We start from the raw sequence: 43,878 nt of genomic DNA, 5'->3' as shown, positions 1-43,878 counted from the left end.
TGGTTGAGAATAAAAGATTAGGCTCGGTTCTAGCCCATATCCAGCAACAGCATGAAGAGTTGGAAAAACAGAATAAACGTTCCCGTCTCAAGAAAAGTATGCCGAGTCGTAAAGCTCAGAAAGCCATCATTGAACAAAGGAATTAAAATCCTGTTCTTGACTCTTGCAGTTAAAAACAGGACATTTTAAATGGTTTATCGCATAGACATTTTAATTGGTGAATAACAGTAATTTAAATAATTATGTAATATCAGTATGTTAACTTAAAATAAAAATCCATAAAATTTCCAAAAAACTGTCTTGGAAACAAGACGGTTTCTTTTTATTCTGAAGTGGAATATTTTGCCAATAAAAATGATTAATTTTAATCTAATTGAAACTTTTTTCAGTGTTTTCGGTCTTTCCACGGCAAAAATTATCCCCAATTTCTGCGGATAAATCTGGGACAATTTTTAATCGACTTTGTACGCATTTGCTCACATGAATTCAAGTTTATAGCTTCTAGTTGGAATAGTGGAAATTTCCTATGATGGATTCATCAGGAACAGGAAGTTCCACACAATAATAAGAATAACGATACGCACAAGGACTGTAAGGTACGACAGGAGTTATACCGAGCGAACCCATACGAAAAAGCCCGACAGGATGTCGGGCTTTTTTATGGTTGATTCATGGCCAAATTTAACGATCTTCCAGATGGCAAACATAATCAATAATGTCATCCGTGATAATTTTAAATTGGGTTTTTTTAGGCACATAAAAAGATTCACCCGCATAATAGGTTTGGCTCTGTTGATTGTTGCCAATCTGAACTAAGCACTTGCCTGAAACTATTTCTATGCGTTCAGCAACCAGCGTTTCAAAAACCAGAGGGTGTTCTGTGGGAAGAATCACACCTAAGGTCTTTTGGGTTCCATCTTTCAACTCAATCACATGACTGATAGAACAACCATCAAAATGGATGTTAGATTTTTTTTTGACAGAGACAAAATTGAACTGGGTAGACATACCTTGCTCCTTAAATTATTTTTGTTGTTGGTTTTTTTGTTATTTGTGCAGCTTGTATTTATTTTTATAAAGTATACGGATGAATTTTTTTATATGTTTTGGTCATCGTATTGTATAAATTTTACAAAAATAAAAGCTTTAAATGGCGCTATAAAAGCCTGTTTATCCCACTTAGATTTTAGACACGCGCTGTAAGTTAAAACTTACAAGAAAACAGGTCTATTGGGGATATTTTTAGATTCATTTTTTTTTGGGTGAAAAAGCTTTTTAAAAACAGTTTATTAAAGATAAATAAGATCTATAAGTAATGTCATGCCCATGACTAAGCTAAAAGCAACATATCTTGATGAGATCGATCAAGAAATCACTTTATTTTACTGATGAAATATAAATGCCTAATAAAGCAACCAGACTGATCTTTGTAATGAAGAGTGATCTGGCGATGATAGTAAAATTGTTATCAGGCACATTAAAAAATGAACTGGACTGATCTGCTGCAACATTATGGTTATCTCGCCATTTTTATTGGCACCCTATTTGAAGGTGAAACCGTCCTGATACTCGGTGCCTATGCGGTGCATCAGCATATTTTCCATTTTTGGCTGCTTATAATGGTCGCGATGGCGGGTAGTTTTGTTGGCGATCAATTTTACTATCAGATTGGTGCGCGTTATGGCCAGAAAATCATACAAAGCAAGCCGCAACTGGGGCAAAAATTTGCTCAGGCCAGCAGTGTCATCGACAATTATCCCGTGCTGACTATTTTATTGATGCGATTCGCGTGGGGACTTAGAACCATTTTACCCATCTCTATTGGAATTAAAGCTTATCCGCTAGGGAAATATATCCTAGTTAACCTGCTGGCCTGTTTTATCTGGGATTTTGTTGTTGTGAGTGTAGGTTTGCAGATCAGTCACTGGTTACATGCATTTTGGGCAAAAATACTGCCTTATCATCAGGATATTTATATTGTGCTGGCTGTGGTGGGCTGTATTTTACTGGCGCGGATGATTTATACGTTGCTCATTCAGCATAAACATTCAATTAAATAGGCATAAAAAAGCCCACATTCAAGTGAGCTCAATCATGCCAAAACAGATTAAATATAATAACTGGTCTTGGTCATCAGTTTGGAAATGGCTGTCATGGTAATCCGGACCGGTACTGGCAAATCTACACCGCCAGCATTCAATGCCGTATCTCTGTGGTGCAGTTCATCTTCATTCATTTGCACCAGTATTTTACGTGAACGTTCATCCTGTTCAGGCAACTGGCTGATGTGATGCTGTAAATGCAAGCTGACCTGACGTTCGGTTTCTGCCACAAAACCCAGGCTGTATTTGTCACCGGCAATACCGGCAATTGCACCCATGCCAAAAGACAGGCCATACCAAACCGGATTGAGCAAACTGGTATGGCTATCCAGTTCTTTTAAACGGTCTTCACACCAGGCCAGATGATCCTGTTCTTCAATTGCTGCCTGTTCCATTTCACGGCGTACATTGGGAAGTTTTGCAGTGAGTGCCTGACCATGATAAAGCGCCTGGGCACACACTTCACCACTATGATTGACTCGCATTAAACCTGCGACATGGCGTGCTTCGCTAACCCCTAATTTGGTTTCTGCATCATGGCCTGGATTTTCACGATGTGCAGAGGTTGTTCCGGGAACCAGACTGCGTAGCGCCTGGTCAAACGAATGAATAAATTTGTCGATACCGGTATATTGGCGCATAAAATTAATCCTCTAAAGCATCTTGTTGCTGTGCAGCAAGCATGGGCTTGAGCTTGAACAGGAGCCATGTAGTGAAAATGGCACTTAGAATCGCTGTGATACTAAAAAGTATTTTAATATCAATCTTAAATATACTTAAGATGATAATGGAGAATATTGCAGATGATACCATGAATACGGCATTGAGAATGTTGTTTGCAGCAACCACGCGGGCACGGTGTGATTTTGGCGAAAAGGCCTGCATCATGGCATAAAGCGGTACGATATAAAAACCGCCACTGATGCCGAGCAATGTCACAGCAAGCATGACATGATAATAACTCCAGCCTTGGGTAAAGACATCTTTTAAGCCGAGCATCTCGCCTGTACGTTCAGGAACAAAAGCCAAACTTGCTGCCAGATAAAAAGCAAACACAGTCAGGCCAACTGCCCCAATGGGAACCATCTTCAAATTGATTTCCGTACCGCCAATTCTGCGGCACAATAACGAACCCACGCCAATCCCGACAGAAAAGAAGGTTAATAGCAGGCTGACCACATTTTCAGAGGCATGCAGGTTTTGTTGAGTCAGCTGCGGAATCTGGGTGAGATAGGTCGCGCCATAAAACCAGTACCAGGAATTGCCCAATAAAATAAGAAACACCACCGGTAAACTTTTGGCATAGCCCAGAGTCTGAAAACTGGTTCTAAAAAAGTTCCAGTCAATTTGAACATCGGGTGCAGTCACTTTTTGCTTTAATACAAAACGGCTGGAGAGATAACCTAAAACGGCAATGGTTACGATGGTGAGGCTAATCCAGATCAGATTACCGTCAGATCCGGAAATGACCGCACCGCCTAAAATCATCCCGACCAAAATGGCAATCGAGGTTCCCGACTGAAATAAGGCATTGCCCGACATCAGTTCATTCGGTTTTAAAATCTCCGGCAAAATGGCATATTTGATTGGCCCGAAGAAGGTCGAGTGAGTGCCCATTAAAAATAAAGCCACCAATAACAGCCACAAATGCCCCAGTAGAAAGCCCGCAGAGCCAATCAGCATAATCACGATTTCAAGAATCTTGATGCCCCGTACCAGTTGTGAGCGTTCGTATTTATCGGCAATCTGTCCCGCTGTCGCAGAGAAAATGAAATAGGGTAAAATAAACAACAAGGCTGCGAGGTTATTCAGTGTACTGACACTAGCCGCTTGCTGATTGATCCAACCATAGGTAATGACCAGTAACAAGGCTTGTTTATAGACGTTGTCATTCAGGGCCCCGAAAAATTGAGTAACAAACATCGGTAAAAATCGACGTGTGCCTAAGAGATGTTCATTTTTTTCCATGGTTTCTGGGCTTCATTAAGTTTTATTAAGAAATGTGAGCATTTGGTAAAACACAATAAAAATCATGTATGATGTTTTCAACCTATACTTTTGGGAAAATTCCAATAGATTTGAGTTTGTTAGCAAGCTTTCATCGGACGTTTCCATTACAAATATTATATGAGTTTAGAGTTTTTTATGCTTTCAAAACCGAATTTTAAAAAGTCGGCACTTACTTTAAGTGTCAATTCCATTTTACAGTGGAACAATGAGCATAAACGATTCGGACTCAGTCTGGTATTCATGTTACTGGCTCAGCACAGTTTTGCACAAGTCAATCAGCCAAATCCTCCTCTCACTGAAGCAGAATTTCAGCAACAGCTCAAGAATGAAGCTGTTCAGCAGGGTATGAGCAGCAGTGCAGAACTGGAAAAACTGGAAAACCTTCAACAAAACCCGCCTGAACCTGACAGCCTGCAAATGCTGGAGCAGCAAGAGCAGGCAACACAGCCGCTGGAAGAATTCAAGCCGATTGAATTTGAGGATCTGGAAGAGCTGCCGATTACTCCTGTCAGTGCAGAAATGGCAAATGAAATTTTTCGGGTGGCTGAAGAGGCGAAACAGGAAGCTCAGCAATACCGTGCAGGTCAGGGCACCGAAGCGGTGGTTTCAGATGCCACGCAACAGGAACTGGTTGAAATCAATCAGGCACCGGTAAATATTGATCAGCTGATGTCGAATATTCAGGCCGATAGCCAGATTGTGGTTGAAGCCAATGCAGCCGGTAAAACCTTGCCTGAACTGGCACCCACTGATGAAATTGAAGAACCGAATTTCTTTAAACGCTGGTTATATAAAATACGTCCGCCGCGACAACTCAACACCGCCAAGCTGGATCGTATCAGTGCCGATGTGATTATTGTTCCTACGCTCAATAGTAGCGATGTGTCCGCCAAAGCTTATGCGCAGGCTATGGAAAATCTGAAAGAAAATATCAGGGCCAAACTTTCCAGCTTTACCCGGGAATCCTTCAGTGATTTTCCTTCAGCATTGCCGCAGCTGAGAACGCTGTCGAATCAGGCTGCACAAGCAGTCGGCTTTTACAATGCCGAATTTAAATTCGAGAAACTCAGTGAGAGTCGTGTCCGGGTCAGAGTGACGGCAAATGCACCGGTACAAATTAAAGCACAGAATATTGAATTTAGCGGTGCAGGACAAAATCAGCCCCAGTTTCAGGTGATTAGGCTTTTGCCCGATCAGGATGTAGGTGATATTTTCAATCATGGTCTATATGAAGAAACCAAAACCCGCATTGGCGATGCTGCCACCAATAATGGTTACTTTGACAGCTATTGGCGCCTGCATGATGTCAAAGTAGCCCAGCCGCAAAATACGGCCGATGTGAACCTGCGCTATGAAACGGGAGACCGCTACAAGTTAGGTCCAGTTGAATTCCGCATGAGTGATCCGTCACAGCCATTTCCGATTGACATGGATGTTCTGCAAAGCATGGTTTCCTGGGAAGATGGTGCCGATTATACCTTTTGGCGTGTCAATGGCTTAGCCAATAACCTCACCAACTCGCGTTATTTTAATTACACCTTGGTGGATGCAATACGGCCAGATCCAGTTGAAAAACCGCTGGAACTGCCACCCGATATTCAGGCTCTGGTCGATCAGCAGAAAATCTCTGAAAGTGAAGCTGCGGTTCAGGATAAAAAACAGGTCGCTTCTGCCAGAGAAGTGACCCAATCTGTAGCCGATGAAACCCAGTTTGCGGGTAGAGATGAAACTGAAGGTGACGAGAATCTGCGTCAAATGCGTGCAGAGCAGGAAACCAAACAATCTGAAGAAGAACGTTTAAAAGTTCAGGCACGTGAAGAGAAAAAGATTCCGGTAATCGTGACCTTGAATGCGGACCGTTTAAATAGTGCAGAACTGGGGGCGGGTTATGGTTCCGATACCGGAGCACGATTGCGTGCTCAGTACCGCCGTGCCATAGTCAACCGTCGTGGGCATTCTTTTGATGCCAACATGGAAATTTCGCAAATTCGCCAGTCTATAGACGGACGTTATAATATTCCCTATCACCATCCCATCAATGACTATATCAGTATCGTGGGTGGTTATGAACGTGAAGAACGTGATGACGTGGCACAGGGCAATAGCTTGATGATTGAATCTGCTGTGGCAGGTGCTGACAGAATTATTAAAAGACCGCGTGGTAGCTGGCAACATACTTTTGGTCTTCGCTATCGTTTGGACCAGATTTCCCAGCAAGGAACCATTAATGCCAATGAAATTCCGGATGCATTTATTGCCAATGCCAATGACCAGCAGCAATCCTTATTGTTGGGTTATGAAGCATCACTGACCACGAGTGATAAACGCGTAAACCCGGGTAAGGGCTTTAAACAGACCTATAAAGTGGAACTTGGCAGCGAGTCATTATTGTCCGATGCCGATATGGCCATTCTCAACGCAGGCTGGCGTTTTATTTATTCATTGGGTGAAAATGATAGTCACCAGTTTGTCGGGCGTGGCGATTTAGGTTATATCTTGACCCAGGATTTTAGCAAGGTGCCATATAACCTGCGTTATTTTACCGGGGGTGACCAGACAGTACGCGGTTTTGACTATAAAAGTCTATCGCCGGAAGAAAATGGATTTAAAATCGGTGGTCAGGCCCTGGCTGTGGGATCACTTGAATATAACTATCAATTTAAAGAAGGCTGGCGTGCAGCCATTTTTAGTGATGTCGGCAATGCTTACGATAAAGATTTTAATACGCCAACTGCCTATAGTGTGGGTTTGGGGCTGCGTTGGGCATCGCCAATTGGTCCTATCCGTATAGATGTGGCTTCAGGTATTTCTGATGACAATCATCCAATACGTCTGCATTTCTTTATTGGTTCACAATTATAAATGCTGGTTTTTATAAATTTTAGTTTTTAGAGAGTATTATGGCTGAAGTAGAACAGCAACCGGAAACGGAAACACCTAGACCGAAAAAGCGTCGTATTTTAAGGAGTGTACTGTTTACGCTGCTTATCGTGTTTGTGTTGCTGATTGCTTCTTTCGCCGTCATGTTTAGTACCGATAAAGGCAGCAAATTCCTGCTGGACCGTGTTTTAGAGCGTCAGCAGATTATTCATTATGAATATGAAGGCGGTAATCTGCTCAGTGGCATCATCTTAAAAAATATTTTAGTCACGCTCAAACCTGTCGACGTTAAAATCGACCGTGCAGATGTCACCCTGGGCTGGCGTGCCATCCTGAAAAAAGAAATTCATCTGAATCGTGCCGATGTGCGCAATCTGCAAATTATCAGCAAACATCCACCAAGTGATAAACCCTTTAAATTTAATGAAATCCGTTTGCCCTTTGTTTTGCGTTTAGATACGGCAGATGTCGATCATCTGTTAATTAAAACTGCTAGTTCCAGTGTAAAGTTCCACGATATCCACCTGAATAATGCGCTGTGGTCGGGTACCGAATTGAAGTTTGAAGATTCCCGGATGGATATGGACTATCTTTCCGTCAAAAATGCCAGCGGAAACATGAAATTTGAAGGGAAATATCCTTTAGATGCCGTGGGAGATCTGAACATACCTGCACTGCATAAAAGCCTGAATATTCATGATATCAAGGTGGTGGCAACAGGTTCCTTAGATACGATTCAGGCAGGCGTGGCGACTAATACCCCAGATTTATTGACCGGTTGGGTGGTGCTGCATCCGGTACGCAAACATGTGCCGATGTTTGGCGAGTTAAAGTTTAAAAATTACCATTGGCCTTTGCTGACGGAACAAAAACTGTATACCAAGAAAGGCGTGGCTAAATTTAATGGGGACATTCAGCGTTTAAATATCGACGCGATTACGGACTTAAGTGGCAAGAACATTCCGCAAGGCCAATATAACGGCAGCATGCATACCGACCTGGTACATCAGCTCGACATTAGCAATTTAAATGGCCAGCTGATGAATGGAGCGGTGAATGTTGCAGGTGTGGTGAGCTGGAAAGACCGTGTCACCTGGGACATGAATGGCCGTGTCGATAAAATTAATCCCAAAGACAAACTGATTCCGCAAATCATCCAGGATTTCTTGCCGCCTAGTCTGGATGCCAAAATTGCCTCTAAAGGCCGTCTGGAAAATGGCCTGCATTTAACTGCACTGGTTGATTTTGACCGCTATGAAACTTGGAACTTAAAGCTCGATCAGGACGAGCAAAAGGGCAAAAAACCCAATCCGATACTGCTGAATGTGGCCTGGCAAAATATTGATCGCGCCGTACCTTATGTGGGCTGGTTAAGCAGTAAATCGGGCGACGCAAAATTGGCGCTGGTTGAAGGCAGGCAGAATATTCATGTCGCCACTGCGGTGAGCAAAAATGATAAGGGATGGTTGCCTGAAGGCTTGTATACCGCACAGCTCAATTTCAAAAATAATGATTTAAATATCCCGAGTTTTAGTTATGTGGCGGGTAAAGGCAGTTTAAGCGGCAGTGCCAAAGTAGATTTGCCAACCAAAAAACGGCAATTGAAATGGAATGCCATTCTCAATGCCAAAGATTTTAATCCGCAAACGGTTGCAGCGGCTGCACCGGTGAATCTGCTCAATGGGCAAGTCAAAGCCAACGGTTTTGCCAAACCGAATCAGCAGATTATCCATCTGAACGGAATTAATTTAACCGGGCGTCTGGCGCAGCAAAATAATAACGAAACGGTACGTTTAACCGGACGTAGTACGGTCGCGATTCTGTTTAATGATCAGAAGGCAGGTGGCGCATTTAAAAGTTTTGCCGTCAATTATGACGGTGCACTCAATGCCAGTCAGATTCCGGCCAGCGAAGGCATGCTCAAGTTCAAAATCTCCGGTACGCCCGAACTGGTTAAAGTCGATGAGCTGAAACATTCAGGCATTGCCGGGAAAATTTATGCCAGTGGTCTGCTCCATCTTAAAAATGGTTTGGGCTGGAATATCAATGCATCCCTGGTACGTTTTAAACCGCATTATTTTGTCTCGTCTGTGCGTGGTGAATTGTCCGGTAATGTGAAAACTGAAGGGGTTTGGTCAGACAGCTTAAAACGTATTAATATCCAGAAACTGAATATCGCCGGTATTATCAACAATAAACCTGTGCGCGGAACAGGAAATTTGGCAATGGTGATTGATTCAAATCAAAAAGGCTTTTTGCCACAACAGTTTGAAGCCAATAATTTATATCTTTCTTACGCAAAAAATCAGGTTCAGGCCACAGGCAATGCACAGAACTTAAGACTGAAAATCAATGCACCGGCCTTGTATGAAATTTACAGCGGTCTGCGTGGTCGTGCCTATGGCTATTTGAATGTGCAATCCCAGCCACGCTTGCAGGCGACGGCCAATCTGGCCGTTGATGATTTTGGGTTTAACCAGTTATTCAGTGTTAAAAAGTTACGGATACAAGGTGAATTGCCGACTTCAGAGCTCACCCCGACGTTGATGACTGCGAAAATGGATAACTTACGTAGCGGTGCGCGTGAGATTCAGCATGGTGAAATTTCACTGGCGGGCACACGTAAAGCCCACATTCTGAAAATACAGGCGCAAAACCGGATTTCCAAATTCTATGTGCAATTGGCCGGTGGGTTTAATGCACAGAATGACTGGCTGGGGCAAATCCAGAACGGTGATTTTGATTCTTTACGTGCACGTTTGGTCCAACGTCAAAATGCTTCTGTGATTTATAGTTCTGCCAAAAGCGAATTGTTTGTCGGTGCACATTGCTGGTCGAGTCAGCAAAGCCAGTTGTGTTTTGACCAACCGATTCGGGTCAGTAAAACCAGAGGTAATGTTTCATTCATTACCCAAAATGTCGATTTAAATGATTTTGCTGCCTTTATGCCGGAAGGTCTGGAAATTACCGGTAAGGTCAATGGCTATGCCAAAGCCGCCTGGGTAAAAGGCGCTAAACCAAAAATTGATGCACGACTGGTGACACGTAGTGGCGTGATCGGGCTGGCAGCTGAAGATCCCCAAGATGTGGGTTCTACACTGAAGTATAATGAAATTGCAGTGGTGGCAAAAAGTGTCGCTGAGGGTTTACAGCTTCGTTTAGATGTAAAAACCCCTGAAATCGGTACCGGTTATGCCAATGTCATTATAGATCCTTATACAAAAAGTATGCCGATGCGCGGTGAGATCGCCTTCGATCAGGTACAACTGAAAGTCTTTAAGCCTTTTATTCAAGATGTTCGTTCAATGGCTGGCAACCTGTCTTTTGCCGGAAAGATTGGAGGTACCTTAACGCAGCCTTTATTTAATGGTGAAATGCGCCTGAAAGATGGTGCCATCAGCATGATTTCCTTGCCGGTGAATTTAACCAATATTCAGGTCTATTCTTCCATTCGCCAGGATCATGCCACCATTAACGGGGCATTTAACAGTGGTCAAGGTGCAGGCGCATTAACCGGCAGTGTAAACTGGAAAGATGATCCCCGCATTCAGTTGCATTTAAAAGGTGAAAACCTGCTTATGCGTCAGGCGCCGTTAATCACCGCTGTGGTTACTCCGGATTTGTCTTTAGATGTGCTGCCGTTTAAGAAGAAATTAAGCTTAAGCGGTAAGGTGGATGTGCCACGTGCCTTAATCTCGATGCCTGAAGCTTCTGCACCGGTAATCAATGTCTCTTCAGATGTACGAATCGTGCGTGAAGGACAAGATCAGCTGGCCATATTAAGAGCAGCCCGACCTTGGGATATCCGTGCCGATGTTATGGTTAACTTAGGTAATCAGGTGATTTTCCAGGGCTTTGATAGCCGTATTCCACTGGCAGGGCGTTTGTATCTGTCACAACGTGGACTTGAAACCGCTATGCGTGCCAATGGTGCAATAGGGGTCAGCCAACGGGTAAAAATTGAAGCGTATGGGCAAAGCCTGGATTTGAATCGTGCGATTGCACGTTTTAACGGTCCTTTATATAACCCGACTTTGGATATCGATGCCAATAAGACCGTACAGGGCAGCCTGGTTGGGGTGCGCGTAACAGGTACTGCAACCAGTCCGAATATTCAGGTCTATAACGATGCCGGATTGTCTGAACAGGAAGCCTTAAATGCCATTATTACCGGCCGTATTAATGAGGGGGCTAGTGGTATCAGTCAGGAGGCGGGCTTTAGGTCCGATGTCAACAATACCATTGCGGCTGCCGGAATCAGTATGGGCTTAGGTGGTACACGTGCTCTCACCAACCAGATTGGACGTACTTTTGGTCTGAGCGGTCTGGCGCTGGATGCACAGGGAACGGGAGATGATACTCAGGTCAGCGTGACAGGCTATATTACGCCGGACCTGTTTATCCGTTATGGTGTAGGGGTATTTACACCGGTCAACAAATTGACCCTGCGTTATCAAATGAACAAGCGTTTATATCTGGAAGCGAGCCAATCGCTGGAACGTGCGATCGACGTGTTCTATAACTGGCGTTTCTAATGATGGGAAAGGATGAATATTTGTAACTTGTTGTTATATTGAATATTTTACAGGTATTTGTCTACATTTATTTTTCTTGTGTAGACTATATGTAGACTGTTGAGTAATTTCAGCGATAAAATGCAAGTGTCGAATTTGTAAATTACCGCTGAAATGAAACTCAACAAATCTAATGTTGATGCTATTGCATTAACCGAAAAAGGGCAAGCCATCTATCGCGACTCAGACCTAATTGGTTTTGCAGTCCGAGCTACCACAAAAAGCAAATCTTATATTGTCGAGCGCCGGCATGCTGGAAAGTTATTCCGTGTGACGCTGGGTAAGACCAATGAGATTACACCTGTAGAAGCTAGAAAAAAAGCTCAGTCTATTTTGGCCGATATTGCCAATGGTGTTTTTGAGAAAAAGAAAGATGCCTTAAATAATGAGATAACCTTAAGCCAAGCTTTTGATCTGTACTTAAAGCAAAGAAAATTAAAACCGCTTTCTGTGAATACCTACAATCACTGCATCAATACCTTCCTTCCAGACTGGAAAGAACGGCCTATATTTGAAATCAATAAAAAGGATGTATTTGACCGGTTCATTAAGCTGACCGAATATAGCCCCACTCAAGCCAACCTTACTTTAAAAATGTTCGGGTCCATCTGGCGCTTCGCTCAAATCCATTGCTCAACCGATGAAAACCCAATCCTTAAACAAAACCCAGTTGATGTGATACCTGCGAAACGTGGCTGGAATAAAACCAAAGCACGCACACGCCACCTGGATGAAAGTAATATTCATGCTTTTTATAATGCAGTCCTAAATTACTTTACTGAACGTTCTTTGTATGAAGATGCCTCCAAGAATGCAACGCGTGATCTAGTACTATTTATTATGTACACCGGGTGTCGTAGAAATGAAGCTCAAACCCTAAAGTGGGAAAATGTAGACATTGAGAAAGGCTTATTTGTCTTTAAGGATCCAAAGAACGGTGATGACCATCTATTGCCAATGGGTGACCACTTATTTGAGATTATCAAACAGCGTTATGAGCTGCGAAGAAATGATTATGTTTTCCCGGGTTCTAATATGGCTTCAAACTCCAAGCACATTGCTGGTGCGCAAGGCTTGCTGAAAACTATTGGTGAGCAAACTGGTATCTATATTTCATTGCATGACTTGCGACGAACTTTCGCCACTATTTGCAATAATTTGGACTATGGCCCATATACCATTAAGCGACTACTCAACCATAGATCCGGTGCTAAAAATGATGTGACTGGTGGTTATGTGCAGGTATCACTCAAAAAATTACGGCTTGCAATGAATGACATTGAAGCCGTGTATCAGGGTAAGCTCAACTGCTTCGATTAAGAGGCGAGTTGAGCAGTATTCATTACTGTTTGACTTTGCTGATAGCTTAAAACATCAGCCTTTTTATAAGATACGCAGCGACCTACCTTGGTGTAAGGAATCCCACCACCCACACAGCGCAAGCGCTGCAAGGTGTGAACAGAGCAGGAGAGGTAAATTGCTACATCCTCCTGCGGAAACAATTGTTGATCTGATGCAGCAAGGAAGCGATCTAAACGCATATCTTTATCTTGCTGCGACATTTCATTTAGCTTAATTTTCACTTTTCACCTCCAATCTTTTAACTGCTTTGATTTCTGACATCTTCATAAAAGTAATCCAATGCGTATTTGCTCGTTTTCCACTAATGTGGCCAAAGACAGGTTTATGGATAGTCAACTCTAAAATTTCACTGACTTTAATTTGAGTTTCATTCCATTTAAAAATTAAAACCCCACCGGTGGCCAACACGCGAAAGCACTCTGCAAAACCTTTCCGAATATCTTCGCGCCAGTCCTCGTCCAGCCTTCCATACTTAAGAGCTAACCAACTTTGCTTGCCTGCACGTACCAGGTGGGGTGGATCCAAAACTACTAAATTAAATTGGCCATCACTAAAAGGCATATCACGGAAATCTAATTGAATGTCTGGCGCAATCTCTAAAGTACGACCATCACATAGAATATGGCTCTCAGAGCGGTTGTCACCGTAAACAACATTTGGGTTTTGGCGATCAAATTGCATCATGCGTGAGCCGCAGCAAGGATCAAGAATTTTGGCGTTCATGGAATCTCCTTGAGACTAGCTACCACATCAAAAGGCAATGTCAAATCAACATTTGCTTCTTCATTTCGAGCAATGTAGTCATTCACGATATGATAAATAAGCTTGGTTTCTTCATTATTGAATTGAGAGCCGGTGCCACCTATTACCCGAGCAGATAATGACTCACGAATATCTTTTGCTAATTCAATCTCCATCACACCCTCCATATCGCTTCTTTAAACTTCGCATCGGTGACTAAATCTTCGATTTCACCAATACCGACATTATTAAAAATATGTGTCATCTTTGCCCCGAACACAGTGAGTGTCCGGGTGATTGTGGAGTATTTGAAACTCATCAAGGCTCACCAATTACCGCAGTAAACGGATCCAATTCAAGTCGACGCTTCTTAACCAGTTTCATTAATCTTGGTTGAATTTCTTCATCACATGCCGAGACATCAATTTCTAAGCTATCCAGTTCAGTCAGGTCTTCAGCTTTTTGAATACGAACTGCGAGTGATGATTGAGCCTTAGGTGGATTAAGCTCGACCAGGCGTTTATTGATTGCATCAATTAATGGTTTGCGCTGTTCTTCGGTCCACGACTTTGTATATTTGATCTGGGCATTCACTTCTGCTGGGGTTGTAGCATTAGCCACTCGATCAAGTAGATCAGCCAGCAGCTCCTTATAAACAGCATCTTCATCAACTTGAATAGGTTGTTCTGTAGATTCATCTTTTTGAGATTGGATAAGTTTTTCAGCTTCTTCCTGTAATCGCTTAAGTTCGTCAACGCTTAAATCATTAGCTGGCTCAACCTTAGGTGTGTATTGCTCAGGATCAAGTTCAAGCAATTTATCTTCAGTCAGCTTGCACAAATGTTGTTGATCTTTTTGATCTAAGTGCCCATTTGCTAAAAATACGTGACGGAATGAAAGCACATCTTGAGTATTAGTAAACTGGGCAATCTGAGCTGTAAACTTCTCAACCAGTTTTACTGGATCAGTTTCAATGGCTTCGTCAAATGTCTTTTCTTCAACATCATTTGATGTTGAATTTTGGTTATTTGCAGCTGGTTCTTCTGTTTTACGGCTACGACGTTTTTTGGTTTTACCTGTATTGTCAATTGTTGGTGGATAAAAGATGTTCCGTCCAAACAGATCGCCAATTGCCTGCAGCTGTAGTTCAGCATTTTCTTTATCTGCTTGGGCGAAACCATTACGCACCGATGCGAAGTATTCCATGCATTGTTTGCTATATTTAACCTGGGAAATATGGTCGGGATGGACAATGAATATTTCCTGATCTTCCGCTACATCCTCAGGAGTTAAAGGCTTGGCAAATGTAATACCTGCCAATTCCATGGTTTCAACTTTGATGCAAAACTCATAGCCAGGTTTAGCAAAGATGTTGGCAGGGAACTGATCGATATCAGTGAATTCGATCAATTCACCTATAGCGCGGCACATGATATTCCGACCCGCCATCATTGCTGCAAAAGCTTCATTACTATTTAAAATATTCATGCTGACCATCCCTCCATATCTGATTTAGCCTGGCAGGCATTTAAAATTTGTTGTTCGTACTTTGTGCCTTTGAAGTAGGTAGCAGGACGATTAAGATCATTAATCTGGTTGGCATTTTGAATGTCTTTTAACGCAGCCTGATAATCATTTTCTAAACGTGCTTCATTCTCGGCATGTAACTGCTGCTCATTAGCCTGTTGTGCTTGTTGGGTACGCTGAATGATTGAGTGAATACCAGCGCATGTCTCATCAAACTTCTGCTGTTGAACATCGTGAAGGCTATTTAGTCCACGTTTGGCACAATACTTTTCAATATCAATCCCAGCTTGTTGCATAAGTGCTTCAAGTTCTAAGAATTGATTACCATTAATACACGCATCAGCAGATCCAGAGTTCAGCCATTGTTTGAGTAATATGCCAGCCTGTTCTGAAAGCAACATAGGTTCATTAAAAATACGGGTACGGTCTTTAGTTCTAACCGCATAGTTGTCATGGGTTAGATCCAAAACGGTAGTGAACTCATATTCAATCCCATCGCGCTGTTCAGCTTTCATGCCCACTTTTTCGACTTTCTTTTTACCGTTGCCTGCATCAACTTGAACGGTATCCATTTTGCTGCGCATGGTCACAATAATATTGATGCTGGACTGAAGCATTGCGTCAATAAACTTGCGATGGCGTGGAGTAACCTGACTCCATGCACCCCAGCTATTACCTTTGAAAGTGGTACTGGAAAGTTTGTCGACAATCTCCAAACATCCCCCAACGCCAGACCATTCATGAGTAATACTGTCCAGGATTAAGGTATCGAAACCTGCTTTCTCTGCAGCATGAATAGCATCAATAAACTTTTCAGGGGTGTAGGGTGGCTGAATATTTGCATGTTCAAATTCAACCACATCTTCATACAATTCAGCGCTACTGTTTTCTGTATCTGCTACTGCAATTCGTCCCCCAATTCCTTTGGCTAAAAGGAGTGCACCTAAGGTTTTACCTGAACCGGTTGGACCAGCAAGGGCAAGGCGTAATTTCGCGTTTTTGCGTTCGGCTTTCTTAAAAAATACTGACATGATAATTCCCCTTAAGCCCCAACCCAGCCCATACGTTTTTTGTACGCACGACGTTCACGCAATGGAATATGTGAACTCTGCAAACCAATGGCCAAAGCTTTACGACGTTGAAAAGCACGTTCACGGTCAAAGTTTTGACGGATCCAAGGCTTAGCAACTTGTTCCTCAAGAGTGACTTTTTGAAGCTCACCGGTTTTACGATCTTCAGCGAAGATGTCTTTACCTTGTTCAACATAAACAGTGTGGCCAAGACGCATGGACATGTTGTTTTGTTCAAAGCCACCCAGGTATTCAGAGAATTTTTGAGTAGAAGTAGTCATTTGCTTACCTCCATCTGAAACTTAACCGCCTGCACAGTCTGACGATCTACATCATCTGAACAACTACGGACCATGAATGGTGTTGCTAAAATTGGAGAACTAAAAACCACTACTGCAATCGCGTCACGCATAAAAGCTTTGAACTTATTGCGTTTATTCGCCTTAGCAATTTGCTGTGTAGAAGGCGGCTGCTGGTAAAGAATCCCTGTTGATGGGATATGGCCAAACGTAGGCGTTTGACTATGGGAAGGTGTTTGGTTCATACTTATCTCACTCTTTGAGTAAAAGTCCCGTCGGTCGAATGTCTGGGACTTTTTTTTGTTATCTGGTGAGATGTAATTTAGTATTTACTAAATATTTAGTCAATAGTTTTGCTAAATAAATTTAGTAAAATATTTAGTAAATAATAATATAGACAAAAGAAAACCTTTTCAAAGATATTGAATATTCAATAAAAAATATTTTCTAATAAGTTGAAAATAAGGAAATAATGTTTGAAAATTGGTTAAATTTTAATTAATAGATACAGCTATGGAATTTTTTCTTTTCTTTTTATTGATAGCTTCATGTGGTGTTATTTATTTCTTTTACACTAAGAATAAGGAACTTAAATCTAATGAAGAGGAACTCATAGAAAAGAATAAAAACTTGTCTATCAAGATAGGAAAGCTTGAAGCTCAAGCTAGTAGTGATTACCGACAAATCAGTGGGCTTTTAAATCAGAAAGAATTGCTTGAAAGTCGCTTACTTGAATTGGAAAAATATCAAGCTATTGTAGATGTCGTGAAATATATAGATTCTGAGAAGAAAAAATGTGCTGCAGAGATAGAAAATGATAAAGCTGTATGGCAGAAAGAATATCAATCTAATTTAAAATCACATGAAGCTTACAAGCGAACTATTGTGGCTGAAGCAGAAGCTTTTAAGGCCCAAATTAAAGAAAAAATTAAAACAGTAGAAATTTTCTTAGAAAAACATGCTCAAAAAACTATGTCTAACACAGAGCAACAAGCACAGAAAATACTTGGTGATTATTACAATTTAGCTCAGAAAACTATGGAGTTGAGTAAGACCAATAAGGCACTTGAGAATAAAATTCAGGGTTACAATGATGAATATCTATTACCTAATCAAGCAATACTTGATGATCTTATAGAGGGATATGAGTATTTAGATGCAGCTCAAAGATTAAAAACAATTAAATCCGAGATTAAAACTGCCATTAAGCACGGAGTTGTTGCTGAATGTGATTATGTTGAAGATATTAGAAAAACAACAGCTATCGCATTCATAACAAATTCTTTTAATAGTAAAGCGGATGTTCATGTATCACGTTTACGACATGATAATGTTGGTAAATTAATCGAGGCATTAAAAGATGATTATTTACTTTTAAATAATTATGGACAAGCTTTTAGAAATGCCAGAATCAATCCATCCTATTTAGCACTAAGAATTGAGGAGCTAAAATGGGCAGCATTAGTTTTAGAATTTAAAGAAAGAGAACGTGAAGAGCAGAGAGAGATTCGTGAGCAAATTCGTGAAGAAGAAAAAGCAAGAAAAGAATATGAACGTGCAATAAAAGAAGCAAGTAAAGAAGAAGATATATTGAAAAAGGCTTATGAAAAAGCAAGAAAGGAGTTCGAACAAGCAACAGATGATCAAAAATCTAAATATGATCAAAAAATGAATGAATTAATGCTTAAACTTCATGAAGCAGAGGAAAGAAATCAACGGGCTTTATCAATGGCCCAACAAACAAGAGCAGGACACGTGTATGTTATTTCGAATATTGGGTCATTTGGAGATGATGTCTTAAAACTTGGAATGACTAGACGTTTAGAGCCAATGGATCGCATTAGGGAGCTGGGAGATGCATCAGTTCCATTTACATTTGATGTTCATGCAATGATTTATAGTGAAGATGCTCCGACTCTAGAGAAAAAGCTTCATCATCATTTTAATCATGAGCGAGTTAATAAAGTTAATTATAAAAAAGAATTTTTCAGAACCTCCTTAACAGATGTGAAGAGCTACCTTGAAGAATTAGGTATACAAGCCAAATTCACTTTAAAAGCTGAAGCATTACAATATAGAGAGTCTTTAAAAATTGAACTCATGCCTGATGAAGAGCAACGAGAATTGGAAGATGCTATTGAAAAAATGGAATTAAAGCAGAAAGATTATGTTTTAGTTGAAGATGAAGACTAATCAAAAAGGCCAGCAAATGCTGGCCTTTTTGAAAGAAAACCCACCGCTGGGGTGGGTTGGATGGGGTAGGTAAGGTATTACTTTAAAATACCCATATTAGTAAGTCTAAAACGCATAGACTGAATGGAAACACTGAATGAGAGCGCTAATCGTCTAACAAATTCATCCTCAGTAAATTCCATTGGATTTTCACGGAAGTAAGCAACCAGCCTTTCCGCATCTTCTAAAAGTGATGAGTCTGGCATTAAAATACAAGCTGCAAAATGATTGGCTTCGATCTCATAGTCATTTGATGCGTCAGTGCGGTACATGGTATCACTCATATCGATAAACTCACGCTCACCCTCATTAGAGTGAAGAATAAAGTGCGCGAACTCATGAGCAAGCGTAAATCTTCTTCTCGATCGATAGGTATTTTCGTTAGGATTTATTGAGATAATAGCTTTATCTAACTCAAACGTAATCTTACCTACGATGCCCTCGCTAAGTGATGCATCTTCACGAATTTTGACACCATTGGAAATAATAATATTTTCTATATCGATAGGTGGTCTAGTTTGCGCTCCACTAGGAAGAAAAGAGTATGCTATTTCAGCTATATCAGCGTTGGTATAGTTTCTCACGACCCCTCCTTTTTACTACCTAAACCATCAAGCATTCCTTTAATTTTATCAGATTTAGTCTGCTCCTCTATGACCCTATTGTCACTTACTTGTGCGGCATCAGCTAATATCCGTTGCGTATGCTCTTTAATATTCTGGGTTATTTGATTCTTAAAATCACCATTTTCAGATAGGCTTTTAACGATATCTGTAGCGATAGATTCGCTATATTGGATTCTCTTCATTAAGTCTTCATGGGCTTGAGTTTCCAATTGTTTTCGAGTGGTAGCCAGCTGTTGACTTAAAACATAACCACCTATAGCTAGCAAAACTGTAATACCAACAAAAAATATCGTAGTAAAAACAATGTATGTATTAGCAATAGATACAGCTTGATCCAGAGTGCTTGGTGGGGTTGCAGTAAATAGTGATAAAAACATTGGAGACAAACAACCACCAACAAATCCCACAAAAAGGATTGAGCCATATTTTAAAAGTTTTTTAATCACTAGTTTACCCCTAAATAATTACGATTTCTCCCGATATATAAGCCTGCGTCGGGTTCACAGTTTCAATTACCCAAAAAGCTGAATTCTTCTCAAACCATCATTAAATTGAAGGTGGTTTTTATAAAACTTGTCTTTGTCGTCAGCGTTAATAAAATCATCAAAAGTTTCTTGAACTACAGTTTGGTATAAAAACTTTTGACCTGTCTTAAGTACCACTGTCAGTAGATGATGCTCGTAAAGCACATGGCTGATCTTGCGGGAATTTATTTCAATTTTCTGCATTCATAACACCCCAAGTCACCAGTGACTTACTTTTTAGACATCCCGATACAGCCCAACAACTTTGCCAACCAACTTACATCCATCCATTAATGGAATGGTTTGTTCTGGCCGGTTCGGGTTAAGGCTTAACTAAAGCCAACTCTAAACGTCCAACAAAATTGATTTCATTAAGCTGCTCGCTTGTAATGAACTCATCTGGATATCGCTTTTTATCTGGATTATCACTGGTCAATTTCACGGTATTCGAGCCATAGCTGACAAATACACGTTTCATTCTTAATTCGTGATTATGTGTAAACACATACACATTTCCATTTTTCAAAGCATTTGGGTCTTTATCTGAAATATCCACAAATAACGGACTTTCTGGGGCAACAGTAGGGTACATGCTGTATTCAGCAGAATAGATTATTCGCAAGTTTTCTGGTTTGGTTTGTATGCCCATAATTTTTAAGATGTATGGATCTATGTCGAGATACTCACTCACATCTTCTAAAAAATTTTCTATGCCAGCGCCACATGAAGCCTTGATGTCTTTATAAATAGGAATTCTTACATTGGTTGGCTTTCTTTCACCACTTCTAAACTCGATGGGCGCTATATGGATTCCCCCAGTTTGACATGAATGTGTGGTAGAGCCATCCGCGGAATAATCTTCCTTGTCGAGCAATCCACTATCCCAGCCAATCTTATTCTCAAGATTTCTTGCCGCACGCTCACCAAAACTCCCATGCCCATTAATGAGTTGAGAAATATGACTAGCGTTTAAATCGTAATGCTCACAAAAAGCTACATCCGACTTAAAACCTAATTCCTTGTTAGCAGCATCAATGGCTGTGCGCAAATTTCTGCGTCTTAAAGCAACTTTATCCATATTTAGTATTTCACATAGTTTTTAGTAAAAAGTAAATTCGCAAACACTAAAGATTGATTGACATGTTTAGTAATTAAAATTAGTATTTACTAAATATATTTATTAAGGAGATAAAAATGTCTTCCTCTAACACTGAACAACTTAAAAGCTACCTTTTAAGCCTTACACCAGAGGGTCGTAAAACCTTCGCACAAGAATGCCTAACAACAGTCGGTAACCTTCAGCAAATCATCTATGTAAACAAAAAATGTGGAGCACCGTTGGCTATTCGCATAGATAAAGCAAGTAAAGGTCAAGTCTCTTGCGATTCATTATGTCCAGAAGCTGATTTTGATTATTTACGCAATCAAAAACTTACTGCCTGAACCAAATTATCACTCAATAATTTTTTTTAATAAATGTGAAGTTAACTACAGGATTCACAATGGAATTAAGTAAAGAAGCTCAAACAGCAATCTTTAAAATGATTAAGCAAACAAAAGGCATTTCACCAAAAGATATTGCTCAGGTTACTGGTGATTCACACAACACCATTCTGAATTACGCAAATGTGAATATGGAAAACTACATTCCAAGTCTGAAAAAGCTTGAAGCTATTCAGTCATTCACTCAAAGCCCAGAGTTAATAAAAGTTTGGGCACATGAACTTGGTTATGTGTTGGTTCCAGTTGGTTCCAAAGGTGATAACCATCGTGAGCTTTCAATTGTTGAAGCAATGTTGCAAACCACTATTGCAGCAGGACAAGCAACAAAAACCGTTTATGACGTTTTAGAAGATAACGTTGTGACACCGCAAGAATATGAAGAGGCTCATGCATTCTTAAAGCAAATCCAGGAATTCGCTGCAGCTACAGATGAGGCGTTGAGAAAAGCATCTGGGAAGTACATTGCCCAAATACAAATAGAAAAAGCCTGATCCGTGAAATCAGGCTTTTTCGGTGTGTTCACAAGTCTATGAAGGAAAAATGAACATGGAATCAAATTTAACACAACACCCATGCGCCAACAAGTGCAGTGAATTTACAGAAGAGCACTGTAATACCTGCTTAGTCCAGCAAATTGAAAAAAGAGAATTTGTCTTAGAGCTGGCACCAGATGATGCCTACGTGCAATACGATTTTATTAAAGGGGATGTGGTGGTGTATTCACATCGAATTGCAGATAACAGCCTGGAAACCGTAGAGGCTTTTGTCCCAGATGAATACTACAGATTGGACAGTGGGCAGATTATTCACAAAGATGACATTCAGCTCGCATCACCAGCTGAACTCAAGGCCAAACACCGTCTGGATCAACCTATTGCATTATTTGTCTCGGAGTGATCCATGAATAGACAGTTCCAGAAACAACCGGATTTTAAGCAACAGCAGGGCATTCAATCATTTTATGAACCAGCTTTACGTGTGTTGCATGAAATCCATGAACAAAAGAAATTAAGCCTTCGCAAAAAGGGCTATGACGAAAACAACGCTGCCGTTACCAAAATTGAATTATCCCAGTTAATGGCCCGGAGATTTCGCATCACAATTTATCTGGCTGATCAGATCGTATCAAGCCTGGTGAAGTCGAATTCAGTTGAATCATTTGGTGGATACGTGAAGCCAAAAGCAGTTGAGGTTTAAATATGAGCTTAGATGCCAGCAAATGGGCATGGAGTGTAGAAGTACCCACTAAAAAAGGTGGGGCTTTGAAACCGCTCAAGAAATTAGTGCTGCTATCACTTGCCGACCGGGCTGGTGAAGATCACTGTGCTTATCCAAGCATGTCTAGATTGGTGGATGATACAGAAATGGACCGCAAAACGGTTTTAAAGATCATCGATGAGCTGATTGAAGATGGATTAATTGCAGATACTGGTGAGCGAAAAGGGAAAACCAAACAGGTCAAAGTGTATCAATTGGTTGGGGTAAATGGCCGTGAAACAGTACCAACAATGGAACCCTTAAAAGATCAAAAAGCCGATTTAAAGAGTACCAACAATGGAACAGTACCAACAACGGAACAGTTCCAACAATTCCATGAAAGGGTCCCAACGTTGGGACACGGAATCTATCAAAGAACCTACCAGAAGAATCTAAAAATAAAAAAGACTGGTTTTGTTTTAAAAAACTTTGTGAAGAAATTTATCTGGCTGATGACAGCATCGATTTTGAATCCATCATGAATTCGAAATGGGCGGAACGTGAAAAACGAGCATTCGAGAATTACAACGCTGAAAAACCAATGAGCGATGATCTGATGATTTATCACTTCGCTGATTGGGTGATCAACGCATACAGAACCAAGTATTCGAATAATCAAAATCCAACTTCTGGAAAACCTGCAGGTACAGGCGGTAAATCTCAGCAGCTTTCTGAAAAACAGATTCACACCTTTGCTCAAAAACTTTCACAACATCCTGAGTTCTCAAGCAAGTTCTCTGAACCGGGTGAGTCCTATGAAAAACTCGCTGCACGTATCGCCGTGAAACTGGAAGATCCAGCACAAGCCAAAAAATGGGAACCGTATTTGAAACAGGTTGGGTTCAATGGATCACTCCCGGGAGCTGCAGCATGACGGATGCAGAGCGCACCTACACAAACCTGATGATCTTCAAAACCATGGCGTCAACCAAAGGCCGTATCTCTGTTAAGCAAATACATGCAGCGATAGAGCCAAACATGGGGATTTCAATTCGCAGCCTGCAGTGTTATCTCAATGGCCTGGTTCACTGGGGATTGGTGGCAAAGGATGGTGAAACACCACAGGGATTTACTCTAACTGATCACGCAAAACAGCTTTTTGCAGAGTTGGCCAGTGGAGTAGATGCATGACCAGTTACTCAATTGCTGAATACAAGAAAATGATTGGGGTACCTAAACCTAAACGAGGCTCTAAGTATCCTAAGGTCAAGGGTGAGAAAGTACCGAATGAGTTTGAAGCAAAGCTGGCCATGGAGTTAAGGGCCTTAAAAATCAACTTTGAACAGGAATATCAGTTTCACCCAAAACGAAAATGGCGAGCTGATTTTCACCTGGTAGGCAAAAAGATACTGGTTGAAGTCGAAGGTGGAATCTGGAGTGGTGGGCGACATACAAGAGGCAAGGGATACATTGGGGATATGGAGAAATACAACGCAGCAACAATGATGGGTTACCAGGTAATACGGTTTAGTACAGAGCAAGTGAAGTCAGGTTTGGCGGTTCAGCAGATAGAGAAGATGGTAGGGGATTTATAACAATGAGTACTGCAGTAGCAAAACAACATATTTTACAGTCGGTGGATTGGTCACGTTTTGATTTAGAAGGCTGGTTACAGCAGTTTGGGGCATGGTTATATACGAACACAAGTTCAAGCGGTCGTACTGTGAATCCTATCGCCGTGGCTATGGACAATGCTGTGAAGGCAAAGAAATCTAAAAAACTTAATGCCGATCAGCAGCTGCAAATTATTGCGGATTATCTCACAGGGGATTATGTACCACCTAAACCACGTAAAACGAAAATGACCTGTGAAATTGACGACAACGAAGCTCGGGCAGTTCAGCGTCTGGTCCTGGATCTGCAGGGGCAATCAGAAGTACTGGATGATTGGATGGATGCCATCATTAGCCGTTACTTTTACAGCTGCTCATGGTCAGAGATGGTGACAGATGAACGCAGTCAGTTAGATGCCCGGATGGATGTGAAGTGTGGGTTGGCTGCGTTGCATAGTCGGTATGGTTTTATTGAATTTGGTTGACAAAGTTATATTTTGTATATATTTTGCCTTAATCATTTGTCTTCATAGTTTTACCTAACTAGCTAAGTTTATTTATAACTATTACAAAACTCTCTTTTGACTTTTTCTATAGTAGGCTTCTATAAATGAATCGTCCAGAACTTGAAAAAATTCCTGAGTTTATTCTAGCAGATGGTAGGAAAAGTCTATCATTTGAGGTGGTTAAATATATAGAAGAACAAATAGGAAAACTCAAGGAAGTTCAAGGTAGAGATAGACCCAAAGCATTATTTAATATTGGGATAATGCAAAGTTATATTAATGAATTTGAAAAAGCTCAAGAAAGTTTTTATGATTCTTGTATGTTAGAACATTCAGGGCTTGCATATTCTAATTATATTCAAGCTCTGGAAAGAACAGGAAAATATGCATTAGCAATTGAGAAAACCTTATCTTATTTAGAAAACAACCCAAATAATAAAAATGTATATTTTCAATTAGCGCACTTAGCAAAAAAATATCCAAGTTTAGATCTTATTGAGAAATATAATTATTATTTTAATTATATGAATTTTTCTACAGAAAAAGAATTTACTTTGTTCTCAAATCTTTATCAGGAATTAAAAGATGATTATGAGCAGATTTCTAAACTTAATATAGAAAATTCATATATTCATAAATTAATGAATATAGCATTTATTGAAACAAAAAAAATACAGGTTGGTCAAATACTAATTGGTTTAGATTTCAATAGAGATTTAGAGATGGTAATTGCCGATATCTGTGTGGAAAATGTAAATTATTCAGATATTTCTATACTTAATCAAGAATTTGATAAAGAAGTATTTCAACAAATAAAAAACTCAAAAAATTTTAGTGATAATTATTATAATAATATGGAAAAATTTATTATAACTTTTAGAGTAAGTCACAGTCAAAGAGTAGCGGCTTAATATGGAGCACAAGAGTTTTTTTGATACTGGAATACAATTAGATTTTAGTAATGGTAATGAACCTAGTGAAGTTCTAATTAGAAATGCAATTGGACGTTTATATTATTATGTCTATCATGAAGTTCTTAGTTGGATAAATTTGGATGAAAATTTAGGTCAACATTATGATGCTTTGAGTTCGGAATATCCAACTACACATAAAAGATTAGCACAAACTTTTCTTGAATATTCCAGAACAACTAAAGACTTACAGTATAGTTCAATATATAGATTGTTGATAAATTTGCATCAATGGCGATGTAAAGCAGATTATCAGTTAAATATTAACATTAATAAAAGTAATTATTATTCTGTTATTGAGAATATAAAATGTTTAAAAGATTTAAGCCAAAAATTCAGATCAGATAGATTTGAAATTGAAATAGACTTGGTTGAAGTAGATATTATTACTCACAAAACCCGTAGTGCATCAATGCAAGTTATTAAGAGAAAACCAACATTACGGCTATTGGACTAAGTAATTTTTTATTACTCTCTAAAAGTCTCATTCAAAGCCTGTTGCACTGCATCTACACGTGACTTACAGGCTTTGTATGCAGACATAGACTCTTCAACGATCTTCATCAAATTATCAATATCCGGTTCTTCTTGTGACTCCAGCAGTTCAGCATTTTTCTTAAGAACTTCATAGCCTTCTTTAAACGTTAATTCTTTTTTAGTCATTGCTTAATACCTGGATCACGTTGGCTTCAATGGTACCATCCTGTAATTCTACCTGGATGCTGTCACCTGAAATTTGTTGGATGGAACGAATGGCTTTGCCCTGGCCGCGGACAATACCGTAACCTTTGGCCATCACATTCCGGGGATTTTGTAATAAGGTCTCACGCATCAAAGATTCAACCTGGTTTGAGGCTAATTTAATTTGCTGATGAGCCAAATATCGTGTTGTATCCTTAACTAGTTCTATAGACCGGCTGGCTTCATTAATCTGGTTTTGAGCATGCGTCTTAATCACTTTGATCAAGTGGTCATTCTGGCTTTGATACGATGTGATCTGGTGCTGAGATAAAAGCTTGATCGTGTGGAAAGACTCGAGTACTTCCTGAGTGCGTTCAACAATCAGATTACGAATACCCCCGATCACTTTACTGGGTGTATCAAACGACCGGTGTGCAACTTCATCCAGGATGGTCCGATCTTTTTCATGGCCAATACCGACCCAGATCGGAACGGTGCGTTTGCAGAGTAGGGCTGCCAATTCATAGTCATTTAAATAAGCCAGATCATTCACGGCACCGCCACCACGTATGATTACAATCAGATCTGGCGCAGCTTTAAAGTCTTTAGCCCATTGACGTAAACCATCGCCCAGAGAGCTAATGATAGAAACTGCAGCTGTATTTCCCTGAAAGGTCGCGTTGTGATAAACGAAATGACAAACACCGGCTTTATCCAAAGCATCGGCATCTTTCTTGAAGTCACCTAGTCCTGCAGCATTTTCAGGTGCAATGACTAGGACATTTTGAATATCGAATGGAGTGGGGAGTAGTTTATTTTTATTGGCCAGACCTTCTTGAGTTAAGCGTTCTAATATCTGCTGATAGCGCCGTGCAATATCCCCTAATGTGTAACTCGAATCAATAGCTTCAACATTGACTGAGAAACCGTATTGAGGACTGAAAGTAGCTTTAACCTTAATCAGAACATTCAGGTCTCGGGATAATTCAATCCCACTTTCTCGCTCAAACCTCAATACCATTTTTGCTGCAGCAGATTTCCAGATTGTCGCTTTACAACTGGCAATCACTTTGTCTGTATCTTCTTCTTTTTCTGCCAGTTCTAAATAGTAGTGACCACCTTTAATACTCAGATTACGGATTTCAGCTTTAACCCATATCGGTTCATCAAAAGTTATTCGTATAACTTCCTGGACTGTTGCAAGGTACTCACTTAGGGAAAGCTGTAAATCTGACATGAACAAGGGAATGCCTAAATTATTAGTGAAAATAGTATACAACGATGAAATTAAAGGCAATGTAGAGATATTGACCTTGCGCAAGGGATATGGCATATTTCAGCTATAGTGACCGAAGTGTACGTTAAAGCACTAGATCGATTTAAAAGCTCGCCAAATGGTGGGCTTTTTTGTAGGGAAAAAAATAATGTTTAAAAACAATTCTCCTATTATTTTTATAATTATTACTGTTGTTGGGGGTATCTGGTATTCAGTTAGTGGCGATAACTCAATTTTGGCCCGCAAGCCAACTCGAATAGACTCTGCATGTTATGGGGTTGATGTTCCTGAATCGATAAAATACAACAAGGCTGAGTTATTTTGCTCGTGTGTCCATGCTGGTGGGCATGTAAGCAAGGAAGAAAATTATAAATATTGCGTTAATAGGTTTATTGAGTAATTCCAAATTTAAGTTTTAGAAAAATTTAAATGAGCCACCTACCGCCATAAGGCGGTTTTTTATCAGGGCACCCTATGGCGGCTGTTTAAACCAACCAGGTTTAAATCGGAATCAGCCGCTACCAAATTAGATTTAATGATCATTGTCTAACAAAGATCAAAAAATAACCAAAAGCAGACACAGGAAAACAGTTTCTCCAAATTCTCTATACTTTGTAAATCAAAGCCTAGTGATATATTTTTTTTGCTCCAAAGAGAAAGCGCAATAAAAAAACAAAAAAGATGATACCCCATACTAGTCCGTTTAACTTCCCCGAGTTAAGCGGGCTTTTTTAATGAATTTTCTTCACAAGAAATTCACGAATAAATATATAGGATGGCAGGTAGAAACTGCTGTAGTTTCTGGATGACCTGATCACTCTCAAGGTCCTTAGTTTATAGGCCCACTTCAATCTACTACTGAGGTGGGCTTTTTTTATAGAGATAAGCCATGCTGAAATTACTACGCAAATTATTCTGCTTTCATGCTTATGAGTTTGATTACGACCATGAGCGTGGATACACACAAGAATGCCGTAAATGCGGTAAAGATGATTAAGTAAATTTTATATTTAGGTAACATTTGAACTATAGTGATGCTTATACAAGTATATTGAAACGCAATTATCCAAATAAAGAAAAACTATGAATGGATACGCCGAAATAGCAGAACTGATTTATACAAGAGTTCGAAGAAGGAATGGTTTTGTTTTAGATAATTTAAAAGATTTAGATTTACTATTAAGTGAACTAAAGAGAATCATTATCAAAACAAATCTTAAGTTTAGATATGAATTTAATAATATTGAAGATCTGCTCGAACAGATAAGTCTAAGTAATAGAAGAAAATTAGACTTAACTATTATTCCAAATAGATTTGAAGACAAGGAATTTATTCTTTGGTTTGCGGTAATTATTGAAAATATAACTGAAATAATTATTTATGATCCTCCCCGAGGAAAATTTAAGCGTCCTATAATGTCTGAAGAAGATAATGGTGAGGACATCCAAGCTTATTTGAGTTCTAAAAATTTCAAGCGATACTAAACATTTTAGCGCCACATTTCGCTACATTTCCTTTGCTAATAGCCGGACGTATTACGGCACATAAGACCCCGCTCAATTCTAGATATTGGCGGGTTTTTTTCTTTTCTTATTCGTGCCACCTTATTTCAGTCATAAATTACCAGGCAAGTGACTTGAACATATGTATGGGTGACAATTTAGTATATCAAGTGGTTGAATTTAAAATACTATTCTTTGATGCAAATGAAGAACTAAAGGAAGAACATCGAAAGTTATTGTTAAATCAGATTGCTGAAACTTTGGCATAGATCAAACTTTTAGTGGATAAGTAACATAGAATTAACTTAACTATTCCACAAACCAACAATTTATCTATGTTTTCTATACCTTATGGTCAAAATTTTGGTGCTATTTTAATCATGCGAAAACAAGAAAACGAAGAAATGACTGCAGCATAGGCCCGCTTATTTGAAGGAGTAAGTGGGCTTTTAATTGTAAGGAGATAAATCATGCTTAAGTTTCTGTATTGTTTATTTGGACTACATGGTGCGACAGAAATCGATTACACGGTTGATGATGAAGAAATCAAAGTGTGTCGGGATTGTTTAAAAGAAAAATAGTTGTCCATTGCCGGACGTATTAAGGCGCAAAAAACCCCACGTTTTCTAGGTTATAGTGGGGTTTTTTTCTAATTGGTGAGAGGTCCATGCAAACTAACAAAAATTTAAAATTTTATTGTGGCTCGTTTAACATATCTTCAAAATTTAGGTGATACATGCTTAAGAATAGGCGGAAGTTTGGGGATAGTTAGCCAAAAATAAAACTGTGATTCAAAATGAAGGTTTGTACTCAAAATTCTTTTTTAACTACATATTTGATACAAGTTGTAAAGTATTAAACCATTGGATTAACCCTTTAGAGTCGTTATAAAGTTTATTCAATTGAATGATATAGTTAGGATTGTAATGGATTGCTTTACCATTGAGGTTGAGATACCTGCTAATAAGTGCCCTAAAATAAGGGGCCGGAAAAAATTAATAAGAGAAGGGAAGGCTAGAGTCTTGTTATCTAATAACACTTCAACAAGAAGAGCTAATGAGGGTTTTACAAGATATGGAGTATCCAGTGGTAGAAATGCGATAGTTATGACTTGTTCTGAGTTTAGAAACCATGAAAATCAAATTATAAATTTTTTGAATAAAAGGTTTGATAGTGATTGGAACCTTAAACTAATACCTATCAAGATTATTTAATTTATATGCCACCTCCGGGTGGTTTTTTAATGGGCGTAATTTATGGAACCGGATGCATACAAAGCCCTGACCGATAAGAAACCCATTAAAAAGAAACCACGTACCAGACCACTACCCAAAGCCGGTGAAAAATACCTGGAAGCCTTCGAGCGATTCAAAGAGATTTTGGATCGTATGGAAATTAAATACGAAGAATACTTTCACTTCAAAAGTACCAAGCATTGGCGTTTTGATTTTCATTTGATTGAGTATCGAATGTTGATTGAAATTGCTGGTGGTCCTTGGTCTGGTGGGCGTAAAGGCAAGTTGGCCACAAAGGCATGGAGTGTCGACCGATACGATCATGCTGAAGAAATGGGATACCGGTATATGCGCTTTGAAACCGCTGATATTTACATGGGCAGAGCTACGATGTGGCTTAGAAATTTAAAGGCATCCTATGGATCAGTTTAGACCATTCCCGCCGTCGAATCTGATTGATCAGGCTGAGGAAGAAGAAGCGATTCGCCTGGCACCCGCCATGGAATTAAAAGAATGGGTTGTTAAAAACTGGCTGACCATTGGTGGTGAACTTCATAACCCGGATCATGACCACATTGCTGAACTGCTGCATGACGATGAAACATTCCTGGCATTTGCCTGGGCATCATCGGCTGCTGTAGCTAAAAAAAGAATGGTGCTTGGCCAATGTGAAAAAGTGATGTTTAACCAAGGCGGATGGAAGAAGGCACGCCAGGAACAACAGATGCGTGACTGGTTTGGTTTTGTTCCTCAATACTTAATCACTGTGGATGCAGCATATTGTGAGCAAACGTCAGATCGTGAGTTCTGTCGTCTGATTGAACATGAGCTTTATCACATCGGTGTTGAACGTGATGCAGATGGCGAGATCATTTATAGCGACCATACCGGTCTACCCAAGCATTACCTGGCTGGCCATGACGTTGAAGTGTTCTTCGGTGAAACAAAACGATGGGGTGCTGATGAGTCAGTAAAACGACTTTTGGAAATCGCCAAGAATGCGCCGTTTGTATCTGAAACTAATATTGCTGCGTGCTGTGGGAACTGTGTAATTAGTTGAGCCTAAGGGCTCTTTTTATTTGGCCGTCTTCTTTGACGTACTTTGACGGATAGAGGGAAATGGCTAGTTTAAATAAAAAGCAAAAACTCTTTATTGTTCGATCACTTGCACAATTTAATACCCCTCAAGAAACAGTGGTGCTCGTCAAAGAAGAATTTGAGATAGATGTGAGTCGTCAGCAGTGTGAAGCCTATGACCCAACTAAGCGTGTTGGTAAAGATCTCAGTGCTGAATTGAAAGCTGAATTTGAAGCTGCTCGTAAAGATTTTTTAGATACACCACAAAATATTCCAATTGCAAATTTGTCAGTACGATTGCAGCGTCTGGAAAACCAATACCAAAAGCATGGAAAAAACCGTGTAGCTGCTTTAAGCATTCTCAAACAAGCTGCTGAAGATATGGGTGGTAAGTACACCAATAAAACCGAATTAACCGGTGCTGATGGAAGTCCACTACAGACAACCACTCTCCAAGCAACCCAAGAGCAAGTCAATGAAGCTGTGAGGAAAGCCCAAGAGGAATACTAAATGGATCTGCAAACACAGGTTGAAAAAAAGCTGTGTGAAGATGAGCATTTATATTTCACCCGGCGATTCTTTAAGCCCCGCATGGGCTTTAAGTTTATGGTCAATTGGCATCATCAGTATGTGGCTTGGTTAATTGACGAAGTTATCAAAGGAAATATCGCGAACCTGGTGATTAACGTTCCACCAGGTGCAGGTAAAACCGAATTAACGACAAACCTAATACCGCGCGGCCTGGCTCTTAACGCTCGTTCACGCTTTTTATATTTGTCATTCTCCCAATCCTTAGTTGAGGGTGTTTCTGATACTGCACGCGACATTGTGAAATCGAAAGATTTTCAGGCAATGTGGAATCTTCAGGTATCCAACAGTACTGATTCAAAGAAAGAATGGAAAATCACTGTAGATGACTACGATGTTGGGCATATCTACGTTGCATCGATGGGTGGTCAGGTTACTGGTCGCCGTGCTGGTACCTTGGCAGAAGAAGGCTTTACCGGCTGTATCATCATTGATGACCCATTAAAGCCTGAAGATGTCTTTAGTAAGATCAAGCGTGATTCAGCAAATCGTAAAATTCTGAATACGGTGAACTCCCGAAAGGCCAAGTCAGATACTCCCATCATCATGATTATGCAGCGCCTGCATGTCGAGGATCCAACTCACTTTGTAATGACTGGAAATTTACCTGGTGATTGGGAGCAAGTTTCTATTCCGGCATTAATTGATGATGCTTATATCAATACTTTGCCTGAGCATATTCAGAAGCTGGTACCACGAGATGTTGAGCGTGATGAAAAGGGCCGTCAAAGCTACTGGCCACAAAAGGAAACCCTAAAATCATTACTGCAGCTTGAGAAAGGTGGCCAAGATAAAGAGGGTGCTACGGTTTCCCGTTATACATTCTCAAGTCAATATATGCAGCAGCCTAAGAAATTAGGCGGTGACCTCATTAAGGCTGAATGGTTCGGTACATACAAAGAGTTGCCGCCATTGCAGTGGCGTGCGATTTGGGCTGATACAGCACAAAAAACAAAAGAGCATAACGATTATTCTGTGTTCTTGTGTGGCGGTCTTGGCTATGACGATAAGTTCTACATTATTGATGTGCGTCGTGGTAAATGGTTGGCACCTGAGCTGATTCAAGAAGCAGAGCTATTTATCAAAAAGCATCATGTGGACACACCAGCACTTGGTGCACTGCGCTACATGGCGATTGAGGATAAAGCATCCGGTACCACGCTAATTCAAACGATTTCACGTACAGCATCCATTCCAATTCGTGCGATTCAGCGTAATACAGACAAACTCACACGAACCATGGATGTGCAGTTTTATGTTGAGGATGGTCGTGTGATGTTGCCTGTGGATGCACCGTGGTTATCACCATACGTAGAAGAAGTTGAAGGCTTAACCGCTGATATGACGCATGACCATGATGACCAATGGGACCCAACGATTGATGGTATTAATGACACATTGGCCACGCCCCCATCACTTTTAGATTAGGAGATTCAAATTGACAGAGCAAACTCAAGTTGATGTGATCGATGGCGCTTATGTCAATTTTGTATCCAACTTAAATACGGATCGAGACAAAGCAAGTCATGGCACATTTCAGAAAATAAGTGTTGATGATAATCAAATCGAAGCTGTCTATCAGGACTGGCTGGCAAAGAAGATTATCAACCGCCCAGTGCAGGATATGCTTCGTTCTGGGTGGTACTTTAGCGGAATTGATGAAGATAAAAGCCTGGCTTTATACGCAGAAATGGAACGTATTAAGCTGGTTGAACGCTTATACAAAGCCTTAATCTGGATGCGTAAATACGGCAAGTCATACTTATTGCTCGGTGTGGCAGATGGCCAGACACTCGATCAGCCTTTAGATCGAAATGCATTACGCCGTGGCCAGTTGCAATTCATTACCGTGCTAAAGCACAACCAAGTCAAAGCACTGACCAGTGAATACTTACCACTCGAATTAACAGCTGGTGAGCCATTCCAGCCAGTATATTTTGAGTACAAGCAAGGAAATAATCAGAAAGTAAAGGTGCACTCATCCAGATTAATTAAGATTGCCAACGGCGAGGAAGAGGAATCCTCATTGCTTTCGATCTACTACACAATACGCAACTTTGCTTCTACTAATGCTGGGGCAGCAAGCCTGGTGCATGAAGCTAAGATTGATGTGATTAAGTTCCCTGGATTAATGGATGCCATTAAAAGCCGGGCAAAAGATGTAATGGAGCGCTTTGGGGCGGCCGCATTAATGAAAAGCCTGAATGGTATGCTAGTTATCGACAAGCAAGAAGAATACGAATCCAAATCCTATACATTTGGTGGCTTACCTGAGCTCATGCGTGAATTTGCACAGCAAACTGCGGGTGCTGCTGATATGCCTTATACGCTTTTATTTGGGCAGACCACCTCTGGTTTGAATAATTCAGGTGAATTTGATTTACGTTCTTACTATGATCGCATCAACACTGAGCAAAACTGGTTATTGAAACCTTTGCTGAGTTTATTGATTCCGATGTTGTATCGAAATTTATATGGTGACTCACCAAAAGGTATTGGGATTTTATTTAACTCCCTGTGGCAAATGGATGCGAAAACTCGATCTGAGGTTGAGAAGAACAATAAAGATCGTGATGATAAGTATCTTGAGCTTGGTATTGTGACAGAGGCTCAGATTGCTAAACAGCTTCGTGAAGATAAGGTTTATGACTTCATTACAGAGGACCACATCAAAAAATTGGAGCTGATTAATGAAGATCCACCTGATTAGTCCATTATTGCAACAAGCAGCACAAAAGAAAAAAGGACGCAAAGCTAAAGCAAAGCCAATCAATCGATCAAAAAAGGTCGAAATTGATTATCTAGGCCAACTACTAAAGATCACCAGGCAATGCCACAACGGAGTTCTGGAATCTATTATTCCAATTCTAAGGCAGCAGCGAATTAGCGATAGTCAAAATATCCAAGTGTCAGACGGCATCTTGGATATTTTTTTGAGTGCTATGGCTGCGCTACGTTCAAAAATGAATGGTGTGGTTGATACGGTTGCACTGGATATTGCACGGCGTATCGTTCAGCAGAATAAGGCTGCTACTGACAAGCAATTGGCTTTGATTATCTACAACTCCACTGGAATAGATCTATCAAGCCTTATGAGCAGTGAAGATCTTGCCGAAGTTGTGGCTGAGGCGGTGGCCGCTAATGTGGCCTTAATTAAATCTTTACCCAAGCAGCACCTGGATCAGGTTGAGCAAATTGTTTTAAATGGTTTGCAGTCCGGGCAGCGTGCTGAAAGCATGATCGAAGCAATCAAGGCTCTAGGAGCTAAAAATGAAAGCCGTGCTGCACTGATTGCGCGTGATCAGGTCGGGAAGATCACCAGTCGCCTGACTCAAGTTCGTCAACAAAAAATGGGTATTACTCACTATTACTGGTCTTGCAGTTTAGATGAGCGTGTGCGTCCTGTTCATTATGCACGGCATAACAAATTATTTGCTTGGGCAGACCCGCCGGCTGGTGGTCATCCTGGCATTGATTATTGTTGTCGATGTGATGCGATTCCATATACGGCACACCTATTTAATCCGAACGCACCAACACCTGAAGAGATTATGGAATTACAAATGGCAGCTTAATCATGAAAAAATTAATCAACTTAAAGATTGGTGACTTTGCGCCGTCTCAATCTTCACGATCCCTCACACCAGAGGGATTTTTACTTTGTAAGGGCGCAAAGCTCGCCAAAGCCCCACAGGTACGCAATTACTACCCAGAGGAGTTTGGTGGCATTGAGGGCCTTAAAGAAGGCGCTCCATTTGGAGTTTATACCTCAGCAGATGAGCTTTTTAGTAAATCCACTATGGCGAGTGCTGAGGGCAAGGATGCTACAAACTCACATCCACCAGGCAACCAAGTGAATGCTGCAACATGGCACGGTTATAGCATTGGTGACCTGTCAAATGTGCGTGAAGAAGAGGGTTATCTAGTCGGTGATCTGCTGATCAAAGATAAAGAGGCCATCGAGCTCATTCAAACCAATGAAAAAATTGAATTATCACTTGGCTATGGCGCTGATCTGATTCTTGAGACGGGTGTAGCGCCTGACGGTACGCCGTACCACGCGGTATTCAAAAACATACAAGTCAACCACGTTGCGCTTGTCCACTATGGTCGATGCGGTGGCGATTGCCGTGTTGGCGATCAAAACCCAAACCCGGAGAAAACAATGAAAATCATCGTTGATGGTATTCCATTTGATGTGGCTGACAATGAGGCACTGGCAGCTGCGCTTAAGAAAGAACAAGATCAATTAGCAAACCTAAAAGCAGCTAAATTGAAAATTGGCGATCAGGAATTTTCGATTGCAACAGAGCTTGAGGTGGTTCAAGCGGTTGCAGACAAGCTGGTTACAGACCATAAAACGCTTGCAGACAAAGTTCCGGTGCTTGAAGCAAATCAAGCAACACCAGAAAAGTTAGAAGCAATGGCAGCTGATCGTGCTGCAGTAATCCATGATGCTAAAAAGCTTGATCCAAATATCAAAACTGATGGTTGTACTTGTGAGCAAATCAAGCGTGAAGCGGTAAAAGCAAAAGCCGCTGATGCACTTGTAACAGCGGTGCTTGGTGGTGTCGCCATTGGTGACGCAAAACCTGATGTTATTGACACGGCGTTTCGTGCATTGGCTGCTACATCAGGAACAATGAATCCTGCAAATAATCTATTTCAGCCAGCTAAGGTAAATGCTGGTGATGCGAACACAGATATTGATCCAGGAAAGAAACCAGAAACACCTAAATGGAAACAACCACTTTAATAGGGGAACACTTATATGGTTCAGAAAATTACCTCACGCCCAGGTCAAGAGGCGTATTTAACAGGTCCTAATGAAACCCTATCCATTCCTATGATTGGTTTAGGCTTTATCAAGGATGGTGAAGTAGTTGCCCGCACTACAGATGGTAAATCCGTTCAATCTGTTGCAGATGGCACACTAAAACGCTTTGGTGTGATTGTTCGCAATGGCATTGGGAAATCAGGCGTAGATGAAAGTGGAAATGAAGCCTACAAACTTGGTGATATTTTGCCGGTTAAAACGATTGGTACTATTTGGGTAAAGCCATCTGCACCAGTAACCGACATTACTGCCAAAGTGTACGTTAAAACAGCAAATGGCACGACTCAAGCACCACTGGGGTCCCTATCCAGCTCTGCAACAGATGGGACTGAGTTTGTAGGTGCGTCATGGGAGACTGTGACTAATGCTGAAGGTTTAGCAATTATCCGTCTTCTTGGAGCGTAAGACATTATGAGTAAATTACAAGCACGTTTAACACCGGTTGCTGGTGTGATTCAGGCCTATGTGGGCGATGCATTTAATATGCAAAATTTAGTCAGCCTGTTTAAACAAGTTGAAACTATCAATGAAACAGAAGGCCAGATGGCCGAAGCAACCGAGTTTGAAAAGTACATTCCAACTTTACCTACTAATAATGTGGTGGGTGGTGGTGAAATTCTTCAGCGTAAGCGTGGTATTGGTAAGGGTAAACGCCACGCAAGTACAGGCACTGATATTCCGTTGGCTGAAGTTGAGTATGACAAGGTTTCGCTTGAAGTGATTGGCGGCACAATTGGTTATCAATATTCAGTATTTGAAATTGAAACAGCGCTTAAAGCAGGCATTCCTTTGGATTCTGATAAAGCTGAATCTGCTGTACTTGCTGCGAAAAAACACTTAAGCGATGTGGCCTGGGATGGTGAAGGGAAAGCGAAAGGTTTCTATAACCAATCTGATGTGACTGTGGTGGCTGCGCAACACGATTGGTCGACTGCAACAATTGATGAGGTGCTTGAAGACATCAATGCTGTATTGACACCAGCATTGACTGCATCTCAATACGATGATCCAGCAACACCAGATACATTCCTTCTGCCGGCAGCACAATTCTTAATTCTGGCTGGTCGTTTCCGCTCAACAAGCTCTGACAAAACTTTCCTTGAGGTTGTGAAAGAAAAAAACGTCTTTGCAATTGCTGGAAAAAATCTGCAATGGGGATCAACTGACCGCTTGGATGGCAAAGGATTAACTGGCTCTGACCGTGCAATTATCTATCGCCGCGATCCTTCATGTATTCGCTTCCTTGCTGATGATGTGCAATTTTTGGCAGCTCAACCTGTGGGTGTGGATATTAAAATCCCTGGCCACTATAAATATCAAGGCGTGTGGTTGAAGCGTGTTGATTCAATGAAATATTTGGACATTTAAGGGGATAACAAATGCCAAAGTACACACTCAACAATTCAATGGATTCAGCAGCATTAGTGTTGCCAACTAAGCCGCGAATTATTTTGGATAAAGGCGTGACAACTGAAGTTCCTCAGGAGGCACATGAGTTATTGGTGAACCATAAGATTATTGGTCAGCTGATTACTTCGGGCCAAATTAGTGTGGTTGAGGAGGCCGATGAAAAGCCAGTTAAAACCACACGTACCAGTCAGGCAAAACAAGAAGTTTAATTGGGTGACAACATGGTTCACATTAACTCAAGCGTAGAGCTCGATGATGATGGTTCACTGGATCGTTTCATTGAGAATGCCAAAAAGATAGGTGGCCATGTTGAGGTTGGTTGGTTGGGGAGTCAAAGCCATCTTGGCCATGGTGGAGGAAAGCGTTCTATTACCATGGCCGACCTGGCTGCGATTCACTACCACGGTGCACCATCTAGAAATATTCCAAAGCGTGATGTAATAACACCAACGCTTGAACAGAACCAGGAAAAGTATCTTGGCTTTATAGAGCGCAGCATACCAGCACTGATTGAAGGGAGCATGAATCTACGGACCATGTGGGAATATCTTGGCATGGAAGGTCGGGCAGATATCCAAAAGCAAATGGTGACTGCAAGACTTGCGCCGTTGCATCCACGAACCATTAAGCGAAAAGGTAGCAGTAGACCATTAATTGATTCAGGTCAGTTGCGTCAAGGTGTAACTTACATTGTGTCAGAGGATTAGGTATGGCATATATCGCGCGAAAAGACCTGGTTGATAGTTTTGGCCAGCACGAAATTGAACGACTTGAAACTAATATTGCCCGCAATCAGGATCCACCTTTAACTCCTGAGCAAAAGGAGCTGATCACGCTTAATGTGATCGATCAGGCAAGCAATGAGGTAAATAGCTATATTGCCGCACGTTATGACTTGCCACTGCCTAGTGTTCCTGAGCAGCTCAAACGAAATGTGGGCGATATTTCTCGCTATCTACTGTACAAGGATCAGCCGACCGAGGAAGTATTACGGCGTTATGAAATGGCAATTTCATGGCTGAATAAGGTATCAACCGGTAAGGCAATTCTTGTATTTCCAATCAAGCCTGAAGGTGATGAAGGTCAACCGTTCACAGGCACTGGCATATTTGTGGTGTAGCTATGGGATATTTTGTTCTTGAACCAATGCTGGTTGAGCGTATTAAACAGGAAGTTCCCGGACTGGTAGAAGTAAATACGCCGTTTAATATCGAAGAGATGCTGGAAGCCTCTAATAACTCTCCATCAGTCAGCATCATTTACTACGATGATCGCGTTGCGGGTGAAGCGGGACGCGGGGAAATGTCAGTGACTTACCAGCAATGGTTAGTGGTTCTATCAGTTCGGCATAGTGGTGCACAGCTTCAGGAAACCAGTTTGATTCGCAAAGAGGCTGAACCTTTTATTGATCAGATCCTGAATGCAATGAAGGGTTTTAATCCACAAGTTGTTGGCTTTAAAACCTTCAAGCGTACAAATAGTCCAGTGCGGGTTGGTGGTAAGGCGGGGCACTGTTATTTCCCATTCATGTTTGAAATTCAGAAACTTATTTAGGAGCCAGTCATGGCAAAACAATACAAAGCATTGCAGCCTGTAGGTCGTTTTAAGAAAGATGACATCGTTGGTGGGCTGGATGATACGCAAATCAAAAAATTACTGGCAGATGGTGTCATTCAGGAAATACCTGAACCTAAAACTGCTCCAGCCAAGAAAACTACAGGGGATGAAAAGTAATGGCAAAATCAGATTTAATCTCGCTTCAAGGTGAGCTTCATTTGGCGAAGATGGTTAATAGTGTGCCTTCTGCATTATTGCCTGTAGGTAATACACCGGAATTGCAAATTGCTATTTCTAGTGAATCAACGGATCACTATGAAAGCAAAACCGGCCTCCGTGCTAAGGATGCGGTACTACGCAAACAAACTGCAGTAGCTATTTCTGGGACCTTGGAAGAAGTAACCAAGCAAAACTTAGCAATGGTTTTAAGTGGCAAATCAATCGAAATCCCTGAAACACAGCTGACTGATGTTAGTCTTGGCGCCGTAGAAGCTGGCGCGATGATTGATTTAGGTCATCGCAATTTAAGTGAAGTGGCTTTTAAGGATAGCTCAGATGTGGCTATTGAAGCAGATAAATATGTGCTTGATGCAGTTTATGGCACAGTAGTTTTTAACGAAGCTATCGTTGGTCCAGTTAAGTTTTCAGCCAAGGCTGGTGCTAAGACACGTACTACAATTGCAACTAACCTGGGTAATGAATATCGCTTGCTGTTTAAAGGCATTGATACTGTTACAGGTGATAAGGTGATCTTAACTTTATGGCGCGTCGAATTTTCACCAGACACTGAATTTGATCTAATTCATAAGGACTTCGGATCTTATTCAATTGAAGGTGAAGCACTGGCGGATATTACTAAAGCAAATGACGAAGAGCTTAGTGTATTTGGTCATATTGAGCGCTTCAGTGTAGCTGCATAAACTCATACAGGCACAAAGAATTCCATGACGCAAATGCGTCTTTTTTTGTGCCTGTTACAATGTCGCCTTTTTATATTGAATATGGTCACAATTTTTTACCCTTTGGTTGAATTAATTGTTGAGAATATTCTTATTTGTCTGTATAAAAAAAGAACAATAAAAAACAGAGGGAAAAGGAATGACAGCAATAGAAGTATTGGTAACATCATTTTCAGCTCTAATGCTTATGTTGGTTATCTATCAATTTGGGCAAATGTTTAATTGAATCTTTTGAAAATAAAAAAACCACTCTTCGGAGTGGTTTTTTTATGTCCAAAATTTACATTGAGACCTCATCATGAATGATTTTTTCTTAGCAACGAACCGATCTATCGCGGTGAATGATATTGAAGTTCGGCAGATACAAATGAAAGACTTTGACATTTGGGCTACACATGCTGAGGTAATCAAGCAGTTCCTTAAAAATAAAAGTCATTCAGATGAAGTTTTGACAGAGCTATTCGCAGCACATGGCATGCAGGTCATCTCAACTATTGCATGCGTAACCGATCTGGACAATGAATCCCTATTCAAGCTTGCTACAAATGAACAGGCATTCAAACAATTGCTCAAAACTGTGCTTCTGGTCAACCAGGCTTATTTTAAATATGAAAAGCCAAAGCGTGGCGCAAAAAAAGCCCAGACAAGTGAAGCCACCTGGTTCGATTCATTTCAGTACTTGATTGGCGCTGGCCATCATCCTGACAGCATTATGAATATGACTTATGGAGCATTTGAGCAATATTTGAAGGCAGCTCAGAAAAACCAAAGAAGCCAATTACAGTATTTATCGAGTGTGATCCGGTCGGCTCATCATGCCAATGCCAAAGAATTTAAGAAGTTCTTTGAGGAATTGAGGGAATAATATCCGAATGACTTTTTAACAGTTGGTTGTTATTCTCTTAAAAAATAAAGAGGTAAGTAGCTATGGCAACTAAAGTTTGCAATTCATGCAAGAAAATAATGAGATTTGAAGATACTCACTGCCCTTCTTGCGGCACTGAATATAAGCCATCAACTCCAAAATGGATGATTGGTCTAGCAATACTTGTTGCCTTGGCTTTTGGTGTGGTAATGGGTATGCCTAAGTCAAATACTAGTGCATCAACTGAAAAGTCAGCAAGGGTTGCAGTCATTGAGCAGCAAACTAATTCTCGTATGGCTCTACTTAATCATCTAAAAGACCCAAACAGCGCAGAGATTAGAAACCATAGCGGTAATTGTGGTGAAGTGAACAGTAAAAATGGTTTTGGTGGTTATACTGGATTTAAGCGATTTATTGCTACACCAACAATTGTGATGATTGAAGGGGAGGTTGTGGATCCTGCTGAGTTTCAAAAAACTTGGGAGACTTCCTGCAAATGAAGATATTAGAGCAGAATTCAGGGTGAATTAAATGGGTGCGGACTACCTTCGTTATCAAACAGAGCGACAAGAATTAATAAATCAAATTAAGTTGCTAAGCTCTGATCCAAGCGTGCTTGAACACCTAGAGGACAAAACCATAACAGAGCTTATGCGTATTTATTATGCAGGTTTTGATAATCATTGTGCTCGATGTGGTGATGAGGTCAAGATTCTGTCATTTAAGTCAATTTATAGAAGCAATTCTTCGTAGAATTTAAGTAGATACCAACCGCCTTTTATAGGCGGTTTTTTATTGTTTTTGCGCATCTTTGCGCTTTTTTTATGCCTAAAATTTAGAGGTTGTCATGGCTGGTAAAAACTTAACTTTTAAACTGGTGATGGATGCTGATACGAAGGCATTTGTTACTAATATGAATCAGTCAGAAAAGGCTGCTAAAGATGCACTTAATGCAATAAAAGAAGGTTCGGCAAATATTGTTGGGGACACAAGCAAGGCTACCAAGGAAATAGATAACCTTGGAACGCAAGCACAAGAAACAGCAACTGAAATTAATAAACTCGATCAAGAACTTGCTGAAATCAATAAAGAATTACAACAAACAGAGTCCTTTACTCAGCGAGCATCTGGTGAAATTCAAGGGTTAAAAACTGGATTTACCGCATTAACTAGTGCGCTTGCAGCACTAGGCATTGGCACATCGGCAATGGAAATCGCCCAAACAGCTGATGAGTACAAGAATTTATCAGGTCGTCTCACTATTGCTATAGGTGCGCATGGAGACCTAAAAAAAGCGATGGATGATGTTAGAAATGTCGCCATTGCTACAAATTCAAATTTAACAGCTACAGGTGACTTGTATGCCAGGCTGACTAAGATCGGTCAGGAGATGAAATGGCCTCAAGAACAAGCGCTTGCACTCACTGAAACGATTAATAAAGCAATTCAGGTTGGTGGCGGTTCGGCTGCATCAAATGAGGCTGCTATCACTCAATTAAATCAGGCACTTGGCTCCGGCGTTTTACGCGGAGACGAATTCAACTCAATGATTGAGCAGTCACCTCGATTAACACAAGCAATGGCTGATGGTTTAGGTGTAACAATTGGTAAATTGCGCGAAATGGCTGAAGCTGGAAAATTAACTACCGATGTTGTAACAAAGGCGTTATTAAGCCAATCTGAAAAAATTAGTGCTGAATTTGCCAAGTTCCCTGCAACTATTGGTGCATCAATTGAAAACCTAAAAACAGCTTGGACCACCTATATTGGTGAAGCAGATGCAGCATCTGGGGCAAGCACCAAAGTAGCAGAGGCACTTAAATATGTCGCTGATAATCTAGATTCTATCGTCTCAACACTAACACTTGCAGCACAGGCATTCATTGCTTATAAGGCGCTCAATATTGCTAATGTGTTTCTAGATAAGGCGGCTGGCGTTAGAGCAGCATCGGTAGCTATCACTCAAGAAACAGCAGTAGTAGTAGCAAACACGCAAGCACAATTAGCAAATGCAACTGCTACACGTGCAGCAGCTGTAGCTAAGACTCAATTAGCAACCAACTCCGCAGCCGCAGCTACCGCATCATCAGCCGCAAGTGGATCAGTCATGGCAATGGTTGGTCGGTTGGGTGCTTTGGGTGTAGCTGTTACAG

50 protein-coding genes and 3 pseudogenes (1 of these 53 cut by a window edge) are annotated in these 43,878 nt (G+C 40.7%); 36 read left to right on the top strand and 17 right to left on the bottom strand.

The window, feature by feature from the left end:
* A pseudogene (locus E0H88_RS13005) lies at positions 1–146 on the top strand (ISNCY family transposase); the annotation flags it as partial.
* Between the two features lie 535 nt (positions 147–681).
* Here the strand turns inward: E0H88_RS13005 and E0H88_RS13000 are convergent.
* Positions 682–1,008 (bottom strand): pyrimidine/purine nucleoside phosphorylase, encoded by a 327-nt coding sequence (locus tag E0H88_RS13000; protein ID WP_131274485.1) that lies wholly within the window; start codon positions 1,006–1,008, stop codon positions 682–684.
* A gap of 476 nt (positions 1,009–1,484) precedes the next feature.
* Between E0H88_RS13000 and E0H88_RS12995 the strand changes: the two genes are divergently transcribed.
* Positions 1,485–2,060, top strand: coding sequence for a DedA family protein (locus E0H88_RS12995; RefSeq protein WP_131274484.1), 576 nt, complete (start codon positions 1,485–1,487; stop codon positions 2,058–2,060).
* A gap of 47 nt (positions 2,061–2,107) precedes the next feature.
* Here the strand turns inward: E0H88_RS12995 and coq7 are convergent, their stop codons facing one another.
* Together coq7 and E0H88_RS12985 are read right to left on the bottom strand one after the other, a co-directional pair.
* A complete protein-coding gene (gene coq7, locus E0H88_RS12990; RefSeq protein ID WP_092818263.1) occupies positions 2,108–2,743 on the bottom strand; it encodes a 2-polyprenyl-3-methyl-6-methoxy-1,4-benzoquinone monooxygenase in 636 nt (211 codons plus the stop codon).
* Between the two features lie 4 nt (positions 2,744–2,747).
* Positions 2,748–4,070 carry an MFS transporter gene (locus E0H88_RS12985; protein ID WP_131274483.1) on the bottom strand — a complete coding sequence of 441 codons (1,323 nt, stop codon included), beginning with the start codon at positions 4,068–4,070 and terminating at the stop codon, positions 2,748–2,750.
* A gap of 177 nt (positions 4,071–4,247) precedes the next feature.
* Here E0H88_RS12985 and E0H88_RS12980 point away from each other — a divergent pair, with 177 nt between their 5' ends.
* The 3 genes from E0H88_RS12980 (at position 4,248) to E0H88_RS12970 (ending at position 12,886) form a co-directional block, all read left to right on the top strand.
* A complete protein-coding gene (locus tag E0H88_RS12980) occupies positions 4,248–6,974 on the top strand; it encodes an autotransporter assembly complex protein TamA (RefSeq protein ID WP_131274482.1) in 2,727 nt (908 codons plus the stop codon).
* Between the two features lie 38 nt (positions 6,975–7,012).
* Entirely contained in the window at positions 7,013–11,527 is a 4,515-nt protein-coding gene (locus E0H88_RS12975) for a translocation/assembly module TamB domain-containing protein (RefSeq protein WP_131274481.1), read from the top strand.
* 153 nt (positions 11,528–11,680) lie between these two features.
* A complete protein-coding gene (locus E0H88_RS12970) occupies positions 11,681–12,886 on the top strand; it encodes a tyrosine-type recombinase/integrase (RefSeq protein ID WP_131274480.1) in 1,206 nt (401 codons plus the stop codon).
* Here E0H88_RS12970 and E0H88_RS12965 read toward each other — a convergent pair.
* The 7 genes from E0H88_RS12965 to E0H88_RS12935 form a co-directional block, all read right to left on the bottom strand.
* A complete protein-coding gene (locus E0H88_RS12965) occupies positions 12,883–13,149 on the bottom strand; it encodes a helix-turn-helix domain-containing protein (RefSeq protein WP_252152024.1) in 267 nt (88 codons plus the stop codon). The genes E0H88_RS12970 and E0H88_RS12965 overlap by 4 nt on opposite strands.
* Positions 13,139–13,651: a class I SAM-dependent methyltransferase gene (locus E0H88_RS12960; RefSeq protein WP_131274479.1), complete on the bottom strand. Its 513-nt coding sequence runs from the start codon at positions 13,649–13,651 to the stop codon at positions 13,139–13,141. The genes E0H88_RS12965 and E0H88_RS12960 overlap by 11 nt, the downstream gene beginning before the upstream one ends.
* The gene (locus tag E0H88_RS12955) at positions 13,648–13,845 is read right to left on the bottom strand and encodes a hypothetical protein (RefSeq protein WP_131274478.1); all 198 of its coding nucleotides are present in this window, start codon (positions 13,843–13,845) and stop codon (positions 13,648–13,650) included. Before E0H88_RS12955 ends, E0H88_RS12960 begins: the two co-directional genes overlap by 4 nt.
* Positions 13,846–13,987: 142 nt before the next feature.
* Positions 13,988–15,157, bottom strand: coding sequence for a hypothetical protein (locus tag E0H88_RS12950; protein WP_131274477.1), 1,170 nt, complete (start codon positions 15,155–15,157; stop codon positions 13,988–13,990).
* Positions 15,154–16,227: an ATP-binding protein gene (locus tag E0H88_RS12945; RefSeq protein ID WP_131274476.1), complete on the bottom strand. Its 1,074-nt coding sequence runs from the start codon at positions 16,225–16,227 to the stop codon at positions 15,154–15,156. Before E0H88_RS12945 ends, E0H88_RS12950 begins: the two co-directional genes overlap by 4 nt.
* A gap of 11 nt (positions 16,228–16,238) precedes the next feature.
* Positions 16,239–16,547, bottom strand: coding sequence for a hypothetical protein (locus E0H88_RS12940; RefSeq protein ID WP_131274475.1), 309 nt, complete (start codon positions 16,545–16,547; stop codon positions 16,239–16,241).
* Positions 16,544–16,810, bottom strand: coding sequence for a hypothetical protein (locus E0H88_RS12935; RefSeq protein WP_131274474.1), 267 nt, complete (start codon positions 16,808–16,810; stop codon positions 16,544–16,546). The genes E0H88_RS12940 and E0H88_RS12935 overlap by 4 nt, the downstream gene beginning before the upstream one ends.
* Positions 16,811–17,078: 268 nt before the next feature.
* On the opposite strand from E0H88_RS12935, the gene E0H88_RS12930 reads away from it, so the two are divergent.
* Entirely contained in the window at positions 17,079–18,758 is a 1,680-nt protein-coding gene (locus E0H88_RS12930) for an SNIPE associated domain-containing protein (protein WP_131274473.1), read from the top strand.
* A gap of 77 nt (positions 18,759–18,835) precedes the next feature.
* Here the strand turns inward: E0H88_RS12930 and E0H88_RS12925 are convergent, their stop codons facing one another.
* From E0H88_RS12925 to E0H88_RS12905, 5 genes and pseudogenes are all read right to left on the bottom strand, one after another.
* On the bottom strand, positions 18,836–19,381 hold the full coding sequence (locus E0H88_RS12925; RefSeq protein WP_131274472.1) for an ImmA/IrrE family metallo-endopeptidase: 546 nt from the start codon (positions 19,379–19,381) through the stop codon (positions 18,836–18,838).
* Positions 19,378–19,869 (bottom strand): hypothetical protein, encoded by a 492-nt coding sequence (locus tag E0H88_RS12920; RefSeq protein ID WP_131274471.1) that lies wholly within the window; start codon positions 19,867–19,869, stop codon positions 19,378–19,380. The genes E0H88_RS12925 and E0H88_RS12920 overlap by 4 nt, the downstream gene beginning before the upstream one ends.
* A 66-nt stretch (positions 19,870–19,935) precedes the next feature.
* Positions 19,936–20,151 carry a KTSC domain-containing protein gene (locus tag E0H88_RS12915; RefSeq protein ID WP_131274470.1) on the bottom strand — a complete coding sequence of 72 codons (216 nt, stop codon included), beginning with the start codon at positions 20,149–20,151 and terminating at the stop codon, positions 19,936–19,938.
* Positions 20,152–20,184: 33 nt separating this feature from the next.
* A pseudogene (locus E0H88_RS16150) lies at positions 20,185–20,274 on the bottom strand (LexA family protein); the annotation flags it as partial.
* On the bottom strand, positions 20,270–21,025 hold the full coding sequence (locus E0H88_RS12905) for a S24 family peptidase (protein WP_131274469.1): 756 nt from the start codon (positions 21,023–21,025) through the stop codon (positions 20,270–20,272). The pseudogene E0H88_RS16150 and the gene E0H88_RS12905, both read right to left, overlap by 5 nt.
* 116 nt (positions 21,026–21,141) lie before the next feature.
* Here E0H88_RS12905 and E0H88_RS12900 point away from each other — a divergent pair, with 116 nt between their 5' ends.
* The 10 genes and pseudogenes from E0H88_RS12900 to E0H88_RS12855 all read left to right on the top strand — a co-directional run bounded on the left by E0H88_RS12900 (position 21,142) and on the right by E0H88_RS12855 (position 26,194).
* A complete protein-coding gene (locus tag E0H88_RS12900; RefSeq protein ID WP_131274468.1) occupies positions 21,142–21,390 on the top strand; it encodes a hypothetical protein in 249 nt (82 codons plus the stop codon).
* Positions 21,391–21,449: 59 nt separating this feature from the next.
* Complete coding sequence (locus E0H88_RS12895; RefSeq protein WP_131274467.1) at positions 21,450–21,941, top strand: phage regulatory CII family protein; 492 nt, start codon at positions 21,450–21,452, stop codon at positions 21,939–21,941.
* 55 nt (positions 21,942–21,996) lie between these two features.
* Complete coding sequence (locus E0H88_RS12890; protein ID WP_252152023.1) at positions 21,997–22,347, top strand: hypothetical protein; 351 nt, start codon at positions 21,997–21,999, stop codon at positions 22,345–22,347.
* Between the two features lie 3 nt (positions 22,348–22,350).
* A complete protein-coding gene (locus E0H88_RS12885) occupies positions 22,351–22,647 on the top strand; it encodes a hypothetical protein (protein WP_131274465.1) in 297 nt (98 codons plus the stop codon).
* Positions 22,648–22,649: 2 nt separating this feature from the next.
* A pseudogene (locus E0H88_RS12880) lies at positions 22,650–23,581 on the top strand (helix-turn-helix domain-containing protein).
* Positions 23,578–23,838, top strand: coding sequence for a hypothetical protein (locus E0H88_RS12875; RefSeq protein WP_131274464.1), 261 nt, complete (start codon positions 23,578–23,580; stop codon positions 23,836–23,838). The pseudogene E0H88_RS12880 and the gene E0H88_RS12875 overlap by 4 nt, the downstream one beginning before the upstream one ends.
* A complete protein-coding gene (locus E0H88_RS12870) occupies positions 23,835–24,242 on the top strand; it encodes a DUF559 domain-containing protein (RefSeq protein WP_131274463.1) in 408 nt (135 codons plus the stop codon). Before E0H88_RS12875 ends, E0H88_RS12870 begins: the two co-directional genes overlap by 4 nt.
* A gap of 2 nt (positions 24,243–24,244) precedes the next feature.
* Positions 24,245–24,745, top strand: coding sequence for a hypothetical protein (locus tag E0H88_RS12865; protein ID WP_131274462.1), 501 nt, complete (start codon positions 24,245–24,247; stop codon positions 24,743–24,745).
* 125 nt (positions 24,746–24,870) lie between these two features.
* On the top strand, positions 24,871–25,677 hold the full coding sequence (locus E0H88_RS12860) for a hypothetical protein (RefSeq protein WP_131274461.1): 807 nt from the start codon (positions 24,871–24,873) through the stop codon (positions 25,675–25,677).
* Between the two features lies 1 nt (position 25,678).
* A complete protein-coding gene (locus E0H88_RS12855) occupies positions 25,679–26,194 on the top strand; it encodes a hypothetical protein (protein WP_131274460.1) in 516 nt (171 codons plus the stop codon).
* Between the two features lie 11 nt (positions 26,195–26,205).
* Here E0H88_RS12855 and xseB read toward each other — a convergent pair whose 3' ends face one another.
* Both xseB and xseA read right to left on the bottom strand, forming a co-directional pair.
* Complete coding sequence (xseB, locus tag E0H88_RS12850) at positions 26,206–26,400, bottom strand: exodeoxyribonuclease VII small subunit (protein ID WP_131274459.1); 195 nt, start codon at positions 26,398–26,400, stop codon at positions 26,206–26,208.
* Positions 26,393–27,655 (bottom strand): exodeoxyribonuclease VII large subunit, encoded by a 1,263-nt coding sequence (xseA, locus tag E0H88_RS12845; protein ID WP_131274458.1) that lies wholly within the window; start codon positions 27,653–27,655, stop codon positions 26,393–26,395. The genes xseB and xseA overlap by 8 nt, the downstream gene beginning before the upstream one ends.
* Before the next feature lie 187 nt (positions 27,656–27,842).
* Between xseA and E0H88_RS16010 the strand changes: the two genes are divergently transcribed.
* From E0H88_RS16010 to E0H88_RS12745, 20 genes are all read left to right on the top strand, one after another.
* Positions 27,843–28,094, top strand: a complete 252-nt coding sequence (locus E0H88_RS16010) for a hypothetical protein (RefSeq protein ID WP_131274457.1) — start codon at positions 27,843–27,845, stop codon at positions 28,092–28,094.
* Positions 28,095–28,777: 683 nt separating this feature from the next.
* Positions 28,778–29,179, top strand: a complete 402-nt coding sequence (locus E0H88_RS12835) for a hypothetical protein (protein WP_131274456.1) — start codon at positions 28,778–28,780, stop codon at positions 29,177–29,179.
* Positions 29,180–30,453: 1,274 nt separating this feature from the next.
* Complete coding sequence (locus E0H88_RS12825; protein ID WP_131274455.1) at positions 30,454–30,864, top strand: hypothetical protein; 411 nt, start codon at positions 30,454–30,456, stop codon at positions 30,862–30,864.
* Positions 30,851–31,492 (top strand): putative metallopeptidase, encoded by a 642-nt coding sequence (locus E0H88_RS12820; RefSeq protein ID WP_131274454.1) that lies wholly within the window; start codon positions 30,851–30,853, stop codon positions 31,490–31,492. Before E0H88_RS12825 ends, E0H88_RS12820 begins: the two co-directional genes overlap by 14 nt.
* 59 nt (positions 31,493–31,551) lie before the next feature.
* The gene (locus tag E0H88_RS12815; RefSeq protein WP_131274453.1) at positions 31,552–32,019 is read left to right on the top strand and encodes a DUF2280 domain-containing protein; all 468 of its coding nucleotides are present in this window, start codon (positions 31,552–31,554) and stop codon (positions 32,017–32,019) included.
* On the top strand, positions 32,020–33,525 hold the full coding sequence (gene terL, locus E0H88_RS12810) for a phage terminase large subunit (RefSeq protein ID WP_131274452.1): 1,506 nt from the start codon (positions 32,020–32,022) through the stop codon (positions 33,523–33,525). It abuts the gene before it with no gap.
* A gap of 10 nt (positions 33,526–33,535) precedes the next feature.
* Positions 33,536–34,807: a DUF1073 domain-containing protein gene (locus E0H88_RS12805; RefSeq protein WP_131274451.1), complete on the top strand. Its 1,272-nt coding sequence runs from the start codon at positions 33,536–33,538 to the stop codon at positions 34,805–34,807.
* Between the two features lie 232 nt (positions 34,808–35,039).
* On the top strand, positions 35,040–35,672 hold the full coding sequence (locus tag E0H88_RS12800) for a minor capsid protein (protein WP_252152026.1): 633 nt from the start codon (positions 35,040–35,042) through the stop codon (positions 35,670–35,672).
* Between the two features lie 2 nt (positions 35,673–35,674).
* The gene (locus tag E0H88_RS12795; protein WP_131274449.1) at positions 35,675–36,853 is read left to right on the top strand and encodes a DUF2213 domain-containing protein; all 1,179 of its coding nucleotides are present in this window, start codon (positions 35,675–35,677) and stop codon (positions 36,851–36,853) included.
* Positions 36,854–36,868: 15 nt separating this feature from the next.
* Positions 36,869–37,339 carry a structural cement protein Gp24 gene (locus E0H88_RS12790; protein ID WP_131274448.1) on the top strand — a complete coding sequence of 157 codons (471 nt, stop codon included), beginning with the start codon at positions 36,869–36,871 and terminating at the stop codon, positions 37,337–37,339.
* Between the two features lie 6 nt (positions 37,340–37,345).
* Entirely contained in the window at positions 37,346–38,302 is a 957-nt protein-coding gene (locus tag E0H88_RS12785; RefSeq protein ID WP_131274447.1) for a major capsid family protein, read from the top strand.
* An 11-nt stretch (positions 38,303–38,313) separates the two neighbouring features.
* A complete protein-coding gene (locus E0H88_RS12780) occupies positions 38,314–38,553 on the top strand; it encodes a hypothetical protein (RefSeq protein WP_131274446.1) in 240 nt (79 codons plus the stop codon).
* 114 nt (positions 38,554–38,667) lie between these two features.
* On the top strand, positions 38,668–39,051 hold the full coding sequence (locus E0H88_RS12775) for a hypothetical protein (protein ID WP_131274445.1): 384 nt from the start codon (positions 38,668–38,670) through the stop codon (positions 39,049–39,051).
* Positions 39,052–39,053: 2 nt separating this feature from the next.
* Positions 39,054–39,464, top strand: coding sequence for a gp436 family protein (locus tag E0H88_RS12770; protein WP_131274444.1), 411 nt, complete (start codon positions 39,054–39,056; stop codon positions 39,462–39,464).
* A gap of 2 nt (positions 39,465–39,466) precedes the next feature.
* On the top strand, positions 39,467–39,898 hold the full coding sequence (locus E0H88_RS12765) for a phage tail terminator protein (protein WP_131274443.1): 432 nt from the start codon (positions 39,467–39,469) through the stop codon (positions 39,896–39,898).
* A gap of 9 nt (positions 39,899–39,907) precedes the next feature.
* Positions 39,908–40,078, top strand: a complete 171-nt coding sequence (locus tag E0H88_RS15955; RefSeq protein ID WP_165493319.1) for a hypothetical protein — start codon at positions 39,908–39,910, stop codon at positions 40,076–40,078.
* On the top strand, positions 40,078–40,821 hold the full coding sequence (locus E0H88_RS12760) for a phage tail tube protein (RefSeq protein WP_131274442.1): 744 nt from the start codon (positions 40,078–40,080) through the stop codon (positions 40,819–40,821). The genes E0H88_RS15955 and E0H88_RS12760 overlap by 1 nt, the downstream gene beginning before the upstream one ends.
* Positions 40,822–41,158: 337 nt before the next feature.
* Positions 41,159–41,725, top strand: coding sequence for a hypothetical protein (locus tag E0H88_RS12755; protein WP_131274441.1), 567 nt, complete (start codon positions 41,159–41,161; stop codon positions 41,723–41,725).
* Between the two features lie 62 nt (positions 41,726–41,787).
* The gene (locus E0H88_RS12750; protein ID WP_131274440.1) at positions 41,788–42,225 is read left to right on the top strand and encodes a zinc ribbon domain-containing protein; all 438 of its coding nucleotides are present in this window, start codon (positions 41,788–41,790) and stop codon (positions 42,223–42,225) included.
* Between the two features lie 347 nt (positions 42,226–42,572).
* On the top strand, positions 42,573–43,878 hold the start of the coding sequence (locus E0H88_RS12745) for a tape measure protein (protein WP_131274439.1). It continues 1,772 nt past the right edge of the window; the window shows 1,306 of its 3,078 coding nt (coding positions 1–1,306); the start codon lies at positions 42,573–42,575; its stop codon lies off the right edge, out of view.

The organism is Acinetobacter sp. ANC 4216 (assembly GCF_004331195.1).
GTDB classification, from domain to species: domain Bacteria; phylum Pseudomonadota; class Gammaproteobacteria; order Pseudomonadales; family Moraxellaceae; genus Acinetobacter; species Acinetobacter kookii.
The sequence above is the reverse complement of the archived record's forward strand: the minus strand, read 5'-3'. Positions and strand labels throughout refer to the sequence as shown.

What these genes read in the sequence shown, in the direction of transcription:
- E0H88_RS13000 (WP_131274485.1), bottom strand. Translation starts at nt 1,008, where the DNA reads ATGTCTACCCAGTTCAATTTTGTCTCTGTCAAAAAAAAATCTAACATC.
- E0H88_RS12995 (WP_131274484.1), top strand. Translation starts at nt 1,485, where the DNA reads ATGAACTGGACTGATCTGCTGCAACATTATGGTTATCTCGCCATTTTT.
- coq7 (WP_092818263.1), bottom strand. Translation starts at nt 2,743, where the DNA reads ATGCGCCAATATACCGGTATCGACAAATTTATTCATTCGTTTGACCAG.
- E0H88_RS12985 (WP_131274483.1), bottom strand. Translation starts at nt 4,070, where the DNA reads ATGGAAAAAAATGAACATCTCTTAGGCACACGTCGATTTTTACCGATG.
- E0H88_RS12980 (WP_131274482.1), top strand. Translation starts at nt 4,248, where the DNA reads ATGCTTTCAAAACCGAATTTTAAAAAGTCGGCACTTACTTTAAGTGTC.
- E0H88_RS12975 (WP_131274481.1), top strand. Translation starts at nt 7,013, where the DNA reads ATGGCTGAAGTAGAACAGCAACCGGAAACGGAAACACCTAGACCGAAA.
- E0H88_RS12970 (WP_131274480.1), top strand. Translation starts at nt 11,681, where the DNA reads ATGAAACTCAACAAATCTAATGTTGATGCTATTGCATTAACCGAAAAA.
- E0H88_RS12960 (WP_131274479.1), bottom strand. Translation starts at nt 13,651, where the DNA reads ATGAACGCCAAAATTCTTGATCCTTGCTGCGGCTCACGCATGATGCAA.
- E0H88_RS12955 (WP_131274478.1), bottom strand. Translation starts at nt 13,845, where the DNA reads ATGGAGATTGAATTAGCAAAAGATATTCGTGAGTCATTATCTGCTCGG.
- E0H88_RS12950 (WP_131274477.1), bottom strand. Translation starts at nt 15,157, where the DNA reads ATGAATATTTTAAATAGTAATGAAGCTTTTGCAGCAATGATGGCGGGT.
- E0H88_RS12945 (WP_131274476.1), bottom strand. Translation starts at nt 16,227, where the DNA reads ATGTCAGTATTTTTTAAGAAAGCCGAACGCAAAAACGCGAAATTACGC.
- E0H88_RS12940 (WP_131274475.1), bottom strand. Translation starts at nt 16,547, where the DNA reads ATGACTACTTCTACTCAAAAATTCTCTGAATACCTGGGTGGCTTTGAA.
- E0H88_RS12935 (WP_131274474.1), bottom strand. Translation starts at nt 16,810, where the DNA reads ATGAACCAAACACCTTCCCATAGTCAAACGCCTACGTTTGGCCATATC.
- E0H88_RS12930 (WP_131274473.1), top strand. Translation starts at nt 17,079, where the DNA reads ATGGAATTTTTTCTTTTCTTTTTATTGATAGCTTCATGTGGTGTTATT.
- E0H88_RS12915 (WP_131274470.1), bottom strand. Translation starts at nt 20,151, where the DNA reads ATGCAGAAAATTGAAATAAATTCCCGCAAGATCAGCCATGTGCTTTAC.
- E0H88_RS12905 (WP_131274469.1), bottom strand. Translation starts at nt 21,025, where the DNA reads ATGGATAAAGTTGCTTTAAGACGCAGAAATTTGCGCACAGCCATTGAT.
- E0H88_RS12900 (WP_131274468.1), top strand. Translation starts at nt 21,142, where the DNA reads ATGTCTTCCTCTAACACTGAACAACTTAAAAGCTACCTTTTAAGCCTT.
- E0H88_RS12895 (WP_131274467.1), top strand. Translation starts at nt 21,450, where the DNA reads ATGGAATTAAGTAAAGAAGCTCAAACAGCAATCTTTAAAATGATTAAG.
- E0H88_RS12890 (WP_252152023.1), top strand. Translation starts at nt 21,997, where the DNA reads ATGGAATCAAATTTAACACAACACCCATGCGCCAACAAGTGCAGTGAA.
- E0H88_RS12885 (WP_131274465.1), top strand. Translation starts at nt 22,351, where the DNA reads ATGAATAGACAGTTCCAGAAACAACCGGATTTTAAGCAACAGCAGGGC.
- E0H88_RS12875 (WP_131274464.1), top strand. Translation starts at nt 23,578, where the DNA reads ATGACGGATGCAGAGCGCACCTACACAAACCTGATGATCTTCAAAACC.
- E0H88_RS12870 (WP_131274463.1), top strand. Translation starts at nt 23,835, where the DNA reads ATGACCAGTTACTCAATTGCTGAATACAAGAAAATGATTGGGGTACCT.
- E0H88_RS12865 (WP_131274462.1), top strand. Translation starts at nt 24,245, where the DNA reads ATGAGTACTGCAGTAGCAAAACAACATATTTTACAGTCGGTGGATTGG.
- E0H88_RS12860 (WP_131274461.1), top strand. Translation starts at nt 24,871, where the DNA reads ATGAATCGTCCAGAACTTGAAAAAATTCCTGAGTTTATTCTAGCAGAT.
- E0H88_RS12855 (WP_131274460.1), top strand. Translation starts at nt 25,679, where the DNA reads ATGGAGCACAAGAGTTTTTTTGATACTGGAATACAATTAGATTTTAGT.
- xseB (WP_131274459.1), bottom strand. Translation starts at nt 26,400, where the DNA reads ATGACTAAAAAAGAATTAACGTTTAAAGAAGGCTATGAAGTTCTTAAG.
- xseA (WP_131274458.1), bottom strand. Translation starts at nt 27,655, where the DNA reads ATGTCAGATTTACAGCTTTCCCTAAGTGAGTACCTTGCAACAGTCCAG.
- E0H88_RS16010 (WP_131274457.1), top strand. Translation starts at nt 27,843, where the DNA reads ATGTTTAAAAACAATTCTCCTATTATTTTTATAATTATTACTGTTGTT.
- E0H88_RS12835 (WP_131274456.1), top strand. Translation starts at nt 28,778, where the DNA reads ATGAATGGATACGCCGAAATAGCAGAACTGATTTATACAAGAGTTCGA.
- E0H88_RS12825 (WP_131274455.1), top strand. Translation starts at nt 30,454, where the DNA reads ATGGAACCGGATGCATACAAAGCCCTGACCGATAAGAAACCCATTAAA.
- E0H88_RS12820 (WP_131274454.1), top strand. Translation starts at nt 30,851, where the DNA reads ATGGATCAGTTTAGACCATTCCCGCCGTCGAATCTGATTGATCAGGCT.
- E0H88_RS12815 (WP_131274453.1), top strand. Translation starts at nt 31,552, where the DNA reads ATGGCTAGTTTAAATAAAAAGCAAAAACTCTTTATTGTTCGATCACTT.
- terL (WP_131274452.1), top strand. Translation starts at nt 32,020, where the DNA reads ATGGATCTGCAAACACAGGTTGAAAAAAAGCTGTGTGAAGATGAGCAT.
- E0H88_RS12800 (WP_252152026.1), top strand. Translation starts at nt 35,040, where the DNA reads ATGGCTGCGCTACGTTCAAAAATGAATGGTGTGGTTGATACGGTTGCA.
- E0H88_RS12795 (WP_131274449.1), top strand. Translation starts at nt 35,675, where the DNA reads ATGAAAAAATTAATCAACTTAAAGATTGGTGACTTTGCGCCGTCTCAA.
- E0H88_RS12790 (WP_131274448.1), top strand. Translation starts at nt 36,869, where the DNA reads ATGGTTCAGAAAATTACCTCACGCCCAGGTCAAGAGGCGTATTTAACA.
- E0H88_RS12785 (WP_131274447.1), top strand. Translation starts at nt 37,346, where the DNA reads ATGAGTAAATTACAAGCACGTTTAACACCGGTTGCTGGTGTGATTCAG.
- E0H88_RS12780 (WP_131274446.1), top strand. Translation starts at nt 38,314, where the DNA reads ATGCCAAAGTACACACTCAACAATTCAATGGATTCAGCAGCATTAGTG.
- E0H88_RS12770 (WP_131274444.1), top strand. Translation starts at nt 39,054, where the DNA reads ATGGCATATATCGCGCGAAAAGACCTGGTTGATAGTTTTGGCCAGCAC.
- E0H88_RS12765 (WP_131274443.1), top strand. Translation starts at nt 39,467, where the DNA reads ATGGGATATTTTGTTCTTGAACCAATGCTGGTTGAGCGTATTAAACAG.
- E0H88_RS15955 (WP_165493319.1), top strand. Translation starts at nt 39,908, where the DNA reads ATGGCAAAACAATACAAAGCATTGCAGCCTGTAGGTCGTTTTAAGAAA.
- E0H88_RS12760 (WP_131274442.1), top strand. Translation starts at nt 40,078, where the DNA reads ATGGCAAAATCAGATTTAATCTCGCTTCAAGGTGAGCTTCATTTGGCG.
- E0H88_RS12755 (WP_131274441.1), top strand. Translation starts at nt 41,159, where the DNA reads ATGAATGATTTTTTCTTAGCAACGAACCGATCTATCGCGGTGAATGAT.
- E0H88_RS12750 (WP_131274440.1), top strand. Translation starts at nt 41,788, where the DNA reads ATGGCAACTAAAGTTTGCAATTCATGCAAGAAAATAATGAGATTTGAA.